Annotated in this window: 50 protein-coding genes (2 of these 50 cut by a window edge); 14 read left to right on the top strand and 36 right to left on the bottom strand. The window is 49.1% G+C overall.

Going from position 1 to position 57,671, the window contains the following annotated elements; genetic code table 11:
- The 9 genes from L6H98_RS07145 to treC all read right to left on the bottom strand — a co-directional run.
- Positions 1 to 460, bottom strand: partial view of an extracellular solute-binding protein gene (locus L6H98_RS07145; protein WP_236413942.1) — the 5' portion only. The gene continues 1,187 nt to the left of window position 1, outside the view; 460 of the gene's 1,647 nt are visible here — the first part of the coding sequence; it begins with the start codon at positions 458 to 460; its stop codon lies beyond the left edge, outside the window.
- A 35-nt stretch (positions 461 to 495) separates the two neighbouring features.
- Positions 496 to 1,395 carry a carbohydrate ABC transporter permease gene (locus tag L6H98_RS07140; protein WP_236413941.1) on the bottom strand — a complete coding sequence of 300 codons (900 nt, stop codon included), beginning with the start codon at positions 1,393 to 1,395 and terminating at the stop codon, positions 496 to 498.
- Between the two features lie 15 nt (positions 1,396 to 1,410).
- Complete coding sequence (locus tag L6H98_RS07135) at positions 1,411 to 2,295, bottom strand: ABC transporter permease subunit (RefSeq protein WP_236414349.1); 885 nt, start codon at positions 2,293 to 2,295, stop codon at positions 1,411 to 1,413.
- 325 nt (positions 2,296 to 2,620) lie between these two features.
- Positions 2,621 to 4,867 carry a helix-turn-helix domain-containing protein gene (locus L6H98_RS07130; protein ID WP_236413940.1) on the bottom strand — a complete coding sequence of 749 codons (2,247 nt, stop codon included), beginning with the start codon at positions 4,865 to 4,867 and terminating at the stop codon, positions 2,621 to 2,623.
- 431 nt (positions 4,868 to 5,298) lie between these two features.
- A complete protein-coding gene (locus L6H98_RS07125) occupies positions 5,299 to 9,231 on the bottom strand; it encodes a X2-like carbohydrate binding domain-containing protein (RefSeq protein ID WP_236413939.1) in 3,933 nt (1,310 codons plus the stop codon).
- A 379-nt stretch (positions 9,232 to 9,610) separates the two neighbouring features.
- Positions 9,611 to 10,258: a sugar O-acetyltransferase gene (locus L6H98_RS07120; protein ID WP_236413937.1), complete on the bottom strand. Its 648-nt coding sequence runs from the start codon at positions 10,256 to 10,258 to the stop codon at positions 9,611 to 9,613.
- A gap of 189 nt (positions 10,259 to 10,447) precedes the next feature.
- A complete protein-coding gene (treR, locus tag L6H98_RS07115) occupies positions 10,448 to 11,191 on the bottom strand; it encodes a trehalose operon repressor (RefSeq protein WP_236413935.1) in 744 nt (247 codons plus the stop codon).
- A 100-nt stretch (positions 11,192 to 11,291) separates the two neighbouring features.
- Positions 11,292 to 13,301 carry a PTS system trehalose-specific EIIBC component gene (gene treP / locus L6H98_RS07110; protein WP_236413933.1) on the bottom strand — a complete coding sequence of 670 codons (2,010 nt, stop codon included), beginning with the start codon at positions 13,299 to 13,301 and terminating at the stop codon, positions 11,292 to 11,294.
- A 38-nt stretch (positions 13,302 to 13,339) separates the two neighbouring features.
- Entirely contained in the window at positions 13,340 to 15,040 is a 1,701-nt protein-coding gene (treC, locus tag L6H98_RS07105) for an alpha,alpha-phosphotrehalase (protein WP_236413931.1), read from the bottom strand.
- 346 nt (positions 15,041 to 15,386) lie between these two features.
- Here treC and L6H98_RS07100 point away from each other — a divergent pair, with 346 nt between their 5' ends.
- Positions 15,387 to 15,875 carry an NUDIX domain-containing protein gene (locus L6H98_RS07100; RefSeq protein ID WP_236413929.1) on the top strand — a complete coding sequence of 163 codons (489 nt, stop codon included), beginning with the start codon at positions 15,387 to 15,389 and terminating at the stop codon, positions 15,873 to 15,875.
- Positions 15,876 to 16,059: 184 nt separating this feature from the next.
- Positions 16,060 to 16,455, top strand: a complete 396-nt coding sequence (locus tag L6H98_RS07095; RefSeq protein ID WP_236413927.1) for a hypothetical protein — start codon at positions 16,060 to 16,062, stop codon at positions 16,453 to 16,455.
- 3 nt (positions 16,456 to 16,458) lie between these two features.
- Here L6H98_RS07095 and L6H98_RS07090 read toward each other — a convergent pair whose 3' ends face one another.
- Together L6H98_RS07090 and L6H98_RS07085 are read right to left on the bottom strand one after the other, a co-directional pair.
- Positions 16,459 to 17,172, bottom strand: coding sequence for a type 1 glutamine amidotransferase (locus L6H98_RS07090; RefSeq protein WP_236413926.1), 714 nt, complete (start codon positions 17,170 to 17,172; stop codon positions 16,459 to 16,461).
- Positions 17,173 to 17,501: 329 nt separating this feature from the next.
- Positions 17,502 to 18,275: an IclR family transcriptional regulator gene (locus tag L6H98_RS07085; protein ID WP_236413925.1), complete on the bottom strand. Its 774-nt coding sequence runs from the start codon at positions 18,273 to 18,275 to the stop codon at positions 17,502 to 17,504.
- A 211-nt stretch (positions 18,276 to 18,486) separates the two neighbouring features.
- Here L6H98_RS07085 and L6H98_RS07080 point away from each other — a divergent pair, with 211 nt between their 5' ends.
- Positions 18,487 to 19,299 (top strand): undecaprenyl-diphosphate phosphatase, encoded by an 813-nt coding sequence (locus L6H98_RS07080; RefSeq protein ID WP_236413924.1) that lies wholly within the window; start codon positions 18,487 to 18,489, stop codon positions 19,297 to 19,299.
- A 111-nt stretch (positions 19,300 to 19,410) separates the two neighbouring features.
- Here the strand turns inward: L6H98_RS07080 and L6H98_RS07075 are convergent, their stop codons facing one another.
- Positions 19,411 to 21,471, bottom strand: a complete 2,061-nt coding sequence (locus L6H98_RS07075) for a beta-galactosidase (RefSeq protein WP_236413923.1) — start codon at positions 21,469 to 21,471, stop codon at positions 19,411 to 19,413.
- A 262-nt stretch (positions 21,472 to 21,733) separates the two neighbouring features.
- Here L6H98_RS07075 and flgB point away from each other — a divergent pair, with 262 nt between their 5' ends.
- Both flgB and L6H98_RS07065 read left to right on the top strand, forming a co-directional pair.
- Complete coding sequence (flgB, locus tag L6H98_RS07070) at positions 21,734 to 22,144, top strand: flagellar basal body rod protein FlgB (RefSeq protein WP_236413922.1); 411 nt, start codon at positions 21,734 to 21,736, stop codon at positions 22,142 to 22,144.
- 161 nt (positions 22,145 to 22,305) lie between these two features.
- A complete protein-coding gene (locus L6H98_RS07065) occupies positions 22,306 to 22,776 on the top strand; it encodes a GNAT family N-acetyltransferase (RefSeq protein WP_236413920.1) in 471 nt (156 codons plus the stop codon).
- Positions 22,777 to 22,954: 178 nt separating this feature from the next.
- Here L6H98_RS07065 and L6H98_RS07060 read toward each other — a convergent pair whose 3' ends face one another.
- The 4 genes from L6H98_RS07060 to L6H98_RS07045 all read right to left on the bottom strand — a co-directional run bounded on the left by L6H98_RS07060 (position 22,955) and on the right by L6H98_RS07045 (position 25,911).
- Positions 22,955 to 23,176 carry a helix-turn-helix transcriptional regulator gene (locus L6H98_RS07060; RefSeq protein ID WP_236413918.1) on the bottom strand — a complete coding sequence of 74 codons (222 nt, stop codon included), beginning with the start codon at positions 23,174 to 23,176 and terminating at the stop codon, positions 22,955 to 22,957.
- An 11-nt stretch (positions 23,177 to 23,187) separates the two neighbouring features.
- Positions 23,188 to 23,664 carry a DUF2975 domain-containing protein gene (locus tag L6H98_RS07055; protein WP_236413916.1) on the bottom strand — a complete coding sequence of 159 codons (477 nt, stop codon included), beginning with the start codon at positions 23,662 to 23,664 and terminating at the stop codon, positions 23,188 to 23,190.
- A gap of 127 nt (positions 23,665 to 23,791) precedes the next feature.
- Positions 23,792 to 24,517 (bottom strand): hypothetical protein, encoded by a 726-nt coding sequence (locus L6H98_RS07050; protein ID WP_236413915.1) that lies wholly within the window; start codon positions 24,515 to 24,517, stop codon positions 23,792 to 23,794.
- Between the two features lie 173 nt (positions 24,518 to 24,690).
- Positions 24,691 to 25,911 (bottom strand): MFS transporter, encoded by a 1,221-nt coding sequence (locus L6H98_RS07045; RefSeq protein ID WP_236413914.1) that lies wholly within the window; start codon positions 25,909 to 25,911, stop codon positions 24,691 to 24,693.
- Positions 25,912 to 26,150: 239 nt separating this feature from the next.
- Between L6H98_RS07045 and L6H98_RS07040 the strand changes: the two genes are divergently transcribed.
- The gene (locus tag L6H98_RS07040; protein WP_236413913.1) at positions 26,151 to 27,017 is read left to right on the top strand and encodes an AraC family transcriptional regulator; all 867 of its coding nucleotides are present in this window, start codon (positions 26,151 to 26,153) and stop codon (positions 27,015 to 27,017) included.
- Between the two features lie 136 nt (positions 27,018 to 27,153).
- Here the strand turns inward: L6H98_RS07040 and L6H98_RS07035 are convergent, their stop codons facing one another.
- The 8 genes from L6H98_RS07035 to nikA all read right to left on the bottom strand — a co-directional run bounded on the left by L6H98_RS07035 (position 27,154) and on the right by nikA (position 37,005).
- A complete protein-coding gene (locus L6H98_RS07035; RefSeq protein ID WP_236413912.1) occupies positions 27,154 to 29,547 on the bottom strand; it encodes an ABC transporter ATP-binding protein/permease in 2,394 nt (797 codons plus the stop codon).
- 103 nt (positions 29,548 to 29,650) lie between these two features.
- Positions 29,651 to 30,337 carry a response regulator transcription factor gene (locus L6H98_RS07030; RefSeq protein WP_236413911.1) on the bottom strand — a complete coding sequence of 229 codons (687 nt, stop codon included), beginning with the start codon at positions 30,335 to 30,337 and terminating at the stop codon, positions 29,651 to 29,653.
- Positions 30,315 to 31,772: an ATP-binding protein gene (locus L6H98_RS07025; RefSeq protein ID WP_236413910.1), complete on the bottom strand. Its 1,458-nt coding sequence runs from the start codon at positions 31,770 to 31,772 to the stop codon at positions 30,315 to 30,317. Before L6H98_RS07025 ends, L6H98_RS07030 begins: the two co-directional genes overlap by 23 nt.
- Before the next feature lie 206 nt (positions 31,773 to 31,978).
- Positions 31,979 to 32,770, bottom strand: coding sequence for a dipeptide/oligopeptide/nickel ABC transporter ATP-binding protein (locus L6H98_RS07020; protein ID WP_236413908.1), 792 nt, complete (start codon positions 32,768 to 32,770; stop codon positions 31,979 to 31,981).
- A complete protein-coding gene (locus tag L6H98_RS07015) occupies positions 32,767 to 33,591 on the bottom strand; it encodes an ABC transporter ATP-binding protein (RefSeq protein ID WP_236413907.1) in 825 nt (274 codons plus the stop codon). The genes L6H98_RS07020 and L6H98_RS07015 overlap by 4 nt, the downstream gene beginning before the upstream one ends.
- Positions 33,560 to 34,471: a nickel/cobalt ABC transporter permease gene (gene opp1C, locus L6H98_RS07010; protein ID WP_236413906.1), complete on the bottom strand. Its 912-nt coding sequence runs from the start codon at positions 34,469 to 34,471 to the stop codon at positions 33,560 to 33,562. Before opp1C ends, L6H98_RS07015 begins: the two co-directional genes overlap by 32 nt.
- A complete protein-coding gene (gene opp1B / locus L6H98_RS07005) occupies positions 34,468 to 35,400 on the bottom strand; it encodes a nickel/cobalt ABC transporter permease (RefSeq protein WP_236413905.1) in 933 nt (310 codons plus the stop codon). Before opp1B ends, opp1C begins: the two co-directional genes overlap by 4 nt.
- Positions 35,401 to 35,418: 18 nt before the next feature.
- Complete coding sequence (gene nikA, locus L6H98_RS07000; protein ID WP_236413904.1) at positions 35,419 to 37,005, bottom strand: nickel ABC transporter substrate-binding protein; 1,587 nt, start codon at positions 37,003 to 37,005, stop codon at positions 35,419 to 35,421.
- 391 nt (positions 37,006 to 37,396) lie between these two features.
- Here nikA and pelA point away from each other — a divergent pair, with 391 nt between their 5' ends.
- Positions 37,397 to 38,359 carry a pectate lyase gene (pelA, locus tag L6H98_RS06995; RefSeq protein WP_236413903.1) on the top strand — a complete coding sequence of 321 codons (963 nt, stop codon included), beginning with the start codon at positions 37,397 to 37,399 and terminating at the stop codon, positions 38,357 to 38,359.
- A 176-nt stretch (positions 38,360 to 38,535) separates the two neighbouring features.
- Here the strand turns inward: pelA and L6H98_RS06990 are convergent, their stop codons facing one another.
- From L6H98_RS06990 to L6H98_RS06955, 8 genes are all read right to left on the bottom strand, one after another.
- Entirely contained in the window at positions 38,536 to 39,078 is a 543-nt protein-coding gene (locus L6H98_RS06990; protein WP_236413902.1) for a TlpA disulfide reductase family protein, read from the bottom strand.
- A gap of 10 nt (positions 39,079 to 39,088) precedes the next feature.
- Positions 39,089 to 39,814 carry a heme ABC exporter ATP-binding protein CcmA gene (ccmA, locus tag L6H98_RS06985; RefSeq protein WP_236413900.1) on the bottom strand — a complete coding sequence of 242 codons (726 nt, stop codon included), beginning with the start codon at positions 39,812 to 39,814 and terminating at the stop codon, positions 39,089 to 39,091.
- Positions 39,807 to 40,628, bottom strand: coding sequence for an ABC transporter permease (locus tag L6H98_RS06980; RefSeq protein WP_236414348.1), 822 nt, complete (start codon positions 40,626 to 40,628; stop codon positions 39,807 to 39,809). The genes ccmA and L6H98_RS06980 overlap by 8 nt, the downstream gene beginning before the upstream one ends.
- A gap of 24 nt (positions 40,629 to 40,652) precedes the next feature.
- On the bottom strand, positions 40,653 to 41,228 hold the full coding sequence (locus tag L6H98_RS06975) for a nitrous oxide reductase accessory protein NosL (protein WP_236413899.1): 576 nt from the start codon (positions 41,226 to 41,228) through the stop codon (positions 40,653 to 40,655).
- Positions 41,225 to 42,505 carry a NosD domain-containing protein gene (locus tag L6H98_RS06970; protein WP_236413897.1) on the bottom strand — a complete coding sequence of 427 codons (1,281 nt, stop codon included), beginning with the start codon at positions 42,503 to 42,505 and terminating at the stop codon, positions 41,225 to 41,227. The genes L6H98_RS06975 and L6H98_RS06970 overlap by 4 nt, the downstream gene beginning before the upstream one ends.
- 358 nt (positions 42,506 to 42,863) lie before the next feature.
- On the bottom strand, positions 42,864 to 43,988 hold the full coding sequence (locus tag L6H98_RS06965) for a metal ABC transporter substrate-binding protein (protein WP_236413896.1): 1,125 nt from the start codon (positions 43,986 to 43,988) through the stop codon (positions 42,864 to 42,866).
- A 2-nt stretch (positions 43,989 to 43,990) separates the two neighbouring features.
- Positions 43,991 to 44,848: a metal ABC transporter permease gene (locus L6H98_RS06960; protein WP_236413894.1), complete on the bottom strand. Its 858-nt coding sequence runs from the start codon at positions 44,846 to 44,848 to the stop codon at positions 43,991 to 43,993.
- On the bottom strand, positions 44,794 to 45,501 hold the full coding sequence (locus tag L6H98_RS06955; RefSeq protein ID WP_236413893.1) for a metal ABC transporter ATP-binding protein: 708 nt from the start codon (positions 45,499 to 45,501) through the stop codon (positions 44,794 to 44,796). The genes L6H98_RS06960 and L6H98_RS06955 overlap by 55 nt, the downstream gene beginning before the upstream one ends.
- Positions 45,502 to 46,016: 515 nt before the next feature.
- Here L6H98_RS06955 and L6H98_RS06950 point away from each other — a divergent pair.
- The gene (locus L6H98_RS06950) at positions 46,017 to 46,592 is read left to right on the top strand and encodes a methyltransferase domain-containing protein (RefSeq protein WP_236413892.1); all 576 of its coding nucleotides are present in this window, start codon (positions 46,017 to 46,019) and stop codon (positions 46,590 to 46,592) included.
- Positions 46,593 to 46,620: 28 nt separating this feature from the next.
- Here L6H98_RS06950 and L6H98_RS06945 read toward each other — a convergent pair whose 3' ends face one another.
- Positions 46,621 to 47,151, bottom strand: coding sequence for a hypothetical protein (locus L6H98_RS06945; RefSeq protein ID WP_236413891.1), 531 nt, complete (start codon positions 47,149 to 47,151; stop codon positions 46,621 to 46,623).
- Between the two features lie 240 nt (positions 47,152 to 47,391).
- On the opposite strand from L6H98_RS06945, the gene L6H98_RS06940 reads away from it, so the two are divergent.
- Genes L6H98_RS06940 through L6H98_RS06930 form a run of 3 tightly spaced genes read left to right on the top strand, consistent with a single transcriptional unit; the run spans position 47,392 to position 50,425 of the window.
- Entirely contained in the window at positions 47,392 to 48,675 is a 1,284-nt protein-coding gene (locus L6H98_RS06940) for a glycoside hydrolase family 27 protein (protein ID WP_236413890.1), read from the top strand.
- A gap of 34 nt (positions 48,676 to 48,709) precedes the next feature.
- Positions 48,710 to 49,588 (top strand): AraC family transcriptional regulator, encoded by an 879-nt coding sequence (locus tag L6H98_RS06935; RefSeq protein ID WP_236413889.1) that lies wholly within the window; start codon positions 48,710 to 48,712, stop codon positions 49,586 to 49,588.
- Positions 49,589 to 49,618: 30 nt separating this feature from the next.
- Positions 49,619 to 50,425, top strand: a complete 807-nt coding sequence (locus tag L6H98_RS06930; protein ID WP_236413888.1) for a MerR family transcriptional regulator — start codon at positions 49,619 to 49,621, stop codon at positions 50,423 to 50,425.
- A 49-nt stretch (positions 50,426 to 50,474) separates the two neighbouring features.
- Here the strand turns inward: L6H98_RS06930 and L6H98_RS06925 are convergent, their stop codons facing one another.
- From L6H98_RS06925 to L6H98_RS06915, 3 genes are all read right to left on the bottom strand, one after another.
- Entirely contained in the window at positions 50,475 to 50,831 is a 357-nt protein-coding gene (locus tag L6H98_RS06925) for a hypothetical protein (RefSeq protein ID WP_236413887.1), read from the bottom strand.
- Between the two features lie 337 nt (positions 50,832 to 51,168).
- Positions 51,169 to 52,182, bottom strand: a complete 1,014-nt coding sequence (locus L6H98_RS06920; protein WP_236413886.1) for an ABC transporter substrate-binding protein — start codon at positions 52,180 to 52,182, stop codon at positions 51,169 to 51,171.
- Positions 52,183 to 52,348: 166 nt separating this feature from the next.
- Positions 52,349 to 53,323 (bottom strand): LacI family DNA-binding transcriptional regulator, encoded by a 975-nt coding sequence (locus L6H98_RS06915; RefSeq protein WP_236413885.1) that lies wholly within the window; start codon positions 53,321 to 53,323, stop codon positions 52,349 to 52,351.
- Between the two features lie 130 nt (positions 53,324 to 53,453).
- On the opposite strand from L6H98_RS06915, the gene L6H98_RS06910 reads away from it, so the two are divergent.
- The 3 genes from L6H98_RS06910 to L6H98_RS06900 all read left to right on the top strand — a co-directional run.
- Positions 53,454 to 54,920: a glycoside hydrolase family 1 protein gene (locus L6H98_RS06910; protein ID WP_236413883.1), complete on the top strand. Its 1,467-nt coding sequence runs from the start codon at positions 53,454 to 53,456 to the stop codon at positions 54,918 to 54,920.
- 166 nt (positions 54,921 to 55,086) lie between these two features.
- Positions 55,087 to 57,015: a beta-glucoside-specific PTS transporter subunit IIABC gene (locus L6H98_RS06905; RefSeq protein ID WP_236413881.1), complete on the top strand. Its 1,929-nt coding sequence runs from the start codon at positions 55,087 to 55,089 to the stop codon at positions 57,013 to 57,015.
- Between the two features lie 31 nt (positions 57,016 to 57,046).
- Positions 57,047 to 57,671, top strand: the 5' portion of a protein-coding gene (locus L6H98_RS06900; RefSeq protein WP_236414347.1) for a DMT family transporter. It continues 233 nt past the right edge of the window; only the first 625 of its 858 coding nucleotides appear in the window; the start codon lies at positions 57,047 to 57,049; its stop codon lies off the right edge, out of view.

Raw genomic sequence — 57,671 nt, 5'->3', positions numbered from 1 at the left:
GCGCGGTGTTCAACGTTCTCAGGTTTTCGTTGCTTTCCATTGCGGCTTTGATATTGGGTGCATACTTGTCGATCAGATCGTTCAGAGGCACCAAAACCCCTTGTTTGCCGTATTTCAGAAGGTCTGCTTGTGAAAATTGGTCGATGTAATGCGTCAGCAGATAAGCATCGGGGTAGTCGCCGCTCGCCAGCGAGATTTGCCGTTTTTCCTTGGCTCCGTCAGACGGATTGATCTGCCAGTTGAATTTGATGTTGAATTTGTCTTCCACGAATTTCGTGAATTGGTTGGTCGGAATGTCGATTCCGGATTCCTGCACGGAAAATACGCTAATATTCACCGGACCATTCCCCGTTGACGATCCCCCGGACTCCGGTGCGGAAGCATTATCGCTTGAACATCCACTCAGCGCAAGCGTGAACAGCATCAACAGCATAAGCATCATGATGAGGCCTTTTTTCAAATCCGATCACTCCCTTTAGTTTTTGGCCGCCGGAATTATCCCTTAACGGAACCGACCAGCATTCCCTGTACGAAATGGCGCTGCACGAACGGATAAATAACCAGCACGGGCAGCGTGGCAACTACGATCAAAGCATATTTCAGCAGTTCGGCCAGCTGCTGCCGCTCCACCATTTTCGCTGCATCCATCGCCCCTGCGCTGTTGTTCTGAATGATGATGCTGCGCAGAATCAGCTGCAATGGGAACAAATCCGCCGATTTCAGATAAATCAGAGCATCGAAATACGCATTCCATTGCCCTACCGCATACATGAGGACCAGAACCGCAATGATCGGTTTGGATAAAGGAAGCACGATGCTCCATATGAAGCGCATGTCGCTGCAGCCGTCCATTTCGCTCGCTTCCAGCAGCTCCTCGGGAATGGAGGATTTGAAGAACGAACGGGCGATGATGACCTGCCAGACCCAGATCGCATTCGGGATCAGAAGCGCCCAGCGGGTATCGATCAGATGGAGCTGCTTGACGACCATGTACGTCGGAATCAAACCGCCGCTGAAGATCATCGTAAAGGTAATGACCATCATCAAAGCATTTCGGCCAAAGAAGCTTCTCCGCGATAACGGGTAGGCGATCATGATGGTCAGCACCACGCTGATGATGGTTCCTGCTGCGGTATAAAAGATCGAATTCCCATAGCCCGTCAAAATTTCGGGCGTGTGGAACAAGGCTTTATATCCACTTAGCGAAACGTCGACCGGCCATAACCATACACGACCGGACGTGACGGCTGCCGGGCTGCTGAACGAACTGCTGATAATGAAAATGAGCGGATAGATGACGGCCAACGCGACAAGACTGAGCACGATGTAAATCGCAATCAGGAATGTCCTGTCGGCGGCGGATTCTCGAATCCGTTTCTGCACGGGTACTGCCATGGGAAACCTCCTTTCCTACCAGATGCTGTGGTTGGTCGCTTTTTTGGCCAAACCGTTCACGGTCAGCAGCAAAACGAGATTGATCAGCGAGTTGAACAGACCGACTGCCGTCGCAAAGCTATAGTTGGCGTTCAGCAGGCCGATCCGGTAAACATAGGTTGCAATGATTTCCGAGTTAGCAAGATTGAGCGGATTTTGCAGCAGGTACACCTTCTCGAAGCCGATGGCCATGACATTGCCTACATTGAGGATCAGAATGATCACGATGGTCGGCACAATTCCCGGCAGGTCGACGTGGCGGATTTTTTGAAACCGCGAGGCACCGTCGACTTTGGCCGCTTCGTAGAGCGTCGGATCGATGCCAGCGAGCGCAGCCAAATAAATGACGGCACTATAACCCGCAGTCTGCCAAATGTCGGACCACACGTAGATCGAACGAAACATGCCGGGTTCGCCAAGGAAATTGACCGATTCAAGCCCGAAGAAATGAAGGGCAATGTTGGCAAATCCGAGCCGTGGGGCCAGAAACAGCATGATGATCGAAACCATCACCACCGTTGAAATGAAATAGGGCGCGAACGAGACGAGCTGCACGAATTTTTTGAACTTCGTCCCCCTCACTTCATTGATCATCAGTGCCAATAGGATGGGGATCGGAAATCCGGCCAGCAGCAAATACCCGCTGAGCAAGATCGTGTTCTTGACCAGTGTCCAGAATAACGGATTTTCGAAAAAGAGTCGGAAATGTTGGAATCCAACCCACGGACTTCCCCATATTCCTTTGATGACGTTATAATCCTTGAAGGCAAGGACCGTATTGATCATCGGGTAATACTTGAATATGAGAAAAAACAGCAAGGGCGGAATAACCAGCAGATGCAATTGCCAGTGTTTCTTCATTTTTTTGCGGGCATCGATCCAAAAGCTCGTTTCTGCTCTCTGCGGCAATGACCTGCGATTTACGGTGACTTCTTCCTTCAGAACAACCCCCCCTAACGACAGTCTGTGGAACAGGAAAATGATAGCGCTTTCCACAAATTGATCATAGAGGAAACGGCCATCCCATAAACAGGTACAATTGCGCCGTTCGGCGTACAGTTATCCTGTGATCAGGGGCACAAAACAGCGCCAGAACGGCCATTTTTCCGTTTGCACCGGTACATCTGCCCCTAAAAAGGCCGATCTGTCCCATACATGCCAAAGCCGGTTCAAGAACCCGCAGCGTTTAACCGCCACCCGATTGTCTGTACACGCTTGGGGATATGCCATTCAGTCTTTTAAAGGCACGCCTGAAAGAGTGCGAGCTGTTGTATCCGACTCTGGACGCAATTTCGTCCACCGTGTATTTGCTCTCATTTAACAGAACCATCGCTTGATCCATGCGCACCTTGATCAAATAATCGGAGAAATTGATGCCTGTATATTCCTTGAACAATTGCGAAATATACTTCTCCGGACGTTCGACATGTTCGGCAACTCTGTACAGTGTAAGTTCGGTATCCGAATACATTTCGGCCGTGTATGCTTTGATTTGCTTGACGATTTGGCCGTGGACGTCTTTCTTTTTGTTGGCAATGAATCCGCACAGCTCTTTCATGATTGCAAACAAGGTGGTTTTGATGCTTTCCAGCGGCTCTGAAAGCGAGATATCGATAACAAGCCGTTTAATATCCTCGGCAGCGTCGTATTCGGTGAATACTTTCTGATCCAGCAGTTTGATGAATGTTCCCTTCATCTCACCGATCAGCTGATGCTTCATTTCGATGGACAGCTCCCGCTGCTGCATGTTTTGCGCGATGATGCCCTCAACGATCCGCTCGGCTGCTTCCAGCTCTCCGGCCCGAATCGTCGTGACCAGGCGCTGCTCGGAATCCAGCGGATAATAATAGGTCGTATGTTCGATATGGGCTTCGTTGTTCCAAACCATGCCCTTTCGGTTCGTGTGGATGGCATATTCCAGCGCTTGATGGGCTTGCTCGAAAGAAAGGCTCACTTCGGTCAAGGAGGCAAAAAGCTGACCAAAGCCCGACTGGATGGTTATTCGATATTCATTAAAGAGGTATTCCGCCAGATTCTCCATCGTATGCGTGATCTCGTTCACGGCACGTTCTGATTCTTCATCCTCCTCGGCAGAGAAAAACAGGATGGCGACTTTGTCCGAATCCCAATCCGTCATCAAGGGATCTGCGCCAAGATCCGCCATCGCCTGTTTCAGCAGCAGACGGGATGCGTTCAGCTCATTCAGGACCTCGACATTGTCCATGCTGCCATAGCCTTTAATCTGGACGATGCCTGCATACCCCGTACTTTGCCGCAAACGAACTCCCGCTTGCTCCGAAGCGGAGTGAATCTCCTCCCTGGATTTGAATTCGCCGGAGAACATCCTTTTCAGGAATGCATCCCTCACCAGCGGAAGCTGGCGGTTCAGCTCGGATTCGAGCTGCTTGTTTTTCGTAATCATGTCGGCGATATTCCCGCTCAGAAAGTCGAACTCGTTCCTGGACGAGCGCTCATCCTTCCCGAATTGTTCTTTCATGACGCTCAGCAGCCGGTTGATGGGTACGCTGTGGCGGTAAGCCAGCACTAACCCCACCACAAGTCCGATAAGCAGCGTGCCGCCGGTGATGAGCATGCTCGTTTTCTTGATTTTGTTGGCATTCTCGAGCAGCAGGTCGCGCGGGATTCCCGCTTGATACACCCACCCGTTGGTTTTGGATTGCGTGGTAATGACCAGATCGTCCCCATAAAACTGGCTGGCCTTGCTCGGGTCGAACTTCGGATCAAGGGACATGTTGGCCATCTCCGCTTCTTCGCTTCCCTTTAGCGCAATGGTTTTTCCCTGCGAATCGCTGATCCGAACCCAACCGCCGTAGCGCTCCGTCATTCCGGACAGCAGGCCCGTAATCAGCTTTTCGTCAATCAAAACGACGGCGACCGCCGGCGATGAATCGTTAAAGCTGTCCAACGGCAGCGACTGCATGTACGTGATGACCGACGTTTGCTGACCTCTCGTCATAAACGGGCTGAGCGGCTTGATTTCGCTGCGGTGGTGGGTATCCAATATTTCCTTTGTCCATTCCTCCAATGACAGGTCGTTATAATGGAAATCGGCATAATAATGATTCGGCCTGTATGACGAACCCGGCGTCAGAATCAGATTGTAGTTCGCGAGGTAAATATAATAATTTTGCAAAAAATCGCTGCTGCGGCCAAACGAAAGCACGTTCTCCATCGTTCTCCAAATGCCGTACACATTGGTTTCGTTGTCCCGTTCGTTCATGAGCACGTTCAATTCCCGATTGACCGCAAGCTGTCTGGTGAACGCCTCCACCTCAGCCATGCGGCGCTCCAAAATGTCTTGGCCCTTCTGGAGCTGGGTAACCCCGTTTTCGATGGAGATCGACCGGGTAACGGATATGGAGGTCAAATAGGACATATATCCGCCGATGCTGGGAATCACCAAAATGATCACGTAGGAAATTAAAAACTTCCGAAACACGCTGGAATTTCTAATGGGTAGACCCTCCCCTTGCAGAGATGTTGGTAGCGTTATCATAAACACAGATTATACCACTTTCGCGTTTCATCCAATGTTTTTTTCCTGATGTTCACCCCTATGTGACTGCATCTCCTGCGACATATGAATTGACCTGCGCCCACTTCCTTTATTCAGAAAAAAGGGACCACCGCGTGGTCCCCAAAGACAATCTCTATAAATCGCACTAATCATCACACTAGGGCACTGCAAGTACAGTACCATCTTCCGATCGCTGTTATCCCCAGATTTTTTGATCCCCCTTTTCTAAGGGGAAAATCCGGTGATAAAGGCGAACGCTTCGCTTCTCCAAATTGCTTCTGCCTCTCCGTTAACGTGTGTGTTTGTTTTGCGGTTTATTTCGCTTTCTATTTTTGCTGCGTTTCATCCACCCATTGTTCTCCACCTGTTGCACCTGGCTTCGCCGCATGATCGGTCGATGCCTCCTCAATATCTCCGAAAGCCCAATGCGAAGCCGGAACATCGCCCCAGCTTGGCTGCGAAATGCCGGATAACGGCCCTCTGCCCAGCGCACGATTGATCACAGCAACGGCTTCGGCTCGCGTCAACAGCGCTTTGGGACGGAATGTTCCATCTTTGTAGCCATTCAACATGCCTGCGCCTTGCGCCGCGAGGATCGCCTCTTCTGCCCAGTGGCCGCGGATATCGGTAAATCCGCTTCCTGACACCGGTGATTTCGACGCGGCTGCAGCAACAGCAAGGATGGCCATTTCTGCGCGGGTTAATGGTTGATCCGGCTTGAACGTACCGTCCTTGTATCCTTTCATCAGTCCCGTTTGGGCAACCTTGGCAATCGCCTCCGCTCCCCAATGGTCGGAAGGTACGTCGCTGAATGCAGCATTGGTTTCTGCTGCTTCTTGATCGTAAACCTTGGCCAAAATGCTCGCCATTTCCGCACGGGTAATCTGGCGATTCGGTCTGAACCATCCGTCGGCATAGCCATGGATATAAGCCCGATGACGAAGAAGCTCCTGATCCGTGCTGCCTGCGGTTTCCTCATGGGTGCCTGTTCCCGGAGTAGGTGCAGCCGTTGACGGTCCGCTTGGGCCGGATGGTACCGATGGATCCGATGGGTTTGTCGGATTGGTTGGGTTTGTCGGGTTTGTCGGGTTTGTTGGGTTCGTAGGCCCCTCGTTGCCAGACGCAATCGTGAATTTCAACTGATCCGTGAACATCAGTTCCCCGGATTTCTTGACGGCCTTGAGTTTATGCGCCCCTGCTGTTAATCCGGATACGCTGAATATCTCCTGCATGTTTTTACGGCCTGCGCTGTATGCGTCTACCGTTTGAACCCATTGTCCGTCAACGTAAATGTCGACCTCTCCCTGTTCCGGACCGGTCGGCGTAATCATGCGAATGCCGGTGCCTTTGAAGACATATTCAAAATAATCGCCGTTCTCTGCCGAATAGTGCACATCATTGAGGTAGTCGCCGCTAAAGACAAAGGTGAGGTTTAACGTACCGAGCGGCTGAGCGGCAAGATATGATTTTTTCAAGGTGATCAGATCGCCTGAAACTTCATAGTCGGTTCCTTTCACCAACTCACTGGACCCGTTTTTGATTTTGCTGAAACTTGCCGGCTCCTGCAGCAGCCTCACTTCGATGTCTGCCTGAGCGGCTTCCGCCTTGTCAAACACGGCGCTTACCGGTTGGATGCTATTCGGAATCTCCACCTTAAGCATGTCAAGCAGCATGAAGCGTCCCGATTTCTTCACTGCCTTCAGCGTGTGCAATCCGTTCGTCAGACCCGAGATGCTGTAGAGGTTCTGTTGTGCCAGTCGATCGGTGCGGTACGCGCTGACCGTTTCCTTAAACTCGCCGTCCACGTAGATATCCATGTCCCCCTGTGACGGGTCGACTTCCGTGAACAATTGAATGCCCGTTCCTCTGAACTCGTATTCAAAATATTCGCCGTTCTGCTCGGCATAGTGCACATCGTCCTTGTAGTCGCCAAACCCTCTACCCGTGCTGCGGTTCCAGTTCCCGTTATATTTGATGGCCGGGTCATCGTTGTTGATCGTCACGAAGCGCACGCCTGTCGTATCGCTGACCTTCACCGTCAGGACCTGTGGGCTGCCGCTGCTAAAAGTGACGCTCAGCGTCGTTGTGCCCACGGGAAGCTGCGCAAGATATGCTTTCTTGATGGTCAGCGTGTTTTCAGCCACCTCAACATCATTCTCGCCCAGAAGAACGCCGTCTCGTTCGACACCTACGAAGGTATTGCCGTTCAAGTTCAGCGTAATCGAGATATCCTTCTGCTGTTCCACCGCTTTGTCGAAGTTGGTGACGGTCGGTTGAATCGTACTGTCCTGCTCGCCTGTCGGCACTTCCTTGGTTACTGTAAGTGCATCCAGGAGCATGTACTGCCCGGAATCTTTCACAGCCTTTAGAGTATGTGTGCCATTAGGCAAATCCCGTTTGCTGTACAGGATCTGCTGTACTTCCCGGTCTCCGTCGGTATATGCACTCACCTTCTCTGGCTCTCCGCCATCAAGCGTGATGATCATGTCCCCTTGTTCCCCATGCTTTTCCGTCAGCAGCTCAATCCCCGTACCCGTAAACGTGTATTCGAAATAATCGCCGTTCTTTTCCGTAAAATGCACATCATCGTTATGGTCGCCCAAACCACGCCCCGAATTGTGGCTCCATGTTCCCGTGTATTGAATGTCACTGCTGTCATCGTTAACGTAAACCACATCGGTTACGGCAGCGTTGTCTTCCAATACGGCGGCGGGTTCATCGTTCGTCGCATTTGCACCTTCAGGCAAATCTGCAATCGCGGATTCCGAACCAGCGGTTGCAGAGTCTCGAATTGTAAGGGACAGGTCCTGCGTGCCTTCGGATTGTTCTTTGCCCCCGTTGCGCTTCCATTCGCCGTGATACCGCATGCCTGTGTCATCGTTGTTCACCGTCGACGTGCCGCTTAGCGCCGTCACTTTCAGCATTCGCGAAGCATGGGGTTCCAACAAACCTCCGCTGAAGCCCTCGTTGAAGGTGCCCAGCTCCGAATGGCTCCACAGATCGCGAACCGAAGCGGGACCTTCCAACCCGATATCGCTCCATTTGACGTTGACCTCGGCGCTCCGGTTAGCCAGGTTAAACAAGGCTACGCTGTATGTTCCATCCCCGTTGTTGGCGTACCATACCTGCTGCTTGGTATCCATTGATACGGGATGAGCCGGGCGGCCCGCCTGATTAACGGCAATGACCTCGTCATTCGTCAACAGCTCCAAGCCATAGCTGTCCAGTCTGGTCAAATCATTTCCCGTATACAATGGCGCAGAGGAAATCGCCCAGAACGTCATGGCCGTTTTGCGCTCGTCCTTCGTGAGTCCATCCATTGAACCATTGCCGACATTCAAGGAATCGAAGTCGTTCCATCCTCCGGGCCCCGCATCCCGCCACCACAATGCCGCGATCGGGAACAAGCGGGCGATATTCGCCCATTGCGTCAGCCCTACGCTGCTGTCGTATGCCTCGACGTCCCAATCGATGCGCCATCCATTGGCGTGCTTTTTCCAAAAGTCTACGTAATTATGGTCCAACGCCCAGGAAAGCTCGAACCAGATGTCATGCCGCGCCAGCGCCTTCGACCACGCTTCTACGTCCCCGCGCGCATCCCGGCTCAGGTTGTTTATCCCCGATCCCGGAGTTACGCTGTCGAACTTGACGAAGTTGATTCCCCATTCACCTAACATATCCGCAATGGAATCCACGTATTTCTGGGAACACGGATTCGAAAAGTCGATCTTGTACGTATAAGAATTCCAATAATCCATTACGGTTAATGGTTGGTACACGATATCCTGCATGCGGCAGGCGCCATCCGTTCCGTAAATTTCGAGATTCTGGTTATATGCGTCGATGGACAATCCAGGGATCAGATAGATTCCGATCTTCTGTCCATTGTTGTGCACGTAATCGATCACTTCCTGAAACCCGTTCGGATACAGCTTTTCGCTCGGAATGGGCCTCCCGTATTCATCCATGTCTCCATTCCAGCCTGCATCGATGTTGATGTATTCATAGCCGTGGGCTTGCAGTTTCTCACGCATGGCATCGGATTGCTTCTTGATGCTCTCTGCGGATGTCCACTGACCGGAGGGCTCATACACTTGCATGCTGTAACTGCTCCAGCCCATGTACGGTTTCTCGGCCAAACTGTCATCCGCCGCCTCAGCCACGTTGCGAGTCGTTCCAATAAAGCCGAATTGCACTGCCGTCATGATTAGCACCAACAGCCCCGTCGCCAACCTGTTCCCCATTCGTTTCAAATTCATTCCTACCTCCTCTGTAAATGAAATTCAGTCGATAAATGGTAGCGCTTTCCTTACGAGAAAAGAATAGTGTAATTTGAAGTCTCCGGGGTAGGTACAATTGGGGAATTTGCGTACATTTCATCGCCCAAGCAGGGGCATAGCGGTCATAGAACAGCCATTTTTCCTCATGGGCTTATCGTTCGGGATCCATAGATTCAGCAGAAGTAGTCTGGTCGTACATTCCTGACGGATAAACTCCTCCGATGTATGGGTTGTATAAAGCATCAGCCGTTCGTAATCTAGTTTACATAAGTATAACTACGTTTTCACCCTTACTCTCTTTCCAATAAAAAAAAGCACGTTCTCGCCTTTTCCATCAGACAAGTCCGTGCTTCCTAAATTATTCGATGACACGACAATCGGCCAATATCTCCGGTTTATGGCGCATGCTGTCCGCCTCCGTAATGGGGCGAATCACTCGGCAAGGCACGCCTGCAGCTATTGTGTTTGCCGGTATGTCTTGGGTCACGACGCTCCCTGCGCCGATGACGGCACCGTCCCCGATCGTCACGCCGCCACATACTGTGACGTTGGCTGCAAGCCATACGTCATTTCCGATCGTGACGGGTTTGGCGTAACATAAAGACTTGGGTTCTCCATCATGATGAATCATTTGCCTGCGCTCAGCGGCAATAAGCGGATGAACGGGCGTAACGATCGTGACATTCGGCCCAAAACTGACATGGTTGCCGATGGTCACTTTGGCGTCGTCCTGTACGGTCAAATTGTAGTTGGCAAAGAAATGGTCGCCGATCTTGGTGTGCACGCCATAGTGAAAGAAAATCGGGCCTTGCATGAAGCAATGCTTCCCTTTGCCGCCAAGCAGCTGCGCCAGCAATGCTTCGCGTTCCTCGGTTTGATCCTCGAATGTGCGGCTGTATTCACTGCTCAGATTGTGGGCACGCCGCTTTACTGCTCTCAGTTCCGAGTCCGCGGGACTGAATAAAATGCCGTTAAAAATCCGCTCTTCTTCCAGCAATACGTCCATCTCCTTCGTTTCGTCTAAACAAGCGGAACACGCGAATTCACGGTTCGTACGCACTTTATAAAGAATGTTTATAAAGTATGCAAAAAAATTGCAACTGGGATGGCTGCTCATTAACATCAGGAACCATCTGTTGCAATTTCATTGTAAATCATGGTAAGGGGTGCATGTCAACGCCAGTATGCACCGACGTTAGAACAAATCCTTAGAAGGATCCTCCACATGCACCCGTCGCGCAAAATCGACGAATTGGAATTTGTCCAGCCGATGCCGCGATTCCGTAAACTGAAACAGCATCGTGTCTTCAAGATATACATAGTTGCGGACGACGACGATGTGTCGGTAATCGCCCAGATCCAGCAGCCTTCGATCTTCGGCCGTGACCTCTTCGACGGAGATTTCCTTTTTGGCGTAACTGATTTTTAATTGGAGCTCTCCTTCGAGATAAGCATAGATCGAACGAGCGGCAATGTCCTCCGTCAACTGCTCGACAACGGACGTAAGAAAGTAATCTTTATCCAAAATAATCCGTTCGCCTTCGATTTCCCTTGCCCGAATCACTTTCCAGACCGGCTCGTTCGCGGGAACTTGCAGATGTCTGGCCACCGCGGCATTGGCAGAGATCCGAGCGACTTCTTCCACATGGGTTCGCGTATTCCTGCCCAACTTCTCCGACATTTCTTTGAATGAAATGAGTCCGGTAATCGGGAAGTCCATGCGTCCCATGTCCAGCACGAAAGAACCTTTTCCCCTTACTTTATGGATGTATCCATTCTGTGCAAGCAGGTTCAAGGCCTTTCGCACCGTTTCCCTGGAAGTGCCATACTCGGCCGTAAAATCGTTTTCCGAAGGCAATTTGGACCCCGGTGCCAGGCGGCCATTCTGGATTTTTTCGGAATAATCATTGTAAATTTGCAAATAAATATTTTTGTTCAACGTAATCACCATACTCATTCTAACACGGAATCGGCATAAATCCATAAAAGCCGCTCTGAATACGGATTCGTCATATCATGAACACGCTGTGCAGGAAACGTTATGCCTTCAAATGCACTCGCAAAATAACGTCACCTTGATGCTGCACCGGACCCAGCTTCGTCTCTTCGACCACATCGACCCGATCCTGCCCATCCGGCAAAATAATCGGCGTAACCAATGAGTATCCTGCATCGGCGATCAGTTCACGGTCGAATTCCAACAGAAGCTGGCCTGCTTTGACGCGATCCCCGGTCTGTACATGCGGCGTATATCCGCTTCCTTTAAGGGCAACGGTGTTGATGCCGACATGGATCAGGATTTGAACGCCGCTCTCATGCTCCAGAATGATTGCATGCTTGCTCTTGATAACATGAGACACCGTTCCGTCGAATGGGGCAAAAACTTTTCCTTCTTCCGGTTCGATGGCAATCCCTTGCCCCATCGCTCCGCTGGCGAAAGCCGGATCAGGCACGTTATCAAGCGCGACTGCATTTCCTTTGATGGGAGCCTGAATCTCCAATACCGATAGAGTTGGCTTCGTTCTGTCCGCAGATACGACGGTGCTCCCGGCTTCGCCTACGGCTACTTCGGCAGAAGCCTGTTGTACTCCGGAAGCACGGCTGTCACGAACATCCGCTGGATCGCCGTCTGCCAACGCCGCATTGCCTTTCCATTTGCCGTAAACCACGGTAGCAACGAATGGAACCACCAGTACGATGGCCATGCCGATGAAAAATACGCCCCATTGGTTCGGGAAGATGGACAGGAATCCTGGAATCCCGCCTACTCCGATCGAGGATGCGAGGACATGATTCATGGTCAGCAGCACACCTGCCAATGCCGAACCGATCATACCGAACACAAACGGAAACTTGTGGCGCAAGTTCACCCCGAACATCGCCGGCTCCGTGACGCCCAGAAATGCCGAGACCGAAGACGTGACGGCCAAACCTTTGCTTTTCTGCTGTTTGAACACAAACATCATGGCAAGCGCGGCCGCGCCTTGCGCGATGTTTGAGAGAGCCAGCATCGGCCAAAGGAATGTTCCGCCTTGAGATCCGATGAGTTGAACGTCAACGGCGAGGAACGTATGATGCATACCCGTGATAACGAGAAGCGCATACAATCCGCCGTAAATCAATCCGCCCAGTGCAGGTACGGTATCAAATACATACACCAATCCGGATGTGATCGCATTACCGAGCGCAAACGTAATCGGCCCGATCAGCGTAAATGCGAGGAATCCGGTGATCAGCAGGGTAACAGGCGCGACAACCAGCAGTTTGATGGAGTCGGCTACCCTTTTGTTCAGGAACGTTTCAATCTTGGCGAGAATATAAGCGGATACAAGGACCGGAAGCACCTGACCCTGATATCCGAGTTTGTTGACTTCCCAGCCGAACAGGTTCCACACCGGAACGGCATTGTTCGTCTTGGCTTCGGCATACCCGTAAGCGCTTAACAGATCGGGATGAACAAGGATCAATCCGAGTACGATACCGAGCAGCGGACTGCCCCCGAACCGTACGACGGCTGACCATCCGATCAATGCAGGCAAAAACGTAAACGCCGTGCTGGCAATGGTATTGATGATCGATGCAAAGTCCTTCCATTGCGGATAAACCTGAATTAAGGATTGCCCTTCAAAAAAGATGCCGGGACCTGTCAGAATGTTGTTGATCCCGAGCAGCAGACCGGCGGTAACGATCGCCGGCAAGATCGGGATAAAGATATCCGCCAGCGTTTTGATCGCACGCTGAATCGGATTTTGTTTTTTGCCGGCGATGTTTTTCACGTCGTCCTTGGATACACGCTCAACCCCGGTGAGTTGAATCATTTCTTCATATACTTTGTCGACCAGACCTGGTCCGATAATGACTTGAAATTGGCCTTGCGTGGAGAAATGACCCTTGACCAAATCATTCTTCTCCAATGACGCCTCATCGACCTTGCTCTCGTCACGCAGCGCAAACCGCAGGCGGGTCACGCAGTGCGTGGCCGCTTCAATATTCGCAGAACCGCCAATCGCTTCAATGATCTTTTCCACGTTTTTACGATCCACTGACATATACCTCACTCCTCCTCATTTCTCATACTCCCCAATCGTTAGCGAACGATCCACATGTAAGATGCGTACGGACCAAGTTCCAGCTGTTTCCGGAGTTCCATTTCTTCCCCCGTGTTTCCGACCAACAGCTCAAATGTCTTCCCTTCCAGGTGCTGCCACGACGCATCCGGCAATTCAAACGCTGCCGCTTCTCCGCTGAAATTGGAGATGACAATCAATGTTTCGTCCCCGTTGCTGCGACTGTAGCCGTAAATTTGGGGATGAGCCTGATCCAAACGTTCGTACGTGCCATCGGTGAACACACGAATCGTTTTGCGGAACGATATCAATTTGCGGTAATGATGGAACACGGAATCCGGATCGGAAAGCTGCTGCTCCACATTCCATTCGGGATAACGTTCATCCACCTTGATCCACGGCGTTCCCGTGGTAAATCCGGCGTGCGGGCTGTTCTCCCATAACATCGGCGTGCGGGAATTGTCCCTTGAGCGTTCTTTGATGATGGCAAAGGCCTCTTCCGCCGTTTTGCCGCGTTCCAGCAAGATCCGGTACATGTTCGTTGATTCGATATCCCGAAACTCGCTCATATCGTTCCATTTCGGGTTGGGCATGCCAATCTCCTCGCCCTGGTAAACGTACGGCGTGCCTTGCAAACCGTGAAGCGTCGTTGCCAGCAGTTTTGCACTCTCGGCCAAATAAACATCGTCATTCAAAAAACGGGATATCGCTCTTGGCTGGTCATGGTTGTTAAAGAATAGCGCATTCCATCCCCCGCCTTGCTGCATGCCGGTCTGCCATTCGGACAACAGGCTTTTGAGCTGTTCGAAATCGTAGGGCATGAGCTCCCATTTATTGTTGTTCGGGTAATCCACTTTCAGGTGGTGAAAATTAAACGTCATCGAGAACTCGTTTTCCGCCGGATTGGAATAGCGGATACAATGTTCAAGCGTCGTTGACGACATCTCTCCTACCGTGACGAGGTTATATGGTGCGAAAACCTTTTCGTGCAATTCCTTCAGATATTCATGAACGCGCGGGCCGTCCGTATAATGGATGCGTCCGTCACCCGGCGCAACTGATCCGTCATCATTCGGGAAGTCCTGATTTTTGGAAATGAGGTTGATCACGTCCATTCGGAATCCACTGACGCCTTTTTCCGCCCAGAACGTCAGCAATTTCACGACTTCCTCTCTGACCTTTTCATTCTCCCAATTCAGGTCGGCCTGCGTTTTATCGAACAAGGTGAGGAAATATTGACCTGTCGCTTCGTCATACTGCCATGCCGGACCACCGAATTTGGATTGCCAGTTGTTTGGTACGCCGCCATCCGGTGCCGGGTCTCGCCAAATGTAGTAATCCCGGTACGGATTGTCCTTGGATGAACGCGAAGCCTTGAACCACTCATGCTCGGTCGAGGAATGGTTTACCACGATATCGATCATGAGATGCATGTCGCGGTGTTTCAATTCCCGGACCAGCTCGTCAAAGTCGGCCATAGTGCCGAATTCAGGAGCGATGCGGTAATAGTCGGCTACGTCGTAACCGTTATCATTTTGGGGACTGACATAAACCGGCTGAAGCCATACGATGTCAATGCCCAACTGTTTGAGGTAATCGAGTTTATTCGTTAAACCCCGGATGTCCCCCAATCCCGAACCTGACGTATCGTTAAAGCTCTTTGGATAGACTTGGTAAACGGTAGATGTTCTCCACCAATCGTTTAAATTCCGCTTGTTCACAGTGAACCCCCTCCGATGCTACTTGAATAATCCTGTATATACAAGCAAGACCGATTTTACACCTGTATATACATGTTGTCAATGCATTTGATAACAAGAGGGGTACTGTGAACTCAAGGGCCTTCGCCCTATTTTCAGAACTGAGGAACCCATCCCACTAAATATATGCACCGACACTCCGATTCAAGCATGACCAAAATGTCAAGAAGAATCAAAGCAACAAGAGCAAAAGACAGGTTCGTTTTATCGCCGTATGTATCTTCAAGTATAAAAAATGACGCAAGCAGGAAATATCCACATTTACATGGAATAAATATACATCTATATATTATGAGGAGGTCGTTAAATGGCGTTTCCAACACATATTGTATCGGCAGGCGGAATCGTAGAAGATGGGCATGGCAATATTCTTTTGGTTAAAGCACATGACGATGGTTGGGTGTATCCTGGCGGGATCACTGAAGTTGGAGAAAATCTGATCGATGGCGTCATTCGTGAAATTAAAGAGGAAAGCGGCATCGATGCTACGGTTAGCCACATGATAAGTGTTGTGTCGAATACAGCAATACATAAGTGGTATGATGGCGTGACTGACGTACCTACGAAGGTCATGTTTGATTTCGTGTGCAAAGCTGTGGGCGGGGAATTAGCCGCTTCGGATGAAACCAGCGATTGCAGGTGGGTTCCTAAGGAACATGTGCTGGATTTGATCACTTTACCTGCCATTCGTATGCGTTACGAGGCTTATTTGAATTTTAATGGTTCCGTAAATTACATGGAGTACGTCACAGCGACAACGTCCGAATGTGATGTCAAGATTCAAAGGCATCTGTAATCGTTCAATATAGCCCCTTAACCAAAAAAATGGCTATATAAACCGCACTAATCACTCACACAAGGCACTGCGAGTGAAGCACCATCCTCCGTCGCTGTTATTCCCCGGATTGGTTCTGCCCCTCCGTTTAACGTGTGGATGCTTTGCGGTTTATATAGCTGATGATTTTAAGGAGGAATGCATAGTGAGAAGCATAAAGTCGCCCGGTGGCTCGTTATTTCCTTATTATTACAAAGGAGGGGAATTGCACTGCCTCAAGTATGGAAGTTTTCACACTAATGCGGATGCGTTATTTATGTTAATGAAAGCAGAAGAAGATTTTATTACAAGCCGAAACCGCCAGCTCAATATATGGGTTGATTTTTACGAAACGAAGCTGACGACTTCTGTCTTGATCAAATTTGCGGAGAATATCGGTCATCTCCAAAACTACACGAAAAAACTCGCGATTGTAGGCTTCACGTTCTGGGACAAGCTGCGTTTGCGCCAAGAGATGAAGAAAATTCCCCATCCCATTTCGTTCCCGATTAAATATTTTGATGATCCGGAGGTCGCCAAAGCTTGGCTTGTAAGCGAATGAGCCTTAACCAGAATTTGTCTTCAACGAGTTGTTTAATGCGATCTTGTCCAAAATTCCCCATAACAGCATCTTGGAATTCTCGCTATGTACCATGCCATCTCGAATCTCCGATTCACGCTGAATGAATGGCAAATCCGTAAGTTCATGAGTCCAGTCGGACAACATTTGCTCAATGCAGCTTGGCGTGGATTCCAGGTGAAACTGTAAACCAAGAACATGATTCCCGTACGCAAACGCTTGCCGCTCGCAAGCTTCGGAATACATCAGATGCCGAGCCCCTTCAGGCAGCGTAAAAGTATCTCCATGCCAAGCAAATGACATGAATTGTTCGGGTACGTGCGTGAGCCACGGATGACGTTCCTTCGTTCTTTGCATCCGGTGCCAGCCGATCTCCTTCTTGTCCCCATTGGAGGTTACCGTTCCCCCCAGAATTTCCGATATCATTTGAGCTCCCAAGCAAATGCCCAGCACCTTTTTTCCCATGTCGATGGCACGTTTTACAAACGCCTTTTCCTGGATGAGCCACGGGTGTTCATTCTCTTGGTAAACGCTCATCGGCCCACCCAGCACCACAAGAAGGTCCATCGTTTGGAGCCACTCTTGCGGAATGCCTTGAGCAGGATCATGCAAAAGCAATTCGTGCCCGGCATGTTCGGACCATGACACGATCACGGATGGATCATCGAATGCAAAATGACGAAAAGCAATAATTTTCATAAGCTCACCTCGACTTCAAAGAATAATCATTATCATATCTCATTTTTCAATATCATCAATGCAGTTATCCCGAATAATGAGATAATAACAAAATAATTTGATATAGGTTTATCCCCTTTCCCGAATACCGGGATGAATTCGATATTACACTCCCTTATGCTCTTCCGGAATGGATCGTAAACCTGCTGAAAATGATGCAGGGAGCACATTACTGGAAGTGAAAACGTGGCAATTACAGCAGAAGGCCCTCCGTCATTGATTGACAGAAGGCCTCATGTATTGATGGTTATATACATTGGAATATGATGGTCGAACCTTTGCGAAGAACCTCATCCATGTCGGCTTTTGCCGCGATATCCCAGTTCATTGGATATGAGATTGGCATATTTAATGGCCAAATTGGCGTATTTTTCAACGTTTTCTTCATCAAACCGAATGGAAGGACCTGCTACGTTCAACGAACCGATGACCGTATTCTCGTAAGAGAAGATCGGCGCACCGATGCCGGTGGTGCCTTCCGTTGCCTCGCTGGACGTGATGGCGTAACCGTTCTGTTTGATCATCGCAAGTTCCTGCTCGATATATTCGCGGGAAAGCGGCTTAAGCGAAGGAATGTCATTCCACTCGAACGAGTCTAACAATGTTTTTTGCAACCCCGAATTCAGGAAAGCAAGAATCACCCGATTGGAGGCTCCGATGAACAAAGGCAGGCGCAGGCCAATCGGCTCGGAAATTTTCAATACTTGCGGCGAATCCACCGAATCGATGTAGATCCCTTCTGCATTTTCGCGAACGGACAAATATACAGTCTCTTTCGTTCGTTTCGACAATTCCTCCATAACCGGCCTTGCGACCGTACGCAGCATCAGGCTATCCCACATCAGGAAACCGTATTTCATCAGGGACAGGCCGAGCTTGTACCGTTTGGTCTTTGTGTTTTGCGTGACAAAACCATGCTCCGCAAGCGAGGAAAGCAAACGATGCACGCTCTGCACCGGCATGTTCAGCGCCTTGCTGATTTCCGTAACGCTCATGTCCTTTTCCGTGCCCTGGGGCAGCAGCAGATCCAATATTTGCACTGCTTTTGAAATAACGCCAGACAATCCGATCCCCCTCCTCGTCTCTACTTTGCAACCATTATATCAAATGGCAAAGAATTATATTGCACCCACGCTTACTCTATCTATGAAAAGGAATTTGTAGAACATGCGTCTGCTATTGTATCATTATGTATTGTGAGTCTTGTCGTCAGCTTCCATTTTCTGGAGTGGCATCGATAGATTCATAAATTGAATACACCATTGGGAGGGAATCATGGCAGACCTGGTAACTTGGCTGAAATATTTGCTGCTGGGTATCGTGCAAGGGGTGACGGAGCCCATACCAGTCTCCTCAAGCGGACACCTGATCATTGTGCAGCGACTGCTCGGCATGGAACAGAACGGATTATCCTTTGAAATTTTGACAAACACAGCGTCATTGATCGCAATCATTTTCATTTTCCGCAAAGACATCAAGGACTTAATCGTCGGTGCAGTACGTTATTTGCAGACGCGCAAAACCGAGTATCGGACCGACTTCATGTTTTGCGTCTACATCATCGTCGGCACCATACCCGCGGCCGTTGCTGCGGTATTTTTCAAAGACACCATTGAACGAATCTTCACCTCCGTACATACCGTTGCCATTAGTTTATTGCTTACAGGCGTTGCTCTTTGGCTGATTCGCAATTTGCGCGGGCAAAAGAGAGACGGCAATCTCTCGATTCGCGACGCGATATTGGTAGGTTTGGCACAGGCCGTCGCGCTGATTCCGGGCATCAGCCGCTCGGGGTCGACGGTGATCGCTTCCATCGCGGTCGGAATGAAGCAGGAAACGGCACTGAAATTTTCATTTATGCTTTACATCCCAATCAGCATCGGCGGCTTAATTTTGGGTGCATCCGATATTGCCCACGATCCGAATCGTTCCCAGCTGGCCTTTCCGTATCTGATTGCTTTCATTACCACGCTTGTTGCGACTTATTTCGCCATGCGGTGGTTCATGGGCATTATGGCCAAGGGCAACCTGATCTACTTCTCGTATTACTGCTTTGTTGCAGGTATACTTCTTTTAATCCTTTTGTAAATTCAAACATTCAAACAAGTACCGCCCGATTTGGATTTTATGTACTTGTCATTGCTGCATTTATCAACTGAAAATGGCGCCGACAATCACTGTCAGCGCCATTGTTGTTTTTTATCTTTTTATTAAAACCCATACCCCAAAAGGCTCCAATGTGGTGTTTCCCTCAAGCGTTTGACCTGTCAGCAATTCCTCAGCCTGCTCATGAAAATAGACCGTCGCCTGTTCGCTGCTGTAGTTCAACAAAAATACGAGCTCTTCCGCGGCATCGGCTCGAACGGCAACCTCCACCGTTTCAGGCACCTCACACCAATCATGCAGCGGAGAAGTTAACGGCAAACGTTTCAGAAGTTCCTTCGCCACAGGAAGATCAAAGGACGCTCCCCAATAATAAACGCTCCCTTTGCCAATCCGATTCACCGTCAATGCTGGTTTTCCTTTGTAATAACTTGACTCATATGTGGCGAGAACTTCAACCGTGTCAGCCTGCACGCTTAGAATATCGTTAAAACGAGGCGCATCGATCTCTGTCCCCTCATCTGTGAATCTCACCGCTACGGGGGCCGCAGTGCCATTCACCATCGTAAAGTCTTCGACGACAATGCCGCTGAGCGCCGCAGCCGGTCCCGGCAATGGCTGCATCCGGCAGTGGCCTGCTTCGTCTTTGTAACCTGTGCGACATCCAAAGACCACGGTCCCGCCATGTTCCGCATATTGCTGCAGCATCGCAGCCGTGCTTTCCCGCAAAATGGCTCCATGAGGATAAATCAATACATCGTATTTCCCGAGCTCCCTTCCCTGCTCTTCTTCGGCTCCCGGTCGGATGGTGACCACGTCAACAGGAATGTGCCCGTACTGTAACGCCTTAAACCAGCCAAGCTCGCTAGGTCTGGCCAAAGAACCGTGCCATTGGTCCAATTCCCCATCCCACTCGTTATCGTAATCGCGAAGTATGGCAGCTTGGGCCAAGTAACGTTTGCCGATAATGCGTTCTCCTGCCTTTTGCAGCTCCTGACCTACGCGGCCTGCTTCGGCTACGCGACGATTGGGCTGGTTGTGGTAGTCATTGATGCCATGCCAGTAAATTTCCGTGCCAAAGATGGCTGTTCGCCAGCGGAAATACAGAACCATGTCCGCTCCGTGAGCGATGCTCTGGTATGTCCACAAACGCATTTGTCCCGGTTGCGGCGCCGGCATCTCCATCCGGTTTACCCATCCGCCCGGACCGGCTTGTTGTTCCATGATCGCGAAATTCCGGGATATGTCCCTTACATTGCTCAGGGAAAGACTCCATTTTCGATCAAGGAGCGGCTGTTCGCCGGTGTCAGGATAGATGCTGCTGAACTGCGGATAGGAATCATAGGACATGAAATCCAGGTTTTCATCCGACAACCGGTGGCTGTCCAGGTGCCCGAACAGACCGTTGGTCGTGATCCACTGGTTTGGCGCTTCAGCTCTGAGGATGTCGGCTTGCGCTTTGGCAAACGAAATGGCGTTATCCGAAATAAAACGTTTCTCGTCCAGCGCCTGATGTGGATTCGGTGATCCAGAGACGGTTGGACGGGGCAGATGAACCTGCTCCCAGTGATCATAGGTTTGATTCCAGAAAACGGTGCCCCATGCTTGATTAAGCCGTTCCAGCGTGCCGTACTTCGTTTGCAGCCAACGACGGAATTGCACATGATCCGCTTCGGCATAGAACACGTTCATTTCGCAGTTCAACTCGTTATCAATCTGCCAACCTATAATGGCAGGGTGATCTTTGTAATGTTGCGCCATTTCCCTCGTAATACGGGCGCAGAGCTCTAAATACACGGGACTGCTGTAATTGTAGTGCCTCCGCTGCCCATGATGATATGTAACCCCTTCCATAGATACGTTCAGTACTTCCGGATATTTATGCGTAAGCCAGGCCGGCGGCGCAGCCGTAGGCGTACCCATGATCACGCTGATCCCGAATGTAAACGCTTGCTCCAAAAAGCGATCAAACAGCCCGAATTCGAATTTTCCTTCTTCCGGCTCAAAAATGCTCCAGGCAAACTCTCCGATTCGGATGATATTGAATCCCAGTTCCTTCATTCTTCGCAGATCATCCGCCCATAGCGATTCATCCCAATGTTCGGGATAATAACAAGCTCCCAAATAAAACTGATTGACCGTCAAAGCATTTCCCACATTTGCACTCCCTTTCATCGATGGCCTCATTGCAGCCTCGTCTCGTCATGAACTTAATGTAATTCTCGTGTATAACCGCGGAGATTTCAAGAACTTTCAACATTCATTGCCCAATAAAGAATGGATGTCCATTTTGTAAAAAATCAGTGTTATAAATGATATGTACATGTAACTATATGTAACAACTGCTATGTTGACAGTCTGCATGCTGCTTTCTATCATGGAGAGGATGGAAAGCATTCGCCGTGAAGGAGGCTAAGACGTGATAGAAACCAACACTTCAAGACGTAATGAATCGCTTTTACAAATACTGAATACGAAACACGGTGTAATTACCAATAACATTGCCAATGCGGACACGCCCAACTACAAAAGGAAATCGGTTGCGTTCGAGGATGAGCTTCGCCGGATGATCGAAAACGGCAACACTACCGAGCTGGATTTGAAACAGACACATCCGAAACATCTGTCCGCCAAGAATGCCAATCCGTCGGTAGTCCCTTACCGGATCATTGAACATAGCGATACAACGATGAACAACAATCGCAACAACGTCGATATCGATATCGAAATGGCAGATCTCACCGAGAACCAGCTATTGTATAACTACATGATCGATCGCGTCAGCGGACATTACAAGAAAATGAAAAATCTTTTGCAGGATCTGAAGTGACGAACCAAAGCAGCCGTTTGCAGGTTGCTTTTTTTGTTTTTAATGACTATGTTAATCCTTAATATTGATATTTAGACGGACATCTTTCTTGTACTAAGTTCACAGAGCATGTACTATAAATTGTATTTTTAGCAAGCATCTCAAAAGGAGGTATATATTTAATGGAGGTTTCATTATGCAAAGCAGATGTAAAAGATGCAGTGACCATTCATGAAATGAAAGTCAAAGCATTTATGCCCTTGTTGAAAAAATATCAGGATTTTGAAACAAGCCCCGCCAATGAAACCGTAGAAAGAATGATTACTCAAATCAATCAATCTTTTACAGATTATTTCATCATTCATCATCTTGAGGTTGCTGTTGGTGGAATTAGAGTTGTGAAAAAAGAAAATCAAATCTATAGTGTTAGCCCAATTTTTATACTGCCAGAGCATCAAGGAAAAGGAATTGCTCAAAAAGTCTTTACAATAGTTGAGCAGATCTATGATGATGCAAAGTCATGGAAATTGGGTACCATCTTACAAGAGAAAGGAAACTGTTATTTGTATGAAAAGATAGGCTATAAAAAAACGGGTTCAACAAAAGTAATTAACGACAAAATGACGATGGTATTTTATGAAAAGCACTTATAGATGAATAGTCATTGGTTTAAGTTAACCGCCATTCAGTGGGCGGTTAACTTTTGTAATGCAAATCAACAAGTATGTCTAATACAGCCTTCTTTTTAAGGAATATGAATTCTTGGGACAGAAAAAATCCCCGATGCTGGGGACTTCTTGGCCTGGCGTAAGACATTCTGTACTACCATCGTCAATTATCGCTTTCTTCTTCATCCACGTATTCCAGAATATCTCCGGGCTGGCACTGGAGCGCCTTGCATATCGCATCCAACGTTGATAGACGTATGGCTTTCGCCTTGCCGTTCTTCAGAATGGACATGTTGGCTAACGTGATATCCACCTTTTCGGACAGCTCCGTGACACTCATTTTTCGCTTCGCCAGCATGACGTCAATATTGATTATAATGGCCATATGCTTTCACCTCAAATAACGAAGTCATTCTCTGATTTGATGTCTGCAGCTTCCTGCAAGAGTCGCTGAAGAACGGCCGCAAAGACTGCTATGACCAGTGAAGCAAAGATCGGGATCATTCCGATCAAAATGAGGCCTGGCGCATCGTCTTTCTCAGCAACGAGATACACAAAGGGCATCATGAGGACATACAGGATGCTGATCGCAACGGCGCACTGTTTGATTTTCTTCAAGGCCCTCACCGAAACCTCGGAGAACGCTTGGTTCGCATCAATGTAACCCAGAAGCCGGAACGCCTGTACCAGCGCCATGAAGAAAGGGATTATCGAGACATAGGCAATCAACAACGCGGGATACAGCATGTGAGCATATTCAGGATTTGCCGGATGATTCATGAACCAATACAGTCCAAAAACGCCCAAAACCAGAACCGGAATCCCAATCAACAGGACGGCTGCCTTCAGAAAAATGGTTGAACCTCGTTTCACTTTTAAACACCTCGCTTGTTTTCGTGAAATGAATGTATCATGAAATTTATCGTTTTACAATAAATTATTGTTGTTTAACAAAATATTATTATTCTTTTAAAATAAAAAAACAGCTGCGGAATGTTTGTTACATTCCTGCAGCTGCTTTAATTTGTTGTCTTTGTGACATGATCAACCTCTTTAATTTTTCCGTCCCAAACGCTCCGTCCGTAAAGGCATTTGCTTTTGGATAAAACACCATCCTGAATGACGTACCGTCCTGCAGGTGCACGCGCAAAAAAACGCCGGACTCATGTTTTGCTTTTTTATAAACCTCATCGAACCCGACATATTTCAAGGGAATCAGTTCGCTAATGAAGTCCGCTGCCGCATCTTTAGAGAAGTCGCCGATCCTACTGCCGTCAATGCCGCTTTCGAGGCTAACTTTCTGCACTTTGCCTTCAATATCCAAAAGGTCACCCAGCGTGCTGGCATTAGGGTTGTCGTCGGCCTGGTAAATATTACCTTCTGCGACAACGCGGAATTGCGATTGATACCCTTTTAATTCACGCACTTCCGTTCCGATGGGCAGAAATGCAGCATCCCCGTTTTGGGACACATGGTCTGAGCAAGCATGACCGCTCAACGTGTAATTGACCTCCCCTACCTTATCCCCGATTTGTTCCGGCTTGATGACCATCGTTTCATCGCTGTTTCGGACATAGGTAATCTGGTTGATGATCATAAAATCAACCCAGTCAACCACTTCCTTGCATGCTGACTTCGACGTCTCCTGCCCTTTTTTCACAGTATTGCAACCCACGAGAAACATCAGAACTAAAAAGACCGTCATTAGCAATCGACCATATTTCATCGTTTTTATGTGAATCACCTCAACCAATAAACGAGTGGCGGAAGCAGAATGTTACCACTTCATGTCTATTTTTTGTTCGCTGAGGCAAAGCTCGTTTCCCAAGCCCCAATTCTTGAAAACGAAAAAAGTCGCCATCATCGCGACTTTTCCTGGAATGACATCTGTTGTTCTACTCATTGGTACTGGGATTGAGGTAACACCTTTGGTGTACTTTTGTCGTCTTCAGGTTTCAATTGAATCGAGCTTTGACATACTCTCGTAATGACAAATGCCAGCAAAGCCAGGATCACGGCAACCGGAGGCACCCAGTTGACGCCGCCCAGATTAACGGCAAGTCCGCCGACACCGGAGCCGAGCGCGATGCCCACGTTAGCAGCAACAGGCAGCAGCGTCGAAGCAAACGGCTTGGAGTTTGGAGCAATCGCTCCGGTTACCTCGAACAGGTACAGCTGGGATGCCGCGCTCATGGAGGAGGATAAGCAGCCAATCAGGAACAAACACGCCAAGCCGAGCCAAAGTTGGGACACGGCGAAGCTGAGCCCAAGAAAGATGGCAGCCTGGATGACAAACAGCCACTTGAGCTTGGTCATAAAATCGCCCTTGGCGATTTTTGCGCCGATCCAGTTACTCAAAATGCTGCAGGCTCCATAGATGAGAAGCACGGCGCTGATCCAGCGTTCAGGCACGCCCATGGACTGTCCCAGCAGCGGCGTGATATACGTAAATGTCACGAAAATACAGCTGTTTCCAAGCACCGGAATCAAGCAGGCCAACAAAATGCGCGGTTTCATAAAGAGCGTCATCTGATCGCTGAACGAACCGACGATCGTCGTCGTTTGGCGCGGAAGCACGCGAAACATCAACGCAAACGGCAGAGCACCGATACATGCCGTAACCACGAAGGTCATGGACCAATTCAAATGCTGGCCGATAAAGGTACCCAGCGGAACGCCAAGCACGTTGGCGATGGAAAAGCCGCCCAAGATCCACGCGATGGCTTCCCCTCTGCGTTCCCGGCTGACCGCATCGTTGGCAATCGAGATCGAAAGCGATATCGTAAGCCCGCAAGCGATGGCCGAAACGATGCGAATCGCCATCAAGGAAGCAAATGACGTCGAAAACACGGTCAGCAAATTCAAGACAAGCACAATCGCAAAGCCAATCAATATGGAGCTTCTTCTCGATATTTTGGCCAGAAACGCAACCGCAAACGGCGTTCCGATCGCATAGGCGATGGCAAAACCGGACACCAGCGTTCCTGCGGCTGCCAGCGACACTTGCATGTAACTTTCTATTTCCTTCAGCACGCCAACGATCACATATTCGGTCGTCCCCAATACAAAGCTGACGAGCGTGAGTATTAAAATAAGTAAATTTTCACTTTTTCTGGTCATTTATAAACCCTCACTATTCCTTTCTAATGTTGCAAGCGCTTTATTTCCTTGAACAGACTTCTTTTTATAATAATTTTGCTTTCCCTTCCCTTCAGTTTCAATATATATTACATATTGGATAGTGAAATTGTACTGTCAGACATGAAAAGCGACAATCAAGGTTGTTGTGATGTTGTTTCAAAACATTATATATGTTGTCATTTCAATTCAGATTTTTGAAGGGAAGACATTAATCATTAATGAATACACGCCATGAATCCGACCAACGGCATGAAGATCAGGATTGCATCATTATTTATGTAGGCAAGCTGGCCGACCATCCTCATTGGAGTTTTCCGACCCATAAGCATGACGATTTGCACGAGATCATCTACGTCAATGACGGCAAAGGTTCATTTACCATCAATGGAATCAATCACTTGGCCCAAAAGGGAGATCTGCTCATTTACAACAGAGGGACGTTGCACGAAGAAAAGTCGAACCCGGATTTCCCGTTATCGACGCTGTATTGCGGCTTCCGTTTCAAGGAAGGTACCCGCGTAAATCATGATTGGGTTGTTCCTCCCGGCAGTGAACCCATCCTTCGCGCGAACCGTTATTCGGAAGAAATCCGCTCCTTGATGCAAACCTTGTTTAATGAATTTTCGATTCGTGAAGACGGTTACGAGGTAGTCTCTCAACATGTACTCAAAGCACTGTTAATGATCATTGAACGCATGTCACGCCATCAGCTCGCCACCGGAGAAATTGTTCGCGGCAACACGCTTGCCGAAAGCATCAAAGATTATCTGGACACAAACTATCGGCAAAACATCAAGCTCAAGGAGCTGGCAGAACAGTTCCATATCGACTTCTATTATTTGATCCATATGTACAAAAACCGTTTCGGCACGTCCCCCTACCATTATTTGATCCAGCGGCGGATGGGAGAGGCGACCCGCCTTCTCGTATCAACCAATAAAAAGATATGGGAAATCGCCAAATTGGTCGGCTACGACAACCCGAATTACTTCACAATTCTATTCACGAAAACGGTCGGCGAATCCCCGCGCAGTTTCCGCAAACAGAATCAAAAGGACATGTTTGGCGATCATGCATCCGATTAACCAAAAAAAGCAGCCTTCCTTGGATCAATGTCATTAAGTTTAGAACTTATCTTAAGGACATTAATCTTTGGATGGCTGCTTTTGGTTAAACGTTCAAATGTTACATGCAATGTTCAGTCAACATCGGTCAAGCGCGTTACTCCGTTCTTAAAGCAATGACCGGGTCTTTTTTGGTTGCCGCTCTAGCCGGAATCATCCCCGCGATCAGGGTCAAAAGCATGCTGCCAATGATTAGTATGGCGGAATGGGTTACCGTCAATTGGGCAATCCCCTCAATGCTCAGCAGATTAGCGATCACGCTGTTGATGACCAAAGTCAACAGATAAGAAATGACAATGCCCAGTGTTCCGGCCACGAGACCAACGATTAACGTCTCCGCGTTAAACAAGCGGGAAATGTCTTTTTTTCTTGCTCCGATGCTGCGCAATATACCGATTTCCTTGGTGCGCTCCAATACGGAGACATACGTGATGATTCCGATCATGATGGTCGAGACGACGAGAGAAATTGCGGCAAAACCGATCAATACGTAGGATACCGTATCCAGCACGGTCTGAATAGCCGATCCGATCATCTCGGACATGTCCGTGTATACGATCCGGTCCTCTTCCGATTTGCCTTCATTATACGCATCCAGATACTGTTTGATTTCATCCTTGCCACCAAAGTCTTTTGGATAAATGTTAATGCTTGAAGGTGTCGTGACCGCACCCAGCGCTCTCAAGCGAGCATCTTTGGCCTGTTCATTGGCAAAAGGCGTATTCAAAACGACATCCCGATCGGAAGCCTGCTGCGCCAGGGCAATCGCTGATTTTGCGGAATCGTTCACAATATAGTCCGTCAGCTTCGGCGTGTATACGATTCCTTCGGACAAGTATCCGCTGGATGATGCATTTCCGTCTTTCAATCTCAAAATGCCAGTGATCGTCAACTCCATCCCATCTGCATCCTCATACAATTCGGGATACGACTCAGCTGTTGCCGGAGCAAAAATGCCGTTCTCCTTTTCTGTATAAAATTGATCGTTCGGAACGATCTTCAATATTTTTTTGCCGATAAAGTCGCTAAGTTTATACTCTTCATTCTCTGTGAAGATACCCAATTTCTCAAAAAACGCTTGATCCAATCGGTTGTAAGAATCAACGACGAGGGCCACTTCATTTTCAGCCGTCGGATAACGGCTGCCCTCTCCAATGAAATCATAGAGGGAAGTAATGAATTCTTCATTGTCCGGAAGCTCCTGCCAATAGGTCGGGGCGGACCCGAATCCCGGGGACATGTCAGGCGAAGCGTTCACCGTAGTCTCAAATCTCACGACATCCTTGTCGCCTTTAGCGAGTATGTTCATGTCAACGTCACGGCCGTAGGTTACCGCATTTACAGCGCCCGGCAGCTCTTGTCCTATTTTGGAGACATAATCGAAATAACTCGCAGTCAATACGTTGGTATGCTGTTGCGTGTTGGCCGCGCTGTCGTGCGAATAAAGAACATCCCCGTTTGGAAATTCATCGTCTTTCCCACCGCTATTTCCTGTAAGTATGCCTGCTGCGGAATCCGGCGGTCCTTCGATTTGCTGCACATTCTCGGATATGGTCAGCGGGAATCCCGCCAGCGTTTCGGACTGCATTTTGGATATGTAATTGGATAAACCGGTGGATAGGGCTAATACAAGGGCAACGCCGATAATGCCGATGCTGCCTGCAAACGAGGTGATGAGCGTCCGCCCTTTTTTCGTCAGCAAGTTTTTGAAAGACAACGAGGCAGCTGTCACCAGGGACATTGAGGTTTTACCCAAGCTAAGTTTCTCAGCTCCGGACGAGCTCTGCTGCTCATATCCTGTTTTGTCGTTCAACATCGGATTGCTGTCCGACTGCACTTCTCCATCCCGCAAATGAATGATTCTGCTGCTGTATTCCTCAGCCAAGTCGGCGTTGTGGGTAACCATAATAACCAATTTCGTTTTGGAGATGTCTTTGAGGATCTCCATGACTTGAACGCTGGTTTGACTATCGAGTGCTCCCGTCGGTTCGTCAGCCAAAATGATGTCCGGATCGTTGACCAGCGCCCTGGCAATGGCAACCCGCTGCATCTGTCCGCCCGACAATTGATTCGGTCTTTTATCCAGCTTGCTGCCGAGGCCCACGGATTCCAAAGCCGCTTTGGCTTTTTGTTTCCGTTCCGAAACAGGTACTCCCGACAATGTCATGGCAATTTCCACGTTTTGTAGAATCGTTTGATGAGCGATCAGATTATAATTTTGAAATACAAATCCGATGGAATGATTGCGGTAAGCATCCCAATCCCGATCCTTGAAATGTTTGGTCGATCGCCCGCCAAGCGAAAGGTCTCCCTCATCATAACGGTCCAGTCCGCCCACGATGTTAAGCAGCGTTGTTTTGCCGCAACCTGAAGGTCCCAGGATCGAAACGAATTCGCTTTCCCTGAATTCCAGGGATATCCCCTTTAACGCCTGCACGGTTTCACCGCTATGGTATGATTTCTTGATGTCTGTCAGCCTTAACTTGCTCAATATGACTTCCCCCTTCATTTGATGTCTGAGCTCATCATAACAGCAGAATTTAAACTGACAGGGGGAAAGAGTTTAATAAAAGGTAAACCAATGTTCAAATCTCTTATAACCTGAATCGATAACCTGCACCCCAAATGGTCTGAATGTAAGTCGGATTCTGAGGGTCCTGTTCGATCTTCTCGCGCAACCGATTAATGTGTACGGCAACCGTCTTGAGATCACCGATCGCGTCCATCCCCCATATCCGTTCGTACAACTGCTCTTTGCTAAACACGATGTCCGGATTCGAGACCAGGAACAATAACAATTCAAATTCTTTATTTTTGAACTCAACCTCCTGCTGATAGACGAAAACCCGATGGGTTAACCTGTTGATGCGAATGGGACCGGCTTCGACTTCGCGAGAGTGCTTGGTTCCACCATTGGTTAAGCGGTCGTATTGCGACAAGTTGGCCTTCACGCGGGCAATCAATTCCGTTGGTGAAAACGGCTTGGCGATGTAATCGTCCGCACCCAGACCGAGCCCGCGAACCTTGTCCGACACTTCATTTTTGGCCGTAACCATAATAATGGGAATGTTCGTCTTCTCGCGGATAGCTCTGCACAGGTCATATCCAGACATACCGGGCAGCATGAGATCAAGAAGAATCAGGTCATACTCTCCGGAAGCCAAAAGCAAGCCCTCATGTCCGTCCGTCGCAATGCTCGTTTCGAAACCTTCGATCTCCAAAAAGTCCCGTTCGATTTCGGCGATGGCCATATCGTCTTCAATGATTAAGATTCTCTTCATCGTCTTCTCCTTTTACGCCCTTGTATTTGGGAATCGTTATAATAATCGAAAGTCCACCCCTTGGCTCCAGTTCCGCATGAATGCGTCCGCCCAGCCGTTCAATCACTTTGCTGGAAATGGCCAATCCCAGACCGCTGCCCAGATCAGGCCTCTTCCGTGATGCATCACTGCGGTAGAACACGTCAAATAACTTGCCCAATTCTTCAGGAGATACCCCTGGACCATTGTCCGTTAAACGCATTTCTACCCATTGTTCATTTTCCATCCATGTGATGGTTACGTCGACGCGCTCTTTGTCTTTATACTTTAGACTATTTTCCAGAACATTTTGAATCACATTGCGGAATTGCACCACATCGATCAGCGTCTCGGCTTGCGGAAATTGCTGTTCATAGTGAAGATTCAGCCCTTTGGGGCTGTACTCTGCTTCGAAAGCAGCCATGGTTCTCTTCATTTCAGCACCGATGTCTACAAGCTCCATGTACAGCGGGAAATCGCCGATATCCAGTTTGGAGAACAAGAAAAGCTGATTAATGATGTGTTCCAGGCTTGCCGTTTTGGCTTTAATCGTATCAAAATATTTCATTCGCATCTGTGGCGTGGTCGCCACACCTTTCTCCAACCCTTCCAAGTACGCTTTGATGGAAGTTAACGGTGTGCGCAAGTCATGGGAAATCCCCGCGATCAGCTCCCGGCGATTAATTTCGTTCTTTTTTCGCTCTTCGACCATGTTGGATAACTGTTCTGCCATGTCATTGAATTCCACACACACGGAAGCAAACTCATCCTGTTTATCGTAATGAATCCGATACTTCAAATTCCCGTCCCGAAGCTGATGCACGCCGTCCACGATGATCTGAATCGGATCCATGATGCTGCGGAAAACAAACTTCGTCAATGCCCTGTTCGTCACGATGGCCACGACTATGAGGATTGTCAGCATCAAAGCTCCGCCATATATCCGTTTCTCGAATGTGTCATGGTTATTGACCGTAAAATTAGAATCACTCAGTACAAGCGCATAATCCCCCGCTTCGGCCCGGTAAACAGCGAGCTGGTCGGTCACGATAATCACGTTGGATTGGGAATGATTCATGTCAGGCATTTCAACGTTAGTCGATGAAACCGGATAAATCCGATGTTGCCCCTGATACAGTGACAAGTTCATCCCCGTTCCCTCGTTCTGACGGTTGAATTCGTCTATATCGGACTGAATGGGTTCCTTGCTGGTGACGGATTTTTGCTTTGCGGCCAGCTCTTCGACCTTTTCCATGCGTTTCGAAAACAGTTCTCCATAATTCAAAGGAGGTTTCTCGCGAATTCCCGTGATCCCTGTGTAGATTAACATCAGGCAAATACTCGTCAAGATCAAAAGCAAAACCGGCATGACCAGCATCAGGAAGTTGGAGATGTAGAGTCGGCGTTTTACGCTCATGGTTATACGTCTTCCTCTCAAGGTAGTTAGAACCATTATAATGTAAAATGGTAAACCATCCGGGAACGAAACGTAAACTAATGGTAAACCGCCGCTGTTCTTACGACTAGCATACTTTTGTTCCTGATAAACTGAAAACCAAAAAAGACGCTAATCAGCGTCTTAAACAGGTCCATTCTCTACATTTCGAAGATGATCAAACCGGATCACAAGCTCTTCTCCCCGTTATAATCGGATTTAAAAGGAATGATCGATTCCAGCAAATGATTGACGTAATCGCTCTCCGCGCACGTAAAATGATTGCAGTCCAATTCTTCGATGATGCGTCCATCCCGCAAAAAAGCCAAACGGTTGCAGAGATAGGCTACGGCTTGAAGGTCATGGGCGATAAACAAATAACTTAATCGAAATTCGGACTGCAGGTCCTTCAGCAACGTTAGAATCTGAGCTTGTACCGACACATCCAGGGAGCTGATCGCTTCATCCAGAACGACGTATTTCGGGCGGGTCGTCAATGCACGGGCAATGCAAACCCGCTGCAGCTGTCCTCCGCTCAATTCATGCGGATGCCTGCTTAAGACGTCGGCAGGAAGCTGTACTTTTCCAACCAGCGATGCAATCCACTGCGTTCGTTCAACCTGGTTTGTTTTCATGTCGCCCAACATGTTCAGCGGTTCCTCTATGATCTGTCCGATCGTCCAGTTCGGATTGACCGATGTGCGGTAGTCCTGGAACACCACGCTAATCTTGCCTTTATTCTGTCTGATCCATTTCTTGTGCGGCACACCGTCGATTTGGATTTCGCCTCCATCATGCTGTTCCAAACCAAGCAGCATGCGGGATAACGTGCTTTTGCCGCTGCCGCTTTCTCCGATGATTCCGAGGCAGTCGCCCTCGTTCAGATGAAAACTGACATCTGTCAGCACATTTTTTTGGACGGGACGAAGGAATTTTCCGGGCATTTTATACCTTTTCTTGACGTGCTTTACGGATATCATGGTTTAGCTTTCACTCCACTCAGCAAAGAATCGTTAAAGCTGTTCGTCAGCTGCAGGCGGGTATTCACCAAATACTGCGTGTACGCATGTTTCGGATCATTGAAAACGGTTGATGTTACGCCTTGTTCGACGATCTCCCCATCCTTCATGACGATCACGTTGTCCGCCAATCGCTGTACGACGCCCAAATCATGCGAGATCAGGATCATCGTTGTGCCCGTCAGCTCCTTCAAGGAACGGAATTGCTTGACGACCTCCAGCTGATTGATGGAATCCAGTGCGGTCGTCGGTTCATCCGCGATGATCACGTCGGGTTTCATGACAAGGGCAATGGCGATCATGCATCGCTGAAGCATGCCTCCCGAAAGCTCATGGGGATAGCTGCCATAAACGGTACGCGGTTCCTGGAAATTCATCATTTCAAGGCTTTCCAGACTCAGCCGCTCCGCTTTTCTCTTTGGAACCTTGAGCAATTGTACGAATGTTTGGTTCATCTGGGCTCCGATTTTTTCAATCGGATTGAAGGCCGTCATGGCGTCCTGCAAAATCATGCTGATTTTTTTGCCGCGAATCGATCTTCTGCGCTTGTCGTTATCCTCCAGGAGGTTGCGATTCTCGAAAAGAACTTCACCTTCCGAACGGATCCAGCGCGGATTCACGCCCATGATTTCCCGAACCGTCATGGATTTCCCGCTGCCGCTCTCCCCCACGATCCCCAGGCATGTTTGCTGTTCCACCGTAAAAGAAGCATCCTTGACGATGACCTTGTTGGTTTTGGTATCTATGATGTTAAGATGGTTTACGGTCAAGATGGACATCATTGATCTTCCTCTCTCTGCCGAATCGGAACAGCTTTCGTTGTCGTTGGCGGCCAGTGACGTAAGATTGGGCGTTCAGCGCATGCTGCATGCTGTCCCCCAGGAAATTCAGCGCGGCAACGACAAGCAGGATCGTAACGCCCGCAGGTATCATTTGCCATGGATTCGTGAACAAAACGTTTTTCGCTTCATTCAGCATCATGCCCCATTCCGGCACGGGTGCCTGTACGCCCAATCCAAGGAAGGACAATGAGGAAATGCTCAGGATGACCCAGCCCATTTCCAGCGTCGAATGCGTGGTGAGTTCGCCGGAGATGCCCGGGAGAATGTGTTTTCTCATGATATATAAAGAAGAGCCTTGGTGAACTTGGGCAAACTTCACGTAATTTTTGGCACGATACTGCTGCACGCTGCTGTAGATCATCCGCGTGTACCAGGCCCATTTGGACAAGATGTTGGCGATGACGATATTGACGATCCCCGGCCCCAATATGCCGACAATGGACAAGATCATAACCTCGGACGGAAAGGATAACATCACGTCGCAGAACCGCAGAATGACCTCGCGCACTTTTCCGTTGGAATACCCGGCCATCAAGCCAAAGATCAATCCCGACACAATGGTCACGATCATGGCCAGGAATGCGTAGAAAAAGGTTGTACGAATGCCGAACAACAAACGCGACAGCAAATCCCGACCCAAATGATCGGTGCCGAGCCAATAATCCGCGCTTGGCGGGGAGAGCTTCACGGCGACATTGACCAAGGTTGGATCATAGGGTGCAAGGAGAGGGGCACACAGGCCGGCCAGCGTAACCATGGACAGAAATGCAAGGCACACCATGCCCAGTCGATCACCGCGCAAACGTTTGAAAAAACTCATTTTGCTTCCCTCCGTAATCTCGGGTCGATCAGCACGATCAGGATGTCCACAATCAGGTTGCACACGATGAACAGCACAGCCATCATGAAGATGTACGCCTGGATCACGGGAACATCGGAATTGAATATCGCTTTGACGCACAATCTGCCGATTCCCGGCCAGGCGAATATGTTTTCGACGACGACCGTACCCGCGATTAACCGTGGAACGGACATGCCGAATGCCGTCAAGGAGGACTGGATCGAATTCGTGAAGATTTTCCATGTGATCGTGCTTTGCTTCAAACCGCGCACCTTGGCGTAAAGGACGAAATTTTCATGTTTGTTCTGAACCATGTTATTGCGTATCAAGCGCACATACGTCGACAGAAACGTAAGCGACAGCGTGACCGCAGGAAGAATGATCGATGTCGGTCCCTCCATACCGCTGGTCGGCAGGAGTCCCAGATGCACCGAGAAATACCACATCAGCAGCAAACCGATCCAGAAACTCGGCATGGCGGCAAGCACGAATACGATGCCCCTCAGGAAACGATCCTGCCACCGGTTCTCGAACACGCTGCACAATATGCCGATCGACATGCTGAAGATGACGATGATCGCCAGCGTTGCTGCTGCCAGCTGCAAGGTTGGCGGAATCGCCTGCCGCAATTCCTCCAATACGGGTTTGTTGTTGACATAACTCGTGCCGAACTCCCCGTTAAAACTGTCAACGATCCAGTTCTTGTACCGCACGAGGAACGGCTGATTCAGGCCCAGCTCCTCGCGCATGCTCTGCACCATCTCGTCCGTCGGCGTAATCTGGTTGACGCGCAAGGCAATTTCCGCCGGATCGCTTGTCCTTAAGTTGATCAGGATGAATGCCAGGAAGGTAACCAGCACAAGCAGCGGGATGGCGCCGATGATTCGTTTGCTCAGGTATGCTTTCATCGTTCGACTCGCTCTCTGTTATTGAAAATACATCTTTTCAAACGGAATTTCGTATTGCGACACATTGAAATCCACGCCCTGCAAACGATCCGAGTGAATGGCTTTCACGACCGAATACGTCAAAGGCAAATACACGGCTTCGTCATGCACGTAAGTAAAGATTTCTTTGTATTTTTCCGCTCGCGCGGCCTCGTCCTGTTCAAGCAAAACTTCGCTAATGGTTTGATCCAACCAAGCTTTCTTTTCCAATCCCGCTTGGGCTTGGTAATCGCCGTGGGAAGGTACGCGCCATGTGGAGACGTACGTTTGCGGGTCATACGGCAGTCCCCAAGACAGGGAATATTGCAAATCAAAATCGCCGGATTTTTGGCGGTCAAAGTAAGCTTGCTTTTCTTCACCCAAAATTTCGAGTTCCACCCCGATCGCTTTCAGATCGCTTTGCATGGATTCGCCGATCGTTTTTTCTTGCGCATTGTCCGAGTTATACGAGAGCAGCAGATGAAGCTTCTGCCCGTTTTTGTAGCGGTAACCGTCATCCGATTTTACCCATCCTGCTTGATCGAGCAATTGCTCGGCCTGGTTGGCGTCGTAAGAACGGATGCTCAAATCGATGTTCGCATACGGCGTGGCCTTGGACATTAACGTATCCGCGATCTGTTCCGTATCGTTCAAAATGCCTGTAGCGATCGTCCGTTTGTTGATGGCATATTGCAGTGCTTCGCGTACGAGCTTGTCCTTCGTGAACGCGCGATTGCTGTTCAGCAGGATCGAGCGCGATCCGGACGGATGACTGATTTTCGTCGCGTATTTTCCACCCTCTTGCAGTGCGCTGAACGCATTGGCGTCCAGCATGTCGCCGTCGGCTCCGAAGATCAGGTCCACTTCGCCTTTTTGCAATCCCAGCAGGATCGTCTGATGATCCGGCATGACCTTCCAACGCACTTGTTTGATTTTGGGCTGCTCTCCCCAGTAGCGTTCATTGGAAGCAAACAAGGCATATTGATTGTCTTTGTGCTCCGTCAGTATGTATGGTCCGGTCCCGGCATAACCGTTTACCCCGTTCGCGGTCGTGCCGTCGATGAAGCTTTTGGGGGAGATCATGCGGAACGGTCTTGTCAGCCCCAGCTCTTCCAAAGTCGGATAATAAGGGTGCTTTAACGTCAATTCCAATGTGTGCTCGTCCACCACTTTCGTGTTGTCGATTTCCTGCACCAGATTGAGCCAGGCGTTCTTATCGTAATTGGACACGACAGCATCGATATTTTTCTTTACGGCCTCGGCATTGAAGGCTTCGCCATCGCTAAATACAACGTTTTTGCGCAAATGAAAGGTATATGTCAAACCATCCGGGGAGATTTCCCAGCTTTCGGCCAATTTAGGCTGCACGCCGTCCGCAGTATTCACGACGAGTGATTCAAAAACCATATTTTGCGCCGCCAATTCTCCGCCCGTCAGATGCGGATTAATGTCGCGAATATCTTTGGTGCTGGCAAAAACCAATTCGTCCTTGGCGGCTCCAGCTTCGTCATCCTGGCTAGCCTGCTGTCCACAACCGGTTAACACCACCAGCAAAAGCACCATTCCCATCAAAAATGTAGACTTCATGTTTTCCTCCTGAAAATTAATCGTAATAATAACGATTAAGATCGTAGCACAAACTTTGCTCATTCACAATGCATTTTTTGAAAATAAATGTGTACTTCCATTTTATTGTGAAACTATATTCATATAAAATTTGTATATTATCCCTATACGTCTATATGATTCAATTTAATTAAAGATTATCTCTGATGAACAATATATTCAAAATATACACCCATATGGTATGTGCAAAGATTGATATTTTTTAAAGTTTTGCATAAAATGAGCTTGTCCATATCCACAAATTGGAATGGACATGATGAAAATGGTTTTCCAGAATCAAAAAAAGGAGGCTGTAGCAGCGGTAATCGATATTTTGGAACCGTTCTCATTCCAAAACTTAGGAGGGTGAACTATGTTGAACGCGAAAAAAACGGTGACTTCTTTGATGATGGCCTGTGCCCTGGCACTTCCTGTTGTCGGAACGGCAATTCTACCTGCGGGGCAAGTCTATGCGGCGGATGCATCCGGAACGACGGCGAGCATTTCCGATATTTTGAAAAACCAGCGTCCTGACGGAGGATGGAGAAAAGATTACAAAGAAACGAGCGGAGAATGGGCAAAATCCACGATCGATAACAAAGCTACATATTCTGAAATCCGAAGACTTGCCAGCGAATTTAAAAAGACCAACAATCCCCAATATTCCGCTGCAGCGATCAAAGGCATCAACTTTTTGCTGAACATGCAGTATGCCAACGGCGGATGGCCTCAAATTTACCAAAGCTCGGGTTACCACAAACACATCACGTATAATGACGACGCGATGATCAATGTCATGTACCTGCTGGATGAAGTCGCTAACCGCAAGGGAGATTTCTCCTTTATTGACAGTTCCCTGGCCGATCGCAGCCGCAATGCTGTTAACAAAGGCGTAGATGCCATTCTGAATACACAGGTCGTCGTTGGCGGGAAGCTGACGGCTTGGGGACAGCAGCATGATTCCAGCACGTTGAAACCAGCGGGAGCACGGATATACGAAGTTCCCTCCCTCTCCGCCGCAGAGAGCAGCACTATCGTAAAATTCCTGAAAACACGCCCGGCCAATGCCAAAATTACCGCGTCCATTAACGGTGCCCAGGCTTGGTTTGACAAGGTCAAGATGACGGGCATCAAATTCGTGAGAGAAAACGGGGACGGCAAAGTCATTAAAGACTCCAGCATCACAACGCCGCTGTGGGCACGTTTCTATGAAATCGGCACGGACAAGCCGATCTTTGTCGGCCGCGACGGGATTGTCAGATACAATCTCAGCGAAATCGACCAAGAGAGACGGGCCGGCTACGCCTGGTACGGCAACTGGCCATCCAAAATCTAAGTTGAATGCACGGGATCGCCTCGCGGTCTGAACCATCTTCCGATCCCTGTGTCAATATGACCAAAACAGCTGCGCTCGAAGCAAATCCCAACGCTTCGGGCGCAGCCCTCCTTTACAACTTGATGATTCCGGCTCTCATTCTCCGGTTTCCAAAAGAGCCCGTGCCCTGCTCAAGATCAAAGCTCAGCCAGCCATCGGTCGATCGGCATGTCCTCATGCAGTTCGCCAAGAAGGATATGATCGAACGTTCCGTTCCGATCGACGATCATCGTTGCAGGCAATCCCGGCACACGGTAGGATCCTGCGATTTTGCCGGTCGCATCAATCACGACGTCAAGTTCAAAGCCGTTCTCGGCGAGATATTCGCGGACGGTTGCTTTGGACTCCCCCACATTGACGAAAATCGTCTTTACATTTTTATTATGGGATTGGGATAAACGGTTCAATAATGGCATTTCCCTGACACAGGGAGCACACCAGGAGGCCCAAAAGTGAAGGAGCACGACCTGCCCGCGATACTGCGAAAGTTGTACTTGTTCCCCTGACAAATCGACAGCTGCAAAATCGGGAGCCGTCTCTCCCACGGCAATAATCCCCTTTTCGGCCTTCTGTCGTGAATCTGCAAATGGTTGCAATACAACCGCAACCGCGCATACAACTGCTGCAGTGATGATCGTCCAAGCCAGTGCGCGCCGCATGATTATGGATAGAAATCGCAATACGCTAACCTCACTTTAATCCCAAACTGTGGCGAAACGCAGCATGCAGCGTGCCGAATCGTTCCCGGAACCGGGACGTCGGGCCGAAGTCCGCCTGCTGGCCTTGGTTCAGAAACACCACCTCATCGGCAACGTCCTCCGCAATCTCCAATTGGTGCGTCGAGAAAACGACCATCTGCCCCTCGGCCCGGATGCCTTTCATCAACTGAGCGAATTCTTGCATCCAGTACGGGTCTAGTCCGTTCGTCGGCTCATCCATAATGAGCAGCGGCGGTTTGGACAGAACGGCTTGGGCGAAAAGCAATCTTTGCCGCATCCCTTTGGAGAACGTCGTGACGCGTTGCTTTTTGTGATTCCCGAGCCCAACCATTTCTAAAACGTCGGTCACTCTGTCCGTACCGACATTTTTCAAGTCTGCCCAGAACTGAAGCGTCTCCTCGGCGGAAAGGCTGTGGCTGAAGCGAAAATCGTCGGGCATGTATCCGATTTGCTCGGCGAAGCGTGTTCGTTTCGACTTTGGGCTTTGGCCGTTAACGTTCACTTCTCCCGAAGTGGGGAGCATAATGCCTGCTATCATGCGCAGCACGGTGCTTTTGCCTGCCCCGTTTCCGCCGCATAACGCCAGAATCTGTCCGGCATGGATGGTGAATGAAACGTTCTGCACAAGTGCCTTTCCTTTCATTACTTTGCATAACTTGTTGACGTGCACTACATAGGGCATAACGTGGTCAGCCAAGGTATCGCCTCCTTTCCCATATCCGATGAACGATCAGCATGGACAAGGCAATCCAAATGCATAAGGCAATCATGAACATTGCTGTTCCGCCGGGTTTTTGTATCCAGAAAACCCACCGATAATATTCGGGCCCGAGAATCGAACCGCCGCCAAGCTTAATGACAACGAACAATCGGACGAGCTCTGCCGGGTTCAGCAACGTCAAAACAGACAAAAGCGGCTGCACCCATGCGTAAGGAACGAAACCCAGGATCGCAATAAGCAGGGCTGGCCAGGCAATGACCAGGAAGAACCAGACGGAAACCGAAATGGTGAGTGCTTGCCACCGATTGCTGCAGATCGAACCAATCAATAAAGCCACTCCTACGAACATACATACCAACCCTGCTGAAAACATCGTAAACAGCCCATACGTCAACAGGTCCAATGCGTTGCCCATGAATCCGCTGACGACCCCCATCAGTCCGTAACCAAAGAAGACAATCGTAATCAGCACGCAGCACAAACCCAGGTATTTCCCGATCACGAAGGAAGACGTACGCAAAGGATAGGTGGACAACAATTGCCAAGCGCCGTCTTCCCTCTCCGACGTCAACGAAAACGATCCGATGAAGAGGGCCATCAACGGCAGCAGATAGAGAATTAAATTTAGCAAGGAACCCGTCGTACCCGAAAAACCTTCAACGACATTTTGAGCATTCAGCACCAGCAGGCTCAAACCGAACATGCAGAACAATATCAGGAACGAATAAGCCCAAGGGTTGCGGAAACCCAGTTTGATTTCCCGGTTGGCGACGTAAATCAGGTTCGAGATCATGGCATTCCACCGACTTTCGGATTAATGATGACCGGCATCTCCTGCTTTTTCGTTAGCATGATTCGTTTCCTCACTCCCTGCTTCCTGTTCATGACTGTGGGTATGTCCCTGACCTTCCCCATGCATGTCCATGCCCTCCGTATTTTGCTTCCAGTCGTGGGATGCGAGTTCTTCGGCAGTCATGATTCGGCCGACGCCCTGTTCCTGAACGAAGGCTTCGGCGGACGGCTTGTCCTTGAAGCTAACGATGCCGTAAGCCATTGGCGTTCTTAGGGAAGCATCGTAGACATAAGTCGCTTTGCCGTATTCGATCCATTCTTTGTCATTATAATCACGGACATAATCCATGCCGATTTGGTCCGTCCCGTTCTGTTGTTTCCATTCATTCATGCAGCCGATGTCGTCGAATTTGTACGTTTGGCCATCCTTTGTCGTCAGTTGAGTGGCAAAAGCATCGTCTTTAACCTGCATATTGCAAATCACGCATACATCGACGTCCTCATTGATCGGCACAGCCGCATATTTCGCGCCGCAGCCCGATAACAGAAAGATGGACCACAACATGATTAAAGTGAATGTCCAGCATTTCATTTTCATTTTCGTCTTCCTCCCAAATAGAACATATATCCTGCAGCAAGTAATAACAGTCCCCCAAGCCATGGCACGAACCGATTGTTCTCGTTATCTCCTGCGTAAGCCCGGGAAGCAGCATCCAGTTTCATTCGCGGCGAAAGATCGGTGAGCCATTCGCTTCTGCCTTCCGTATGCAGGTCGCTCAGAAACGTCATGCCCGGGGATTGAAAAAACAATTGAAAGGCCGAGTTGCGTTGTATCAAACGCTGATAAAACGGGTTGATGGCATAAGCCGCCTCACTTACCCCGTCCCCGTTGAGGTCAAGGCCCTGAAACGAATCCCAGTAGTTGTGGCGGATGACGTTGTTTCGGCTATCCACCGCTTGCGCTTCGATCACGTTCGATACGAATCGGTTGGAGTGAAGCTCGTTTCCCTCCGCATGGTTGAATTGCACGCCAACGAAATTTCGCAAAAGATCGTTTCGGCTGATCTCGTTTTCGGAAGACTCCTGGATATACAATCCGACACGGTTTCCCTCAAGTACATTATCCGCGACGATCGAACGCTGCACGTCATAGAGCAGAATGCCTTGGGAATGAACATTTTCGCTTTGTTTGCGGAACGTATTTCCCGTAACTACAGCTTTATTGGCACCCATGACCATGGCTCCGGTTACATTTCCCTCGCCCAGATTTCCCGTAATGCTCGAAAGGTGGACATACATTAAGTGAATGGCATATCTGTTGCCGAATAACCTATTATTGGCGACCTCGATGCTGCGGCTGTTTTCCATGTAAATGCCATCGCGCACATCGTGAATTTCGTTATCCGTGATCCGGATTTCCTGCGATGCATACAGGTCGATCCCATTTCCCTTCAGCGCATTCTTCGTGCTCGACGGCCCCGTCCAACGAATGAGATTATGCTGCAGGGTTCCTTGGCTGGCTTTTCTAAGAATGATGCCGTAACCTTGGCTCTCTATATCAAGATCGGACAGAACGACCTGATTTGCCGTCACGTGAATTGCTGCATGCTCGCCGAGATGTTCTTGCCGCACGCGAAACCCTGTTAATCTCACCTCGTCGGATTGAACCGAAATGGCGGGAGCTGCCTTTGGATTGATCAGCACGACGGAATCATCGCCCTGAATCGTAACGCTTTTGTCGATGACGATCGGTCCCGAATATGTACCTGGTGCCAATGTAATGACTTCGCCATTAACAGCGCGGTCGATCCGTGGCTGCAAGGGGATCGGGCCGCTGCTATTTTCAGCAAAGGCAATGCCGTAAAAAGACAACATGCTCATTAGTCCCAAAGCAAGCATGCTGACAAGCCATCGAAATAACAGCTTTTCATCAAACAAGAACAGCGAACGCGTTGATCCGGCTGCTTTTGGAATGGAATTTCCCTCCTTTCATCATGGATTTCGTCATTGCCACGAAAGGATTACAACGTCATCGATAACAACAAACTGTGTTTAGTGTACAAACATTTGCCTCTTTCCCATATAGCTCGACGTAGCTATACCCATTTGGAAATTGTGTCCAATTTGTGATGGAATTCATGATATGCAGTGCACAAAAAGACGTTGACCACAAAAGTCAACGCGTTCTCGTTTATTGGATTTGTATACATGGATTCGTGTTTGCAACGTATCGCTATTCGTTCAATGCTGTTTTTAATGCTTCAAGGTTGCTGCGCATCACGCGCACATAGTCGTTTCCTGCGGCAAGCTCTTCTTCCGTAAGTCCCTCAATGGGATTCAAAACATCTGTTTTCGCTCCGATCTCTTTAGCGATCGTGTCGGCCACTTTGGAAGAGACCAGTGTTTCGAAGAAGATCGTTTTAACGTTGTTCTCCTTGGCAAACTGCACGATGTCTGCCATTTGGGCCGGAGATGGCTCCTGATCGGGGGACAATCCAGCGATCGGTACCTGCGTCAACCCGTATTGTTTGGCCAAATAACCAAAGGCTGCGTGCTGCGTAATGAAATCTTTGCGTTTGCTATCCTTCAAACCTTCCGTAAATTCGTTGTCCAGCGCTTCGAGTTCGGTGACGTATGCATCGGCATTGGCTTTAAACTGTTCTTTGTATTCCGGGGCAACTTCGGATAATCCTTTTTCAATATTACGAACCTCTTGAATCGCCAGCTGCGGCGACAACCATACGTGAGGGTCCAGACCGCCGTGATTGTGAACATGCCCGCTTTCATCATGCGAGTGTTCCTCATGTGCATGCTCGCCATGTTCATGGTCATGCTCTTCTTCGGAATGCGCTTCCTCTCCATGGTCGTGATCATGATCATCGGCATGAGCCTCATCGCCGTGAGAATGAGAATGGCCTTCTTCTTCCGAGCCTTCCATAATGTCGATTCCTTGGCTTGCTTCAATGGCTTTCAGATTCGAGCCTGTGGCGCTATCCAATGCTTGGCCTACCCAGCTTTCCAAACCGGCACCGTTATATACCAGCACGTCGGCTTCGGTCAGCTTTGCCATGTCCTGTGCGGTCGGCTCCCAATCATGCGGCTCCATGCCTGCTGGCACCAAATTTTCGACATTGGCCAAATCTCCGGCGACGTGACGAGTGAATTCGTACATCGGATAGAAGCTGGTCTTGATCTCCAGCTTTTTCTGTGCAGCATCGTCAGTGGATGTTTCGGTCGTTGAAGACGCTGTGTTATCGGATGCTGAAGAGCCCGCACTGTTCGATTTCGTGCCGCATCCGGCCAGAACCAATACAAGCGACAAAGCTAAAAAGATAAAACTGCGATTCCAAAATTTCATATTCATGCACTCCTTTTGTTCATTCGTTCTTTGGCATATTTCACGCTTCGCCGGCTGCGGCGCTGCAGCAGCTTTTGGAAAAGCATCGTGACAAGCAGGAAAACGAGCAAAACCAATGCGATTGTACCGCCAGGCGGTGTGTCGATGTAGTAGGACAAGCTCAAACCGGAAAAAATACCGGCCAGACCGGTGCCAATCGCGATATGTATCGCGGCTGCAAACCCTGGCGCAATCCTTAACGCAAGCGAGGCGGGCAGCACGATCAATGCCGACACCAAAAGCACGCCCACAACCGGCATCGCTGCCGCTACGGTCATGCCGGTCAGTACGGCAAAGGAAAAGGACAGCAGCTTCACCTTTGCGCCCGAAATCGTGGCTGTCTCTTCGTCAAAGGTCAGGTTGTATAACGGACGTCTTAAGATAATAAAGTACACCAGTCCTGTAAGCAGCACCGCAGCAATCAACAGCAGTTGGGTGTCGTTTACGGCAACGATGGAACCAAACAAGTAGGAACTCAAGCTTTTGCTCCAATTTTGCTTAAGACTCATCAGGACAACGGCGAGTGCCAGGCCGGAGATCATGATAATCGCTACCGGGAGCTCGCTGTAGGTGCGATAAGAGCGCCGAAGCTGCTCGATCAGTATGCCTCCAAGGATCGCTACGGCAAATCCGCTGAGCGAAGGATTAAGCGACAAGGCCGATCCCAACGCCACGCCGGCAAGGGAGACATGCGAGAGCGTGTCGGCCATCAGCGCTTGTCGGCGCAGCATCAAATACACTCCCAGAATCGGGGCAATGATGCCGATCATTGCGCCTGCCCAGAAAGCACGCTGCATGAATTCGTAACCAAACATCGCCATCCCTCATCCTCCCTTCTTTCCAGTTCGATGACCGTGTCAAGATACTGTGCCAATTCCTCCAGGCCGTGGGTAACCATAATTACCGTTTTCCCATGCGCTGTCACGTTATCCTTCAAAAATCGATACAGCTCGATCCGGCTCTTGGCATCCAAACCGGTCACCGGTTCGTCCAGCACGAGTACATCCGGTTCCTGGGCAAGCGCCCGTGCGATGCATACGCGTTGTTTCTGGCCACCCGACAGCTCGCCGACCTTGCGATGACGGTATTCCCACATGCCGACCTGCCGTAAGCTTTGCTCAACCACGTCATGCATATGTTTGCTGAATCGGCCGAAACACCCCAAGCGCGCATAACAACCTGAACGCACCAGCTCGATGACACTGCTTGGGAAGCCGGCATTGAAGGAAGATACTTGCTGCGGCACGTATCCCACGATCACCTTCGTTCCGTCTTCCCGCACATTATTGAACGACACCGTACCGCTCCAAGGTTTGAGCAATCCAAGCATCAGTTTGAGCAAGGTCGTTTTGGCAGTTCCGTTAGCCCCCGTGATTCCGATGAACCGTCCGGCAGCAATGTCTAGCGAGAGTTGTTCGATGACCGGTTCATGGCCATAGCCAAATACAACATCCCGCAAAGAGGATAAGATCATGTCTGGCACTCCTATTAATCGTAATAATTACGTTTTGCAAAAGCTAGTTTATCGTAATTATTACGATTTGTAAACCGGATCTATTCCTTTTTTCTATAAAACGCCCTCCTTTCCTCCATTCTTCGTACGTGCTAAAACGCCAAAAAAGCCGCCATAAAGCGACTTCTCACGGTTCTGTAATCGTTCCTTGTCAACGAAGGTTGGCAAGGTTTTTTTTGTTGCCTTTATATCCACTCCGTATCGCTATATAAATCGCAGTGGCCTGGTGTGATTAATTAGTACGGTTTATATAGCAACGAATTCTTTAGAATTTCTTTAGAAATATCCCCGGTGGTTCCTAAGTTATGTTCATTAAGATAGCCATGAAGCCGATCATCGAAAAATTGCCCTGCTTCCAACCACGAGTGCGTGATGTTGGACCATTACCTTTTTTGCAGCAGGCACGTATGCTGGTTAGCATATATCTTGGCTTCGCTTCTATTTTTGCAATGTTAACGGAAATGGAGGTGGAAACGTTGACTCTGAATGAAAATCTAATATTTTTGAGAAGCTTCATTCAAAGCCCGAAACGGGTCGGAAGCCTCATGCCGAGCTCCCGTTTTTTGGCGAACGCCATGGTGAAACATGCGCCATGGCATGATATGAAGGCCGCCGCGGAGCTTGGGTCGGGTACGGGAGCAATCACCCGCCAAATTCAAGCCCGGGCAACCGAAGCGACAAAGGTGTTTTTGTTCGAAATGGACGCGGCCATGCGAAACAATTTGCAGGCCGAATATCCGCGTTTCACCTGTCATGCCGATGCGACCCACCTGGTGGAAACGATCCAACAAGCGAATGTCGAGCAATTGGACTGCATTTTTAGCGGACTTCCCTTTTTCAATTTCGAGCGCAAACTGAGGGATGCATTGGTCGAACAGATTCATTCGGCTCTGAAACCTGGCGGGCAGTTCATTGCTTTCCAGTATTCGCTTCAAATGAAAAAGCAATTGACCGAAACATTTGTCATCGATAAAGTGGAATTCGTTCCGCTCAACTTCCCTCCGGCTTTCGTTTATGTCTGTCGTAAAAGGGAAATAAATAAGCTGCAATGATGAGGATAGCGCCTGTTCCATGTCATGCTCATTCTGCGGGTAATGACAAATCGTTAAGCTCATTGCGCAAAAACGGATCAAGATGATCGGCAGCAAGCAGCTCGTGAACGAGGTCCTGATTGACCAACCTTTTATTGGACTGCAAATACTGAAACAACATATCGCCTTTCGTTCCGCGATCCATTAATCTGTAAGCAACATACCAGACTTCCGGATGGGAAACATGGACTCCGTCCCAGACGCTCATACGCCGGATGGGCAATTTAACCACACCCTTGCCTGAATATATAGCAAAGCCCCCGATGATATCCACGTTCAATGAAGGCAAACTCAATCGGTATTCGCTGGCAAACGGGGGGTCTCCACTCGGCTGTTCTTTGTAGTCGAATCCATGGATGGCTTCCAGCAGCTCGACTTTGGAGCATTCAACCGTCAAGTCCCAATCGTTTACGCTTTGAATCAAGTTCAGATAACGCAGTAATCCGCTGCCGCCTAAAGCGTAACGGACGCCTCTCGCATCCAGCCGTTCGACCAAAGGAAGCAGCTGCCGGTGGTCCATACGTTTCCCTCCATTCCATACCCTTTGGTAGTCTCGATGTTCATCATATTTATTCCATTTCAGCCCATTATATCATGATTCAGCCTATCTAACCCGTTACAGGCATTACAACGTGGATCGTCACGCCAATAGAACAGCAATATTTTACAACCTGAGCAATACTTTATGATTGTCCCTTATCCTTCGTTCCCATAAAATGAAGCCAGAACATACTTTATCAACGAAAGATGGGATCTGGACATGAATCATCACCAATTTGCACTTACCCCGCCTATGGGCTGGAATAGCTGGGATTGTTATGGTGCTGCCGTGCGCGAAGAAGAGATTCGCGGAAATGCGGAGTATATGGCAGAGCACTTGAAGGCGTATGGATGGGAATACGTGGTCGTCGATATCCAATGGTACGAACCGGGAGCAATATCTTCGCAGTATCGGCCGTTTGTGCCTTTGGAAATGGACGAATACTCTCGGCTGATGCCAGCCGTTAACCGCTTCCCTTCTGCCGCCGGGGGCAAAGGATTCAAACCATTGGCGGATTACGTGCACAGTTTGGGCCTGAAGTTCGGCATCCACATCATGCGCGGCATCCCGCGTCAAGCTGCCCATGCGGCAACGCCGATTCTGGGCACCTCGGCCACGGCTCGGGACATCGCCCACCCGAATTCGATCTGCCCTTGGAACACGGACATGTACGGCGTAGATGCAGCCAAAGAAGGTGCTCAGGCCTATTACGATTCATTGTTTGAACTGTATGCATCCTGGGGCGTCGACTTCGTTAAAGTGGATGACATTGCTGCATCCCGCCTGTATCAAGCCCATTTGCCTGAAATCGAAATGATTCGCAAAGCCATTGACCGCAGCGGCAGAGAGATGGTTCTCAGCCTTTCACCGGGGCCAGCCCCTCTGGAGCACGCCGAGGAATTCAAAGCCAATGCCAACATGTGGCGCATGACCGACGATTTCTGGGATCTGTGGCCCCTGCTGCTCGGCATGTTCGAACGCTGCGAGAAGTGGGCCGAACATGTGGAGCCAGGCCAGTGGCCTGATTGCGACATGCTGCCGCTCGGCCATCTCGGCATTCGTTCCGTGGACGGCGGAGGCAGCGATCGGTGGACGCGGTTTACCAAGGACGAACAATTGACGATGATGACCTTGTGGTCCATTTTCCGTTCGCCACTCATGTTTGGCGGAGAAATGCGGGACAACGACGATTGGACGCTATCCCTCTTGACCAACCGGGACGTGCTTGATCTGCACAGAAACGGCTTTGGCGCACGCCAGGTATCCCGTGAGGATAACAAGGTTGTATGGCAAGCCAATCATACGGACGGCTCCGTGTACGTCGCATTGTTTAATGTTGGTGACGAAGCGGCCACCGTCTCCGTTCGATTGCAGCAAATCGGCGTAACCCGCTCCTCTGGCGCGAAAGAGCTTTGGACAGGACAGCACGTTAACGTCAATGACGGGACGTTGTCTGCCGAGATTGCTCCGCATGGAGCCGCATTGTATAGACTCGAACCGTAAACTTCCATATACTTAGAAGATGACTAAACCAAAATTGAATCAGCCTGAGTATTCAACGATCGGGTTCCGTTTTTCCGAAGCGGCAGCCATGGGCCTTTATGAACTATATGCCGTCGGTCGCGACCAGGTCTCGTCCCCCCTCTATTCCTGGGACGGATTGAAGCGGTCCGACGGCCCCCTTTTTCTTTTTCAATATACGTTATCCGGACAAGGACGCCTCCGTGTAGGCAGCAAAGAGTACCTCGTTCCGGAGGAGACGGCATTGCTCGTGGAAATCCCGGACGATCACTGTTATCGCTTCGATGACCGTGACGAATCCTGGGAATTCCTTTTTTTGCTGTTTCGTCCTACAGGGCTGCAGGACCACTGGCATGCCGTCAAAAAAAAGTACGGCCCGATCGTTCCCATTCCGCGTCACCATTCGGTAATCCATACATTGGAGCATATCTTTCTCGATGCCAGGGATGGTCAGCTATCGGATGCATTCCGTGCTTCGTCATCCGTCTACCGATTCATGATGGAATTGAGACGTTATACCAGCCATACAGACGGAGACGGCGACCATCCGGAAGCGATTCGCAAGGCTTTGGCCTGGATGGAGGAGCATTATCCGGTTATTCCAGGCGTTGATGTTTGTGCGCAGGCGGCAGGTTTGTCCAAGTTTCATTTTATTCGAAGATTTACGGCAACCATAGGAATGTCCCCGCTGCAGTATTTGACCAAGATCCGGCTCGGCCATGCCGTGCGATTGCTGCGCGAAACCGATCTTAGCATTGAGGAAATTGCCCAACAAGTGGGCTTCTCGGGAAGCAGTTATTTTATCAAAGTCTTTCACGGCATTGTCGGATGTTCGCCAGGCGAATTCCGCAAGGCAAAAAGCCATTTGGCGTTCCATCGTTTGTTTTTTGACTGATTACTTATTGAAGAAGGATTGGATCGAGGCATGAAAAGTGTTTTTAAAATCAATGAAATATCCAAACTGTATCAAATCGGCGCGGACTCCTTGCGTTATTACGAGAAATTGGGCGTGCTCCAGCCACGACGGGACACCAATGGATATAGGCTCTATGGCTTGCATGACATATACAAATTGAACATTATTCGCGATTTGCGCCAATTGGATTTCTCCATGCAGCAGATCAAAGAGTACTTGGACCATCAAAGCATTGATAGTACGCTTTCGTTGTTCCATACAGAGGAGGCGCTGATCAGCGAACAGATCGAAAGGCTGCGTTTCAAGCAACAACTTATCCAGGAACGAATCCATGTCTTGTCTGCAGCAAAGAACATTGAAACTGGAGTATTCACGATCAAATCCTATCCCGATCGGCCTTGCTTACAGCTAAAGATGCGGATCACGAGGGATGAGGAAATGGACTTGGCGATCAAAAAGCTGCATCAAAAGCATGAAAGCAAAATCCGTGATTTTGGCAATCAATTATTCGGAGCATCCGTGGCTGTCGAGGAATTGCAGGCAGGCATGAAGGAGGTGTTCGACTCCATCTTTTTCATTTTGGATCGAAACGCCCGCGACTACGATGATCTGCTTCCCGCCGGGGAGTACCTTTCACTTTGTTACCGAGGGGATTATACTCAGAGTGCAAAGCGGATCATGGACGTCATGGACCATGCCAGTGAAAACGGATATACATTGCTGGATGCCCCTTTCGAAATCTATGAAATCGACAACCGGGAAACGATCCATACCGATGAATTTTTGACGGAGATTCAGGTTCGCATCGCGAAATAGCGGCTTTATCACTCCAATTCGTTGAGAGGGAAGGCCTTTTTTCTTTTATCTACATAGGATCGGTCGCCCAAAGAATTCCAATTCGCTCTGTATCGATCCCGATGACCCCTGTATCATAGGTATACGTTTCGCCATCTGTAATAGACGTCCAGGCATAGAGTTTGAAAGAGCCGTCAGAAGTATCGAACAGTCCATTCGTGTAAAATTCTGCCTCTGGTCCGAATTGATTCAGATAACAGTTGCTTATGGAGTGCGCAAACGGCTTAGAATTTATGGCCAGGTTGTGGGTCATTTCCATGGTAAAGATGAATTCAAGAATCTGATGGGCATACTCCCTCGTTACCGATCTCCAATGATGTTCGATTCTCGACGAGTTATGCCCCATTTTGACCAATAAATCATTCATCCATTTTTCGTTCTCTGCTTCCCTTTTTTCTATTCAATACGTGACTTTCCCAACATTTCTGGTGGATATCAGCTTTTTAAAAGCTTCGTCATCTAGTACCACGGATCATTTCCTCCCTGTATCATAACTTGTAACAATCGCTGATACGACGAATACCCCAAAGCAAGCTCCCAGCATACACCCTCAAATATTCTGTATTTCTCGATGTATCCCTTCTCTTCGAACGTTATATCCTATTTAAATAGACGTGAAATAAAACGAGTACTCCTGAACCGCCGCTAGGAAGCCTTTCAGGAATACTCGTTTTTATGGTTAAACGTTATGGACGGATAAGGATTTATTTGGCGGAAAGCAAGCTATCGGTAATAAACTTCAACTGGCCTTCCAAAGAAATGGGATCATTGTACGTGTCCGAGGTAGGGTCAAGCTGGAATACATGTCCGGCCTTCACCGCAGGCAGATTAGCCCAGATCTTGTTCTCGTAAACAATCTGCGGATCACTTGTATCGCCCGACCATGGACTCGTAAAGATGATGTCACCCGCGTATTCCGGCAGCACTTCCATTGAAATGGAAGCCCAGCCTGTTCCGCTGTCGATCGCTTCGGCTTGAGCCTTGGCTGGCGCTTTAAGGCCAAATTCCCCATAGATGATCTCCCCGCCGCGGCCGAAATTATGGCCAAATACATATAGCCCCTTCGAATACGGGTTGAGGATCGAAACCGTGCGGTCGCCTACCGCGGCCTTCACCTGCGGCTTCAGTTCGTTAATCTTGGCTTCCCAGTTCGCGACCCATGCTTTGGCCGCATCTTCCCGATTGGTCAGTTTGCCCAGCTCCAGCATGAGGTCTTTGTAGTTTAGCGCACCATACTTGAGCTGTACGACGGGAGCAATCTGGGATAATTGGTCAATTCCCTCGGTTCCTGTATAAGCGATGATCAAGTCCGGCTGCAGGCTGACGATTTGCTCGGCTGTCGGCTGCTCGCCCAGGTCCGTCGTACCTTGGCCGGCCAATTGATCTTTAATGTATTTGTTGTTCATCGCGCCCGAGAGCGCTCCGACGACCGGTGCATCCAGCGCAACGAAATAACCTGTCGAGAATGCGGTCAGATCAACGATGCGTTGCGGATTTTTAGGCACTTGTATCTCACCCGCATCAGACTGATACGTCACCGTTTCTTCTTCCGTTACCGCTGTTGCCTCCGAAGAACTTGTATCGGTCGAACGGTCCGCTCCCGCAGACGCATTCGTTGTCGTCTCGGTCGTTGTAGTCGCTTTTTGGCCGCATGCACTCAGCACTAACACCATGGCCAGTACAAGCATAAGCCAGATTGAAGTTGTCCGTTTCAACAAATGAATCCACCCTTTTTTAATGATATTGATAATCGTTATCAACTTTATCATGCGGGTACACTTTTGACAAGACTATTTGTTGGCCCAGCCCGTATGAATTCATGCCCCATGTCATTCAACGCAAAAAGCCGCGATATCGCGGCTTTTCGAGACTTGAATCTTTCATTCAAGTCGATTCACGGACAATCAATTGGAATTCCAAATTCCGATATTCGAAAGGCTTGCACTGAAGCTTGTTCATGAAAATCCGAAACATGTCCTGTCCAATGTTTTTGAGCGGATTCGTGATATTCGTGAGCTGCATGGCGTCGGCCACCTGACTTTCGTCAGCTTCAAATCCTACCACGGCGATATCTTCAGGCACCCGAAAACCGCTCGAACGTGCCGAAGATAGAATACCACTTGCAACGAAATCGTTGGTGGTTACGATCGCATGGGGTTTATCGGCAAGCCTCTCCAGTTTCTTGAATGCCGCAATTCCGTCTTCCACCGTGCGGACGCCGTAGAGCATCCACTCTTCTTTATGCGGTAACCCGTATTTCTCCAATACATCCATGTATGCCTGAATTCTTCGCTTGCTGTTGGTGCTATGTTTCCTTCCGATCGTACAGGCGATATGGTGATATCCTCTCTCTACCAGATGCTCTATCCCCAATCGAAATCCTTCATAATGGTCCATGTATACCGAAGGTATTTTGCCGCTGTTCAAAGGTTCGCATGTCACAATCGGTCCGTATTCCGTATATTTCTCGATCGTTTTCCAGCTCATCAACCGCCTTAACACGATCAGCCCGTCTACCTTTTTTTGGCGCAGCAATTCCAGTGCTGCCTGCTCCTGGTCAGCTTGTTCGTCCGTTTGGTAAATGAGAACCTGATATCCCTCTTTCTTGCCTTCAAGAGCGATTCCATTGATATATTGCATGTAATAATTGTTGATCGTCGGCGTCATGACACCGATAATTTTGGTTCGGCCTACCTTTAGCTGAACGGCATTGATGTTCGGAATATAGTCGAATTCCTTCATAATTTTCATCACGTGTTCCCGGGTCGTTTCATTAACGTGAGGATGATTATTCAATACGCGAGAAACCGTACTTCTCGAAACTCCGGCAATTTCTGCGATTTTTGTGATGTTGATCATGTGAGCCACCCCGCGAAATTTGTGCTTGACCTGGAATGCATTCCAGCGTTTAGCATGAGCCTATGAGGATTGTTCATGAATCCTTCAGACTACTAAATTCTATCACTTATACTACTTCGGAGGTCAAGTCATGGAACATGTGAAAAAAGGTTTCCCTAAAAATTTCCTGTGGGGCGGAGCGGCTGCGGCCATGCAAACAGAAGGCGCTTATGATGCGGATGGCCGGGGGTTGTCCGTAAGTGACGTATTTACGTTCGATTCCAAGCAGGATAAAAAATATTGGCTGGACCAATGGCATATGATGACACATCGTCAGGTCCAGGAAGCTCTCGATCCAGCAATTCAAAAAAACTATCCGAAACGCCGCGGTAATGATTTCTACCATCGCTATGAAGAAGATATCGAGCTTTTTGCGGAGATGGGTTTCAGCACCTACCGGACGTCCATCGCATGGACCCGCATTTTTCCGAACGGCGATGAACTGGAGCCAAATGAACTAGGGCTTGCTTTCTATGACAAAGTATTCGACAAGTTACTTGAGCACCAGATCGAACCTGTCGTTTCCTTGACGCATTACGATATGCCATTACATCTCGTTAATGCTTACGGCGGTTGGACCAACCGCAAATGCATCGATTTTTTCGTTCGTTTTGCAGAAACCGTATTCCGTCGCTACAAAGACAAAGTGAAATATTGGATCACCTTTAACGAAATGAACTGCCTCAAACATCATCCTTTCGTCAGTGCAGGAATTATTGAGGAAGGCCACCCTAATCTCGAACAAGCCAAGTATCAAGCAGCTCATCATCAATTTCTTGCAAGCGCTTTGTCCGTCAAAGCAGCGCATGAGATCATTCCCGGTTCTATGGTCGGCTCCATGATCAGTTATCTGTTATTATATCCAAACACCTGTAATCCGGATGACGTCTTGGAAACCCAACATGAAGAACGTGTCTCCTTTTTCTTCAGTGACGTTCAAGTTAGAGGGTACTATCCCTCTTATTCCGCAAGAATGTTCGAAGAAAAAGGCGTTGTGTTGCAAACCGAGCCAGGTGATGATGCGATCCTTCGCGAAAACATCGTCGATTACATTGCGATCAGCTATTATATGTCCAACAATGCAAGTGCCACGGCAGAGCAGCACGAAAAAGCAAGCGGCAATCTGATTGGCGGCGTAAAAAACCCATATCTCGAGCAAAACGAATGGGGATGGCAGATCGATCCAAAAGGGTTGCGGTATGCGCTGAACAATCTGTACGATCGCTATCAGAAACCTTTGTTCATTGCGGAAAACGGCATAGGCGCCATCGATACGATCCGAGAAGACGGCACCATTCAGGATGATTATCGCATCGATTACCTGAAAAAACATATCGAGCAAATGCGTGAAGCCATCCATGATGGCGTCGATCTGATCGGTTACACGGCCTGGGGACCCATCGATATGATCAGCGCTTCGACGTCGCAAATGTCCAAACGGTACGGTTTTGTATACGTCGATCAGGACGATGAAGGTAATGGCTCTCTTAAACGCATCAAAAAGAAAAGCTTTGACTGGTACAAGCAAGTCATTGCAAGTAACGGCGAAACGTTGTAATACCAACGATTTACCGTTCAGCACTTACTTCAAGGCCGGTTTTCAAGGGAAACGGGGATGATCGATCCCCTATTCCATTCCCTTGATTGCCGGAAAACGAACACGATACATCACAATTATGTAAGTGTTTACAATTGAGAATATGACTCAAAGGGAGTTATGATCCATGGACAAAAAGCAACTTGCTAAAGAAATTTTGGAAAGCGTCGGCGGAGAGAAAAACATCAAAATGGCCACGCATTGCATTACACGCATTCGTTTTAATTTGCACGACGATCGGCGGGCCGACTCCGAAAGGCTGAAAAACATGGCCGGAGTCATGGGCGTTGCCCAAAGCGGCGGCCAATACCAGGTCATTATCGGCAACGAAGTGGGCTCGGTGTTCAACCAGCTGATTCAGATTGCCGACATCAAAACCGATGACGAAGATGAAGAGCAACTTACTGCGGATAACAAGGATAAAAAGAACATATTCAGCCGATTGTTCGAAGTCATCTCCAGCATCTTCACCCCTGCCATTCCGGTGATCATCGGTGCCGGCATGCTGAAGGGGCTGCTTTCCCTGCTCACGGTATGGAATTTGGTCCAGCCGGAAAGCGGTGTGTTCGTTGTGCTGACTGCACTATCCACAACCGCCTTTTATTTCTTGCCCATCCTCTTGGCCATTACGGCGGCTAACAAATTTAAGACGAATCCTTACATCGCCGTCGTTGTAGCAGGTGTGCTCCTTCATCCCAATTTCGCCGCGCTGCGTGCGGATGGCGTGACAGAGCTAAGCCTCCTTGGCGCCCCCATGCGCCTGATCGACTACTCGTCTTCCGTACTGCCGATCCTGTTGTCCGTCATTTTGCTGGCTTACATCGAGAAATATGTTAAAAGAATCGTGCCCGGTTCGCTGAAAATCGTATTCGAACCGATGATTATTTTGCTCATCGCCATTCCAATCGTATTGATTGTATTGGGTCCACTCGGTTCGTATGCGGGTAACGCACTCGCCGTTGGTTTCTCTTGGCTCTATTCCACGTCAGGCTTGTTTGCAGGGATCGTTCTGGGCGGCACGTTCTCGCTGATTGTCATCACTGGCATGCACTACGGATTGGTTCCGCTCATCGTGCAATCCGTATCACAATATGGATACGATTACATCAAACCACTCATGACCGTAGCCAATATCGGCCAGGCAGGCGCATCCTTCGCTGTGTTCCTGAAAACGAAAAATAAAGCCCTCAAATCTGTCGCGGGTGCAGCTGCGTTCAGCGCATTGATGGGTGTCACCGAGCCGGCAATCTACGGCGTAACGATGCGGCTCAAAAAACCGTTCATCGGCGCAGCTACAGGCGGTGCGGTCGGAGGAGCCATTTCCGGTTTCTATGGAGCCAAAGCGTACGGTTACACGTTGGCAGGTCTTCCGGGCATTCCGCTCTTTTTAGGAGAAACGTTCATCTATCTGGCCATCGCCATGGCTGCTTCGTTTATTGTTGCTGCCGTGGTCACTTGGGTCATCGGATTCCAAGACATTCCAAACCCTGAAAGCACAGTTGAAATACCCGTGAATGCCTCTGCTCCAACTCCTAAAAGTGTCTTAAATCATGCTGGTGGACAAACGGAAGTGCCGGAAGGTGTCATTTTGAGCCCAATGCAAGGTTCGCTCCATCCTCTCCGCGTTGTTCCGGATGAAACCTTCAGCCAGGAGATGATGGGCAAAGGCGTTGCCATCGTGCCTGCAGCAGGCAGGGTTGTATCTCCTGTCCATGGCGTAGTGGCCAAACTGTTCAAAACCAAGCATGCTATAATGATCGTAAGTGATGACGGGGCGGAAATTTTGATTCATGTCGGTATCGACACCGTCAAATTGAAAGGAAAACACTTCACCTCCCATATTAACGAAGGCGACCGGTTGAATGCCGGGGACCTGTTGTTGGAATTCGATATACAAGCCATCCAATCCGAGGGCTATAACACAATTACGCCAATCATTATTACGAACTCGGACCAATACGCTTCCGTCACTCCGTATGATTCGGATGCTGTTCGAGAAAAGGATATTCTGTTGTCCCTGGTGTCAAAGCATATTCCTGGCAGCCTGTCATCCTAAACAAAACGTACCGAAGGGATATGACTTGAAAATGCAACTTCTGAGTTTGGTTCTGTGTTTAATCTGGGGATTCAATTTCGTGATCATGAAGCTGGGGAACGGCCTGTTCCCCCCTGTTTTATTCGCCGCTTTTCGCTTTTTGGTCGGGTCCGGTTTTCTTTTTCTGATCGTGTTTTTCAAACGGATCCCCCTTCCGAAACGGGAACATTTCAAATGGTTCGTGATCTGCGGCATTTTGCAAACGACCTATTTTAACATTGCGATTCAGGTATCCCTGAATTACATCAGTGCCGGCTTAACGTCCGTGCTGACCTACAGCATGCCCTTGTTTCTCTCCTTAATGGCACATTACGTCATTCCAAGCGACCGGTTAACGACCCGCAAATCCATTGGAATCATCGTTGGCATTCTGGGATTGGGACTCGCGATGGACATTCGTTTCTCCGGGAATCCTTGGATTTTGCTGCTGGCTCTTTCGTCCGCAATCTCTTGGGCAATCTCCAACCTGATCATCAAACAAAAGCTTCAGGACTGTGACAAAGTGCAGTTCACGACCTGGCAGATGGCATTCGGAACGATCGGTCTGTTCATTTGCTCCCTGCTGTTCGAACATGGGACAACCCACTGGAATCTGAACGCTGTGTTGTACTTGCTGT

Origin of the sequence: Paenibacillus sp. JJ-223 (assembly GCF_927798175.1) — a bacterium.
Classification (GTDB): domain Bacteria; phylum Bacillota; class Bacilli; order Paenibacillales; family Paenibacillaceae; genus Paenibacillus; species Paenibacillus hubeiensis.
The sequence above is the reverse complement of the archived record's forward strand: the minus strand, read 5'-3'. Positions and strand labels throughout refer to the sequence as shown.

What these genes read in the sequence shown, in the direction of transcription:
- L6H98_RS07125 (WP_236413939.1), bottom strand. Translation starts at nt 9,231, where the DNA reads ATGAATTTGAAACGAATGGGGAACAGGTTGGCGACGGGGCTGTTGGTG.
- pelA (WP_236413903.1), top strand. Translation starts at nt 37,397, where the DNA reads ATGTTGAACGCGAAAAAAACGGTGACTTCTTTGATGATGGCCTGTGCC.
- L6H98_RS07015 (WP_236413907.1), bottom strand. Translation starts at nt 33,591, where the DNA reads ATGATGTCCATCTTGACCGTAAACCATCTTAACATCATAGATACCAAA.
- nikA (WP_236413904.1), bottom strand. Translation starts at nt 37,005, where the DNA reads ATGAAGTCTACATTTTTGATGGGAATGGTGCTTTTGCTGGTGGTGTTA.
- L6H98_RS06925 (WP_236413887.1), bottom strand. Translation starts at nt 50,831, where the DNA reads ATGAATGATTTATTGGTCAAAATGGGGCATAACTCGTCGAGAATCGAA.
- treP (WP_236413933.1), bottom strand. Translation starts at nt 13,301, where the DNA reads ATGTCAGTGGATCGTAAAAACGTGGAAAAGATCATTGAAGCGATTGGC.
- L6H98_RS07120 (WP_236413937.1), bottom strand. Translation starts at nt 10,258, where the DNA reads ATGGACGTATTGCTGGAAGAAGAGCGGATTTTTAACGGCATTTTATTC.
- L6H98_RS07050 (WP_236413915.1), bottom strand. Translation starts at nt 24,517, where the DNA reads ATGAAATATGGTCGATTGCTAATGACGGTCTTTTTAGTTCTGATGTTT.
- L6H98_RS07140 (WP_236413941.1), bottom strand. Translation starts at nt 1,395, where the DNA reads ATGGCAGTACCCGTGCAGAAACGGATTCGAGAATCCGCCGCCGACAGG.
- L6H98_RS06970 (WP_236413897.1), bottom strand. Translation starts at nt 42,505, where the DNA reads ATGTTGTCTTTTTACGGCATTGCCTTTGCTGAAAATAGCAGCGGCCCG.
- L6H98_RS06965 (WP_236413896.1), bottom strand. Translation starts at nt 43,988, where the DNA reads ATGAAATTTTGGAATCGCAGTTTTATCTTTTTAGCTTTGTCGCTTGTA.
- L6H98_RS07045 (WP_236413914.1), bottom strand. Translation starts at nt 25,911, where the DNA reads ATGACCAGAAAAAGTGAAAATTTACTTATTTTAATACTCACGCTCGTC.
- L6H98_RS06905 (WP_236413881.1), top strand. Translation starts at nt 55,087, where the DNA reads ATGGACAAAAAGCAACTTGCTAAAGAAATTTTGGAAAGCGTCGGCGGA.
- L6H98_RS07060 (WP_236413918.1), bottom strand. Translation starts at nt 23,176, where the DNA reads ATGGCCATTATAATCAATATTGACGTCATGCTGGCGAAGCGAAAAATG.
- L6H98_RS06940 (WP_236413890.1), top strand. Translation starts at nt 47,392, where the DNA reads ATGAATCATCACCAATTTGCACTTACCCCGCCTATGGGCTGGAATAGC.
- L6H98_RS07030 (WP_236413911.1), bottom strand. Translation starts at nt 30,337, where the DNA reads ATGAAGAGAATCTTAATCATTGAAGACGATATGGCCATCGCCGAAATC.
- L6H98_RS07135 (WP_236414349.1), bottom strand. Translation starts at nt 2,295, where the DNA reads ATGAAGAAACACTGGCAATTGCATCTGCTGGTTATTCCGCCCTTGCTG.
- L6H98_RS07080 (WP_236413924.1), top strand. Translation starts at nt 18,487, where the DNA reads ATGGCAGACCTGGTAACTTGGCTGAAATATTTGCTGCTGGGTATCGTG.
- L6H98_RS06960 (WP_236413894.1), bottom strand. Translation starts at nt 44,848, where the DNA reads ATGGCGATGTTTGGTTACGAATTCATGCAGCGTGCTTTCTGGGCAGGC.
- opp1B (WP_236413905.1), bottom strand. Translation starts at nt 35,400, where the DNA reads ATGAAAGCATACCTGAGCAAACGAATCATCGGCGCCATCCCGCTGCTT.
- L6H98_RS06975 (WP_236413899.1), bottom strand. Translation starts at nt 41,228, where the DNA reads ATGAAAATGAAATGCTGGACATTCACTTTAATCATGTTGTGGTCCATC.
- L6H98_RS06930 (WP_236413888.1), top strand. Translation starts at nt 49,619, where the DNA reads ATGAAAAGTGTTTTTAAAATCAATGAAATATCCAAACTGTATCAAATC.
- L6H98_RS07100 (WP_236413929.1), top strand. Translation starts at nt 15,387, where the DNA reads ATGGCGTTTCCAACACATATTGTATCGGCAGGCGGAATCGTAGAAGAT.
- opp1C (WP_236413906.1), bottom strand. Translation starts at nt 34,471, where the DNA reads ATGAGTTTTTTCAAACGTTTGCGCGGTGATCGACTGGGCATGGTGTGC.
- L6H98_RS06910 (WP_236413883.1), top strand. Translation starts at nt 53,454, where the DNA reads ATGGAACATGTGAAAAAAGGTTTCCCTAAAAATTTCCTGTGGGGCGGA.
- L6H98_RS07020 (WP_236413908.1), bottom strand. Translation starts at nt 32,770, where the DNA reads ATGATATCCGTAAAGCACGTCAAGAAAAGGTATAAAATGCCCGGAAAA.
- L6H98_RS07065 (WP_236413920.1), top strand. Translation starts at nt 22,306, where the DNA reads ATGGAGGTTTCATTATGCAAAGCAGATGTAAAAGATGCAGTGACCATT.
- L6H98_RS07025 (WP_236413910.1), bottom strand. Translation starts at nt 31,772, where the DNA reads ATGAGCGTAAAACGCCGACTCTACATCTCCAACTTCCTGATGCTGGTC.
- L6H98_RS07090 (WP_236413926.1), bottom strand. Translation starts at nt 17,172, where the DNA reads ATGAAAATTATTGCTTTTCGTCATTTTGCATTCGATGATCCATCCGTG.
- L6H98_RS06955 (WP_236413893.1), bottom strand. Translation starts at nt 45,501, where the DNA reads ATGATCTTATCCTCTTTGCGGGATGTTGTATTTGGCTATGGCCATGAA.
- L6H98_RS07040 (WP_236413913.1), top strand. Translation starts at nt 26,151, where the DNA reads ATGAATACACGCCATGAATCCGACCAACGGCATGAAGATCAGGATTGC.
- L6H98_RS06915 (WP_236413885.1), bottom strand. Translation starts at nt 53,323, where the DNA reads ATGATCAACATCACAAAAATCGCAGAAATTGCCGGAGTTTCGAGAAGT.
- L6H98_RS06945 (WP_236413891.1), bottom strand. Translation starts at nt 47,151, where the DNA reads ATGGACCACCGGCAGCTGCTTCCTTTGGTCGAACGGCTGGATGCGAGA.